The organism is Nocardioides sp. zg-1228 (assembly GCF_017086465.1).
Lineage (GTDB): Bacteria > Actinomycetota > Actinomycetes > Propionibacteriales > Nocardioidaceae > Nocardioides.
In genome coordinates this window covers 225,467-282,284 of sequence record NZ_CP070961.1, presented here as the reverse complement: position 1 = coordinate 282,284, position 56,818 = coordinate 225,467, and the positions used below count along the sequence as shown (strand labels likewise).

The 56,818-nt window shown below is 72.8% G+C and carries 48 protein-coding genes, 5 tRNA genes, 1 other RNA gene and 1 pseudogene (2 of these 55 cut by a window edge); 21 read left to right on the top strand and 34 right to left on the bottom strand.

The features are described from left to right. On the top strand, positions 1-1,060 hold the 3' portion of the coding sequence (locus JX575_RS01390; RefSeq protein ID WP_186339921.1) for an ArsA family ATPase. It extends 98 nt beyond the left edge of the window; the window shows 1,060 of its 1,158 coding nt (coding positions 99-1,158); its start codon lies off the left edge, out of view; the stop codon is at positions 1,058-1,060. Positions 1,061-1,079: 19 nt separating this feature from the next. Here the strand turns inward: JX575_RS01390 and JX575_RS01385 are convergent, their stop codons facing one another. Beyond that, positions 1,080-1,367 carry a WhiB family transcriptional regulator gene (locus tag JX575_RS01385; RefSeq protein ID WP_186339920.1) on the bottom strand — a complete coding sequence of 96 codons (288 nt, stop codon included), beginning with the start codon at positions 1,365-1,367 and terminating at the stop codon, positions 1,080-1,082. A 195-nt stretch (positions 1,368-1,562) separates the two neighbouring features. Here JX575_RS01385 and JX575_RS01380 point away from each other — a divergent pair, with 195 nt between their 5' ends. Then, positions 1,563-3,923, top strand: coding sequence for a transglycosylase domain-containing protein (locus tag JX575_RS01380; protein ID WP_186339919.1), 2,361 nt, complete (start codon positions 1,563-1,565; stop codon positions 3,921-3,923). Between the two features lie 307 nt (positions 3,924-4,230). Here the strand turns inward: JX575_RS01380 and JX575_RS01375 are convergent, their stop codons facing one another. Then, positions 4,231-4,689, bottom strand: coding sequence for a GatB/YqeY domain-containing protein (locus tag JX575_RS01375; protein ID WP_186339918.1), 459 nt, complete (start codon positions 4,687-4,689; stop codon positions 4,231-4,233). On the opposite strand from JX575_RS01375, the pseudogene JX575_RS01370 reads away from it, so the two are divergent. The 3 genes and pseudogenes from JX575_RS01370 (at position 4,688) to JX575_RS01360 (ending at position 6,476) form a co-directional block, all read left to right on the top strand. After that, a pseudogene (locus JX575_RS01370) lies at positions 4,688-5,651 on the top strand (metallophosphoesterase). The gene JX575_RS01375 and the pseudogene JX575_RS01370 overlap by 2 nt on opposite strands. Positions 5,652-5,677: 26 nt before the next feature. After that, positions 5,678-6,310 carry a dihydrofolate reductase family protein gene (locus tag JX575_RS01365; protein ID WP_186339916.1) on the top strand — a complete coding sequence of 211 codons (633 nt, stop codon included), beginning with the start codon at positions 5,678-5,680 and terminating at the stop codon, positions 6,308-6,310. 92 nt (positions 6,311-6,402) lie between these two features. After that, positions 6,403-6,476 (top strand) — tRNA-Pro (locus tag JX575_RS01360). A gap of 61 nt (positions 6,477-6,537) precedes the next feature. Here the strand turns inward: JX575_RS01360 and JX575_RS01355 are convergent. The 7 genes from JX575_RS01355 to ffs form a co-directional block, all read right to left on the bottom strand. Then, positions 6,538-7,587: an aspartate-semialdehyde dehydrogenase gene (locus JX575_RS01355; protein WP_186339915.1), complete on the bottom strand. Its 1,050-nt coding sequence runs from the start codon at positions 7,585-7,587 to the stop codon at positions 6,538-6,540. Continuing rightward, positions 7,584-8,882, bottom strand: coding sequence for an aspartate kinase (locus JX575_RS01350; RefSeq protein WP_186339914.1), 1,299 nt, complete (start codon positions 8,880-8,882; stop codon positions 7,584-7,586). Before JX575_RS01350 ends, JX575_RS01355 begins: the two co-directional genes overlap by 4 nt. A 91-nt stretch (positions 8,883-8,973) precedes the next feature. Next, positions 8,974-9,555 carry a DUF5063 domain-containing protein gene (locus tag JX575_RS01345; RefSeq protein WP_186339913.1) on the bottom strand — a complete coding sequence of 194 codons (582 nt, stop codon included), beginning with the start codon at positions 9,553-9,555 and terminating at the stop codon, positions 8,974-8,976. Then, positions 9,552-10,148 carry a recombination mediator RecR gene (gene recR, locus JX575_RS01340; protein WP_186339912.1) on the bottom strand — a complete coding sequence of 199 codons (597 nt, stop codon included), beginning with the start codon at positions 10,146-10,148 and terminating at the stop codon, positions 9,552-9,554. Before recR ends, JX575_RS01345 begins: the two co-directional genes overlap by 4 nt. Before the next feature lie 10 nt (positions 10,149-10,158). Continuing rightward, on the bottom strand, positions 10,159-10,536 hold the full coding sequence (locus JX575_RS01335; RefSeq protein WP_186339911.1) for a YbaB/EbfC family nucleoid-associated protein: 378 nt from the start codon (positions 10,534-10,536) through the stop codon (positions 10,159-10,161). A gap of 46 nt (positions 10,537-10,582) precedes the next feature. Next, positions 10,583-12,721 (bottom strand): DNA polymerase III subunit gamma and tau, encoded by a 2,139-nt coding sequence (locus JX575_RS01330; protein ID WP_206054472.1) that lies wholly within the window; start codon positions 12,719-12,721, stop codon positions 10,583-10,585. 125 nt (positions 12,722-12,846) lie between these two features. Next, an RNA gene (gene ffs / locus JX575_RS01325) (signal recognition particle sRNA small type) lies at positions 12,847-12,937 on the bottom strand. Positions 12,938-13,031: 94 nt separating this feature from the next. Between ffs and JX575_RS01320 the strand changes: the two genes are divergently transcribed. After that, positions 13,032-13,117, top strand: a tRNA-Ser gene (locus JX575_RS01320). Positions 13,118-13,184: 67 nt separating this feature from the next. Here JX575_RS01320 and JX575_RS01315 read toward each other — a convergent pair. The 8 genes from JX575_RS01315 to JX575_RS01280 form a co-directional block, all read right to left on the bottom strand. After that, positions 13,185-14,486, bottom strand: a complete 1,302-nt coding sequence (locus JX575_RS01315; protein WP_186339909.1) for a UDP-N-acetylglucosamine 2-epimerase — start codon at positions 14,484-14,486, stop codon at positions 13,185-13,187. Between the two features lie 38 nt (positions 14,487-14,524). Continuing rightward, complete coding sequence (locus tag JX575_RS01310; protein ID WP_186339908.1) at positions 14,525-15,592, bottom strand: sugar phosphate nucleotidyltransferase; 1,068 nt, start codon at positions 15,590-15,592, stop codon at positions 14,525-14,527. Positions 15,593-15,626: 34 nt separating this feature from the next. Next, complete coding sequence (locus JX575_RS01305) at positions 15,627-16,871, bottom strand: S8 family serine peptidase (RefSeq protein WP_186339907.1); 1,245 nt, start codon at positions 16,869-16,871, stop codon at positions 15,627-15,629. Then, positions 16,871-18,289 (bottom strand): type VII secretion protein EccB, encoded by a 1,419-nt coding sequence (locus tag JX575_RS01300; protein ID WP_186339906.1) that lies wholly within the window; start codon positions 18,287-18,289, stop codon positions 16,871-16,873. Before JX575_RS01300 ends, JX575_RS01305 begins: the two co-directional genes overlap by 1 nt. A gap of 3 nt (positions 18,290-18,292) precedes the next feature. Further along, positions 18,293-19,675, bottom strand: coding sequence for a type VII secretion integral membrane protein EccD (gene eccD, locus JX575_RS01295; protein ID WP_186339905.1), 1,383 nt, complete (start codon positions 19,673-19,675; stop codon positions 18,293-18,295). A 150-nt stretch (positions 19,676-19,825) separates the two neighbouring features. Then, complete coding sequence (locus JX575_RS01290; protein ID WP_186339904.1) at positions 19,826-20,116, bottom strand: WXG100 family type VII secretion target; 291 nt, start codon at positions 20,114-20,116, stop codon at positions 19,826-19,828. Positions 20,117-20,152: 36 nt separating this feature from the next. Continuing rightward, complete coding sequence (locus JX575_RS01285; protein WP_186339903.1) at positions 20,153-20,464, bottom strand: WXG100 family type VII secretion target; 312 nt, start codon at positions 20,462-20,464, stop codon at positions 20,153-20,155. A 170-nt stretch (positions 20,465-20,634) separates the two neighbouring features. Beyond that, a complete protein-coding gene (locus JX575_RS01280) occupies positions 20,635-21,957 on the bottom strand; it encodes a hypothetical protein (protein ID WP_186339902.1) in 1,323 nt (440 codons plus the stop codon). A gap of 163 nt (positions 21,958-22,120) precedes the next feature. On the opposite strand from JX575_RS01280, the gene eccCa reads away from it, so the two are divergent. After that, a complete protein-coding gene (gene eccCa, locus JX575_RS01275; RefSeq protein ID WP_241005285.1) occupies positions 22,121-26,119 on the top strand; it encodes a type VII secretion protein EccCa in 3,999 nt (1,332 codons plus the stop codon). Positions 26,120-26,524: 405 nt separating this feature from the next. Here eccCa and JX575_RS01270 read toward each other — a convergent pair whose 3' ends face one another. Next, on the bottom strand, positions 26,525-28,132 hold the full coding sequence (locus JX575_RS01270) for a helicase HerA-like domain-containing protein (protein ID WP_186339901.1): 1,608 nt from the start codon (positions 28,130-28,132) through the stop codon (positions 26,525-26,527). A 68-nt stretch (positions 28,133-28,200) separates the two neighbouring features. On the opposite strand from JX575_RS01270, the gene JX575_RS01265 reads away from it, so the two are divergent. Both JX575_RS01265 and JX575_RS01260 read left to right on the top strand, forming a co-directional pair. After that, entirely contained in the window at positions 28,201-28,500 is a 300-nt protein-coding gene (locus JX575_RS01265) for a type II toxin-antitoxin system VapB family antitoxin (protein ID WP_186339900.1), read from the top strand. Beyond that, the gene (locus JX575_RS01260; protein ID WP_186339899.1) at positions 28,497-29,000 is read left to right on the top strand and encodes a LytR C-terminal domain-containing protein; all 504 of its coding nucleotides are present in this window, start codon (positions 28,497-28,499) and stop codon (positions 28,998-29,000) included. The genes JX575_RS01265 and JX575_RS01260 overlap by 4 nt, the downstream gene beginning before the upstream one ends. A gap of 15 nt (positions 29,001-29,015) precedes the next feature. Here JX575_RS01260 and JX575_RS01255 read toward each other — a convergent pair whose 3' ends face one another. After that, positions 29,016-30,533 carry a potassium/proton antiporter gene (locus JX575_RS01255; RefSeq protein WP_186339898.1) on the bottom strand — a complete coding sequence of 506 codons (1,518 nt, stop codon included), beginning with the start codon at positions 30,531-30,533 and terminating at the stop codon, positions 29,016-29,018. Between the two features lie 190 nt (positions 30,534-30,723). Between JX575_RS01255 and JX575_RS01250 the strand changes: the two genes are divergently transcribed. The 3 genes from JX575_RS01250 to JX575_RS01240 are packed head-to-tail and all read left to right on the top strand — an operon-like array spanning position 30,724 to position 33,420. Then, positions 30,724-31,149 carry a hypothetical protein gene (locus JX575_RS01250; protein ID WP_186339897.1) on the top strand — a complete coding sequence of 142 codons (426 nt, stop codon included), beginning with the start codon at positions 30,724-30,726 and terminating at the stop codon, positions 31,147-31,149. A gap of 1 nt (position 31,150) precedes the next feature. Then, positions 31,151-32,098, top strand: coding sequence for a hypothetical protein (locus JX575_RS01245; protein ID WP_186339896.1), 948 nt, complete (start codon positions 31,151-31,153; stop codon positions 32,096-32,098). Further along, a complete protein-coding gene (locus JX575_RS01240) occupies positions 32,095-33,420 on the top strand; it encodes a hypothetical protein (RefSeq protein WP_186339895.1) in 1,326 nt (441 codons plus the stop codon). The genes JX575_RS01245 and JX575_RS01240 overlap by 4 nt, the downstream gene beginning before the upstream one ends. Positions 33,421-33,423: 3 nt before the next feature. Here the strand turns inward: JX575_RS01240 and JX575_RS01235 are convergent, their stop codons facing one another. The 3 genes from JX575_RS01235 to JX575_RS01225 form a co-directional block, all read right to left on the bottom strand. Further along, positions 33,424-34,836, bottom strand: a complete 1,413-nt coding sequence (locus JX575_RS01235; RefSeq protein WP_186339894.1) for a VWA domain-containing protein — start codon at positions 34,834-34,836, stop codon at positions 33,424-33,426. Continuing rightward, positions 34,833-35,702: a MoxR family ATPase gene (locus JX575_RS01230; protein ID WP_186339893.1), complete on the bottom strand. Its 870-nt coding sequence runs from the start codon at positions 35,700-35,702 to the stop codon at positions 34,833-34,835. The genes JX575_RS01235 and JX575_RS01230 overlap by 4 nt, the downstream gene beginning before the upstream one ends. Positions 35,703-35,903: 201 nt before the next feature. Continuing rightward, positions 35,904-35,988 (bottom strand) — tRNA-Ser (locus tag JX575_RS01225). A 125-nt stretch (positions 35,989-36,113) separates the two neighbouring features. Here JX575_RS01225 and JX575_RS01220 point away from each other — a divergent pair. Together JX575_RS01220 and JX575_RS01215 are read left to right on the top strand one after the other, a co-directional pair. Further along, the gene (locus tag JX575_RS01220) at positions 36,114-36,575 is read left to right on the top strand and encodes a hypothetical protein (protein WP_186339892.1); all 462 of its coding nucleotides are present in this window, start codon (positions 36,114-36,116) and stop codon (positions 36,573-36,575) included. A 63-nt stretch (positions 36,576-36,638) separates the two neighbouring features. Beyond that, positions 36,639-36,729, top strand: a tRNA-Ser gene (locus JX575_RS01215). Positions 36,730-37,199: 470 nt separating this feature from the next. Here the strand turns inward: JX575_RS01215 and JX575_RS01210 are convergent. The 5 genes from JX575_RS01210 to JX575_RS01190 all read right to left on the bottom strand — a co-directional run bounded on the left by JX575_RS01210 (position 37,200) and on the right by JX575_RS01190 (position 46,213). Then, the gene (locus tag JX575_RS01210) at positions 37,200-38,210 is read right to left on the bottom strand and encodes a LuxR family transcriptional regulator (protein WP_186339891.1); all 1,011 of its coding nucleotides are present in this window, start codon (positions 38,208-38,210) and stop codon (positions 37,200-37,202) included. A 142-nt stretch (positions 38,211-38,352) separates the two neighbouring features. After that, positions 38,353-40,212, bottom strand: a complete 1,860-nt coding sequence (locus tag JX575_RS01205) for a phosphoenolpyruvate carboxykinase (GTP) (protein ID WP_186339890.1) — start codon at positions 40,210-40,212, stop codon at positions 38,353-38,355. 103 nt (positions 40,213-40,315) lie between these two features. Beyond that, positions 40,316-42,028 carry a glycosyltransferase family 2 protein gene (locus tag JX575_RS01200; protein ID WP_206054471.1) on the bottom strand — a complete coding sequence of 571 codons (1,713 nt, stop codon included), beginning with the start codon at positions 42,026-42,028 and terminating at the stop codon, positions 40,316-40,318. 20 nt (positions 42,029-42,048) lie between these two features. After that, positions 42,049-44,301 carry an EAL domain-containing protein gene (locus JX575_RS01195; RefSeq protein ID WP_186339888.1) on the bottom strand — a complete coding sequence of 751 codons (2,253 nt, stop codon included), beginning with the start codon at positions 44,299-44,301 and terminating at the stop codon, positions 42,049-42,051. 73 nt (positions 44,302-44,374) lie between these two features. Next, complete coding sequence (locus JX575_RS01190) at positions 44,375-46,213, bottom strand: phosphoenolpyruvate carboxykinase (GTP) (protein WP_186339887.1); 1,839 nt, start codon at positions 46,211-46,213, stop codon at positions 44,375-44,377. A gap of 171 nt (positions 46,214-46,384) precedes the next feature. On the opposite strand from JX575_RS01190, the gene JX575_RS01185 reads away from it, so the two are divergent. Then, positions 46,385-46,457, top strand: a tRNA-Arg gene (locus JX575_RS01185). Between the two features lie 98 nt (positions 46,458-46,555). On the opposite strand, the gene JX575_RS01180 is transcribed toward JX575_RS01185, so the two are convergent. Continuing rightward, positions 46,556-46,981, bottom strand: a complete 426-nt coding sequence (locus tag JX575_RS01180; RefSeq protein ID WP_241005284.1) for an SRPBCC family protein — start codon at positions 46,979-46,981, stop codon at positions 46,556-46,558. A gap of 107 nt (positions 46,982-47,088) precedes the next feature. Between JX575_RS01180 and JX575_RS01175 the strand changes: the two genes are divergently transcribed. Next, the gene (locus JX575_RS01175) at positions 47,089-47,439 is read left to right on the top strand and encodes a DoxX family protein (RefSeq protein ID WP_186339886.1); all 351 of its coding nucleotides are present in this window, start codon (positions 47,089-47,091) and stop codon (positions 47,437-47,439) included. Here the strand turns inward: JX575_RS01175 and JX575_RS01170 are convergent. Further along, positions 47,421-48,035 carry a TetR/AcrR family transcriptional regulator gene (locus tag JX575_RS01170; RefSeq protein ID WP_206054470.1) on the bottom strand — a complete coding sequence of 205 codons (615 nt, stop codon included), beginning with the start codon at positions 48,033-48,035 and terminating at the stop codon, positions 47,421-47,423. The genes JX575_RS01175 and JX575_RS01170 overlap by 19 nt on opposite strands. Positions 48,036-48,079: 44 nt before the next feature. After that, on the bottom strand, positions 48,080-48,670 hold the full coding sequence (locus JX575_RS01165) for a DUF2867 domain-containing protein (RefSeq protein WP_186339885.1): 591 nt from the start codon (positions 48,668-48,670) through the stop codon (positions 48,080-48,082). Positions 48,671-48,862: 192 nt separating this feature from the next. Between JX575_RS01165 and JX575_RS01160 the strand changes: the two genes are divergently transcribed. Both JX575_RS01160 and JX575_RS01155 read left to right on the top strand, forming a co-directional pair. Beyond that, a complete protein-coding gene (locus tag JX575_RS01160) occupies positions 48,863-49,627 on the top strand; it encodes an amidohydrolase family protein (RefSeq protein WP_206054469.1) in 765 nt (254 codons plus the stop codon). Between the two features lie 20 nt (positions 49,628-49,647). Next, positions 49,648-50,214: a hemerythrin domain-containing protein gene (locus JX575_RS01155; RefSeq protein WP_186339884.1), complete on the top strand. Its 567-nt coding sequence runs from the start codon at positions 49,648-49,650 to the stop codon at positions 50,212-50,214. A gap of 17 nt (positions 50,215-50,231) precedes the next feature. On the opposite strand, the gene JX575_RS01150 is transcribed toward JX575_RS01155, so the two are convergent. Beyond that, positions 50,232-50,591 (bottom strand): helix-turn-helix domain-containing protein, encoded by a 360-nt coding sequence (locus tag JX575_RS01150; RefSeq protein ID WP_206054468.1) that lies wholly within the window; start codon positions 50,589-50,591, stop codon positions 50,232-50,234. 63 nt (positions 50,592-50,654) lie between these two features. Between JX575_RS01150 and JX575_RS01145 the strand changes: the two genes are divergently transcribed. The 3 genes from JX575_RS01145 to JX575_RS01135 are packed head-to-tail and all read left to right on the top strand — an operon-like array spanning position 50,655 to position 54,612. Continuing rightward, positions 50,655-52,916: an LLM class flavin-dependent oxidoreductase gene (locus JX575_RS01145; RefSeq protein WP_186339883.1), complete on the top strand. Its 2,262-nt coding sequence runs from the start codon at positions 50,655-50,657 to the stop codon at positions 52,914-52,916. Further along, positions 52,913-53,740 carry a nucleoside hydrolase gene (locus JX575_RS01140; RefSeq protein WP_186339882.1) on the top strand — a complete coding sequence of 276 codons (828 nt, stop codon included), beginning with the start codon at positions 52,913-52,915 and terminating at the stop codon, positions 53,738-53,740. The genes JX575_RS01145 and JX575_RS01140 overlap by 4 nt, the downstream gene beginning before the upstream one ends. Before the next feature lie 50 nt (positions 53,741-53,790). Beyond that, a complete protein-coding gene (locus tag JX575_RS01135; RefSeq protein ID WP_186339881.1) occupies positions 53,791-54,612 on the top strand; it encodes an alpha/beta hydrolase in 822 nt (273 codons plus the stop codon). 16 nt (positions 54,613-54,628) lie between these two features. Here JX575_RS01135 and JX575_RS01130 read toward each other — a convergent pair whose 3' ends face one another. The 3 genes in view from JX575_RS01130 to JX575_RS01120 are tightly spaced (at most 22 nt apart) and all read right to left on the bottom strand, a layout consistent with a single transcriptional unit that may run on beyond the window. Further along, a complete protein-coding gene (locus JX575_RS01130) occupies positions 54,629-55,111 on the bottom strand; it encodes a MarR family transcriptional regulator (RefSeq protein ID WP_186339880.1) in 483 nt (160 codons plus the stop codon). Positions 55,112-55,133: 22 nt separating this feature from the next. Continuing rightward, positions 55,134-56,258, bottom strand: coding sequence for an SGNH/GDSL hydrolase family protein (locus JX575_RS01125; protein ID WP_186339879.1), 1,125 nt, complete (start codon positions 56,256-56,258; stop codon positions 55,134-55,136). Further along, a protein-coding gene (locus JX575_RS01120; RefSeq protein ID WP_186339878.1) for a TetR/AcrR family transcriptional regulator crosses the window boundary here: on the bottom strand, positions 56,255-56,818 show its 3' portion. The gene runs 15 nt beyond the window's last position; only the last 564 of its 579 coding nucleotides appear in the window; its start codon lies off the right edge, out of view; its stop codon occupies positions 56,255-56,257. Before JX575_RS01120 ends, JX575_RS01125 begins: the two co-directional genes overlap by 4 nt.

Below are 56,818 nucleotides of genomic sequence, written 5' to 3'. Positions count from 1 at the left end.
CGGCGGCGTCGGCAAGACGACCACGTCCGCGGCGCTCGCGCTGCGGGCAGCCGAGCGCGGTCGCAAGGTCGTCGTGCTGACCATCGACCCGGCCCGCCGCCTCGCGCAGTCGATGGGCATCGAGCAGCTCGACAACACCCCGCGCCCGGTCGCCGCCGTCGACGCGACCGCCGGCGGCTCGCTCGACGCGATGATGCTCGACATGAAGCGCACCTTCGACGAGGTGGTCGAGTCGCAGGCCAGCCCGGAGAAGGCCAGGCAGATCCTGGAGAACCCGTTCTACGTCGCGCTCTCCAGCTCGTTCGCCGGCACCCAGGAGTACATGGCGATGGAGAAGCTCGGCCAGCTGCACCGACAGGCGCTGGCCGACGGCAGCCACGACCTGATCGTCGTCGACACGCCCCCGTCGCGCTCGGCGCTCGACTTCCTCGACGCGCCTGAGCGCCTGTCGAGCTTCCTCGACGGTCGCTTCATCCGGCTGCTGCTCGCCCCGGCGCGCGGCCCGGCCAGGCTGATGACGGCCGGCTTGTCGGTGGTGACCAACGCGCTGACCAAGGTGCTCGGCGCGCAGGTGCTGCGCGACATGCAGACGTTCGTCGCGGCCTTCGACACCCTCTTCGGCGGGTTCCGCCAGCGGGCCGAGCAGACCTTCGCGCTGCTGCAGGCCGACGGCACGGCGTTCGTCGTGGTCGCCGCGCCGGAGCCCGACGCCCTGCGCGAGGCCGCCTACTTCGTCGACCGGCTCACCGACGACGACATGCCGCTCGCCGGCCTGGTCGTCAACCGCGCCAGCCCGTCGGCGCGCACCGAGCTGTCGGCTGCGGAGGCGGTCGCCGCCGCGGACCGGCTCCAGGAGACCGACTCGGCGTCGCTCACCGCGGGACTGCTGCGGCTGCACGCCGACCGGGTGCGCCTGATCGAGCGCGAGCGCCACCTGCGCGAGCGCTTCGCCGCCGCCCACCCGCAGGTGCCGACGGCGGTCGTGCCGGCGATGGCCGGCGACGTCCACGACCTCGACGGCCTGCGCGAGATCGGCGAGAGCCTGGCGCGGGGCGCCTGACCCGTGGTCAGACGTCGGCTCAGACGTTGACGGCCGGGGCCTCGACCTTGGTGCGGGCGGTCTCGAGGATCGTGCGCCACGACGAGCCGGGCTTGCGGCGGAGCAGCGCACGGCGCTCACGCTCGGTCATGCCGCCCCAGACGCCCCACTCGATCTGGTTGTCCAGCGCCTCGGCCAGGCACTCGGTGCGCACGGGGCATCCCGCGCAGACCTGCTTCGCCTTGTTCTGCTCGGCGCCCCGCACGAAGAGTGCGTCCGGCGTGTCGCCCTTGCATGCGGCGCGTGCTGCCCAGTCCTCGACCCACATAAGTCAAACCCCACGGTGATTGTCGAGCCGGTCGGCCGCCCCCATAGCGGCCATCCTCGACTCAGAATGAAAAGTAAACGAACGACACGGGTAGAGGCAGGGGCCGAGTGGCCCAATTCGTATAGTCCGATCTGACTACTCCGCTGCGCCGCTTGGATTCCGGATGGTAGGGGCGCGCCGCGTAGTCTGGTTGCCATGTCCTCACGCTCGTCCTCGCCCTCCGGGCGCCGCCAGGGCCCCGACGCCGGACGCGTCGCGTCCCACCTCGCGGTGATGGCGGCCGTCGCCGTCGTGATGGGCGTCCTCGTCGCCTGCCTCGCCATCCCGTTCGCGGGCATCGTGGGGGTCGCGGCCAAGGACGTCAGCAAGGGCATGGTCAACCTCCCCGAGTCGCTCGAGGCCAAGGACCTGTCGCAGAAGACGCGCATCTACGACGTCAACGGCAACCTGATCGCCTCGCTCTACGACCAGAACCGCATCAACGTGTCGCTCGGCTCGATCTCGCGGCCGATGGTGAAGGCCATCGTGGCGATTGAGGACTACCGCTTCTACGACCACGGCGCGCTCGACCTCAAGGGCACGCTCCGCGCGTTCATCACCAACCAGGCCAACGGCGGCTCCGTGCAGGGTGGCTCCTCGATCACCCAGCAGATGGTCAAGCAGACGCTGCTCTACCAGGCCGAGACCGACGAGGAGCGCAAGGCCGCGACCGAGGAGACCTACGCGCGCAAGGTCCGCGAGCTGCGCTACGCGATCGCGTTCGAGCAGAACCACAGCAAGGACTGGATCCTCGAGCGCTACCTCAACATCGCCTACTTCGGCGACGGCGCCTTCGGCGTCCAGTCGGCCGCGCGCCACTTCTTCTCCAAGAACGCCAAGGACCTCAACATGCTCGAGGCGGCGACGCTGGCGGGCCTGGTGAAGAACCCGGTCGGCTACGACCCCGTCGACAACCCCGAGCGTGCCGAGAGCCGGCGCAACGTCGTCCTCGACCGGATGGCCCAGCTCGGCATCCTGACCGAGAAGAAGGCCGAGCGCCTCAAGAACAGGCCGCTGGAGAAGACGCTCGACATCGAGACCTCCCCCAACGGCTGCCAGCAGTCGCGGGCGCCGTTCTTCTGCGACTACGTCGTCAACTGGCTGCTCAAGGACCCCGTCCTCGGCGACACGCCGAAGGAGCGCCGCCGCACGCTCAACAACGGCGGCCTGACGATCAACACCACGATCGACCTCGACATGCAGAAGGCCGCCGACGACTCGGTGTCCTCCCACGTCTTCCAGACCGACCAGGCCATCGGCGGCCTGGCGATGATCGAGCCGGGCACCGGTGACGTCCGCGCGCTCGCCCAGTCGCGCCCGATGGGCAAGGACAAGTTGGGCGGCGAGACCTACCTCAACTACACGGTCCCGAAGAAGTACGGAGACGCCAACGGCTTCCAGGCCGGGTCGACGTTCAAGCTCTTCGTCCTCGCCGCGGCCATCAACCAGGGGATCCCGCTGAGCACGGGCATCAGCTCCCCGCAGCAGATGGACATCCCCGACTACGAGTTCGAGACCTGCGACGGCCCGTACGCCGGCGAGGGCAGCTGGCCGGTGGCCAACTCGACGGGCGCGGGCACGTTCAACCTCTACACGGGCACGCAGGTGTCGGTGAACACCTTCTTCGCCCAGCTCGAGATGCGCACGGGCATGTGCGAGCCGCTGGAGCTCGCCAAGCAGATGGGCGTCACGGTGCCCCCGGAGCAGCAGGTGCCGTCGTGGATCCTGGGCGTCTCCGACACCGACCCGCTCACCATGGCGCAGGCCTACGCGACGTTCGCGGCCCGCGGGCTGCACTGCGACCCGCGCCCGGTCACCGCGGTGCTCGACTCCTCCGGGGAGATGCTCAAGGAGTTCCCCAGCGAGTGCGAGCAGGTCATGCCCAGCGCCACGGCCGACGCCGTCAACGACATCCTGCGCGGCGTCATGGAGCCCGGCGGCTTCGGCCAGAACATCGCGATCGACAAGCCGTCGGCGGGCAAGACCGGCACCAACAACAGCAACATGGCCGTGTGGTTCGTCGGCTACACGCCGAAGCTCGCCACCGCGGCGATGGTCGCCGGCGCCAACGAGTTCGGCGAGTGGCTCACCCTCAACGGCCAGGTGGTCGGCGGCAGCTACATCAGCAGCGCGTTCGGCTCCACCGTCGCCGGCCCGATCTGGGGCGACGCGATGGCGGCGGTGTCGCCCAAGCTCGACTACGAGGACTTCCAGGCCCCGCCCGGCGACGAGATCGCCGGCGTGCTCGCCGCCGTGCCCGACGTGACCGGCCAGAGCGTCGAGGCCGCCACGGCCACGCTCCAGGGCGCCGGCTTCACCGTCGCCGACGGCGGCCAGGTCAACTCCGAGATGGAGGAGGGCCTGGTGGCCTCCACCTCCCCCGACCCCGGCACCCGGCTGAGCAGCGGCGACCCGGTCACGCTCTACACCTCGACCGGCTACGTCCCGCCCCCGCCCAAGGGCAACGGCGGCGGGAAGGGTCGCGGCGGCCGCGGCGGCGGTCGCGGCAACGGCTGAGCCGAGTCGGCGCGTTCTGACGCCTACTCAACGCCGAGTCGGCGCGTTCTGACGGCATTGGAGCGCCGAGTCGGCGCGTCCTGACGGCATTGGAGCGCCGAGTCGGCGCGTCCTGACGGCATTGGAGCGCCGAGTCGGCGCGTCCTGACGGCGCTGACGCGCCGAGTCGGCGCGTCCTGACGGCGCTGGAGGGTCGAGTCGGCGCATTCTGACGGCTACCTGTCAGGACGGGCCGACTCGACGGGTATCAGCAGTCAGGACGAGCCGACTCGGCGGGTATCGGCAGTCAGGACGAGCCGACTCGACGTCAGCCGAGCTGGCGGCGCACCTCGGCGGCCACGGCGCCGCCGTCGGCGCGGCCCTTGACCTGGGGCGTCACGACGCCCATCACCTTGCCCATGGCGCGCATACCCTCGCCGGCCGCGCCGGTCTGGGCGATGGCGGCCGTGACGAGCTCGGCGATCTCGGCCTCGGTGAGCGGGGCCGGGAGGTAGTCGGCGATGACCTCGCCCTCGGCGGCCTCCTTGGCCGCCATCTCGGGGCGGCCGCCCTCCTCGAAGGCCACGGCCGCCTCGCGGCGTCGCTTGGCCTCGGTCGACAGCACGCCGATGATGTCGTCGTCGGAGAGCTCGCGGGCCTGCTTGCCGGCGACCTCGGCGTTGGTGATGGCGGTCAGCACCATCCGCAGCGTGGAGGAGCGCAGCTCGTCGCGCGCCTTGATGGCGGTGGTGAGGTCGGCGCGGAGACGGTCCTTCAGGGCACTCATGGGAGCCATTGTGGCAGCCTTGGCGGATGCGTTCCCTCCCCCTTGTACGCCGCACGCTCGGCCTCGGTGCCCTCGCCGGCGCCGGACTGGCGGCGTACGCCGCGTGGGAGGCCCGGCAGTACACCCTCCGTCACGTCACCGTGCCCCTCCTGCCCCCCGGTCACGCCCCGCTGAGGGTGCTGCACCTCAGCGACATCCACATGGCGCCCGACCAGCGGGCCAAGCAGGAATGGCTGCGCGGGCTGGCCGCGCTCGAGCCCGACCTGGTGATCGACACCGGCGACAACCTCGCCCACATGCGCGCCGTGCCGGTGGTCGCCGACGCCCTGGCCGGGCTGCTGGAGGTGCCGGGCGCCTACGTGCTCGGCTCCAACGACTACTACGCGCCCGGCTTCCGCAACCCCTTCGGCTACCTGCTGCCCGACACCGGCAAGCGCAACACCTCGGTGCCCCAGCTGCCGTGGCCCGAGCTCAAGGAGCACTTCGACAAGGCCGGCTGGCTCGACCTCACCAACGGCTTCGGCACGCTCACGGTGCGCGGCACCACGATCGCGTTCGCCGGCGTCGACGACCCGCACCTGGCCTACGACGACCTCGAGCGGGTCGCCGGGCAGGCCGACCCGACGGCCGACCTGCGCCTGGCCGTCGCCCACGCGCCCTACCTGCGGGTGCTCGACCAGTTCGCCGCCGACGGCTACGACGCGATCATCGCCGGGCACACCCATGGCGGCCAGGTGTGCCTGCCCACCATCGCCGGCCGCGGCCGGGCCCTCACGACCAACTGCGACCTCGAGCCCGCGCGCGCCCGCGGGCTGCACCGCCACCCCGCCGACTCCGCTCCCGGTGCCCCGGGATCGGCCTGGCTGCACGTCTCGGCCGGTCTCGGCACCAACCCCTACGTGCGCCTCCGGGTGGCCTGCCGCCCGGAGGCCACGCTGCTGACGCTGGTGCCGGCAGCCTGAGCATCGCCTCTCGTGAAGGAGTCACCATGCCGCTCGTCCGGGTCCACAACTTCTCCATCTCCCTCGACGGCTTCGGCTCCGGCGAGCCGCAGTCCCTGGAGTCCCCCTTCGGCCACGCCGGGGAGCGGCTCCACCAGTGGATGTTCGCCACCAGCTTCTGGGACCTGGAGGGCGGCGGGCGCGGCGTCGACGCCGTCTTCGCCGCCCGCCACGAGGAGGGCATCGGCGCGGAGATCATGGGCGCCAACAAGTTCGGCCCACCCGGGTGGCAGGACGACCCCGACTGGCGCGGGTGGTGGGGGGACGACCCGCCGTTCCACACCCCGACCTACGTCCTCACGCACCGGACGAGGCCGCCGCTGGAGATGGACGGCGGCACCACCTTCCACTTCCTCGACGCCTCCCCCGCCGACGCGCTCGCCGTCGCGCGCGAGGCGGCCGGCGGCCTCGACGTACGCCTCGGCGGCGGTGCGACGGTGGTGCGAGAGTTCGTGGCCGCCGATCTCGTCGACCACCTGCACCTCGTCGTCGTGCCGATCGTCCTCGGTCGCGGCAGCTGGCTGTGGGGCGGGCTGGCCGGCCTCGAGGACCGCTTCGACACCGAGGCCGTGTCCTCGCCCAGCGGCGTCGTCCACCTGACGCTGACCCGCCGCCACTGACGGTGCCCACGGGCCGGGGCGATTTCAGACGGCCCCTCCTGCTCCGGTATGCTCGCCCGCGTTGCCCGGACAGACTTTCGTGGTCCGGGCGGCGGGCTGTGGCGCAGCTTGGTAGCGCGCCTCGTTCGGGACGAGGAGGCCGCAGGTTCAAATCCTGTCAGCCCGACACACGGAGATCCCGGACCCCTCAGGGGTCCGGGATCTCGTCGTTCACCGGCCGGGTGGGCTCAGCGGGCGGCGGCGACGAGCTCGGCGATCTGCACGGTGTTGAGCGCGGCGCCCTTGCGCAGGTTGTCGTTGCTGATGAAGAGCGCGAGGCCGCGGTCGTCGGGGACGCCCGGATCCTGCCGCAGCCGTCCGACGTACGACGGGTCGCGGCCGGCCGCCTTGAGCGGGGTCGGCACCTCCTCGAGCGCCACCCCCTCGGCCGAGGCGAGGATCTCGCGGGCGCGGGCGGGGGTCATCGGCCGCTCGAACTCGGCGTTGACCGCGAGCGAGTGGCCGGTGAAGACCGGGACGCGGACGCAGAGGCCGGAGACCAGGAGGTCGGGCAGGCCGAGGATCTTGCGCGACTCGTTGCGGAGCTTCTGCTCCTCGTCGGTCTCGTTGAGCCCGTCGTCGACGATCGAGCCCGCCATCGGCAGCACGTTGTAGGCGATGGGCTCGACGTAGGTCGTCGGCTCGGGGAACGAGATCGCGGAGCCGTCGTAGGCCAGCTCCCGGGCCTTGTCGCCCGCCGCAGCCACGCCGTCGGCCAGCTCGTCGACGCCGGCCACCCCGGAGCCGGAGACGGCCTGGTAGGTGGAGACGATGAGGCGGGTCAGGCCGGCCTCGTCGTGCAGCGCCTTGAGGATCGGCATCGCTGCCATCGTCGTGCAGTTGGGGTTGGCGATGATGCCGCGCCCGGCCTCGATGACGCCGGCCATCGCGTCGGGGTTGACCTCCGAGACGACCAGCGGGATGTCGGGGTCCTTGCGGAACGCCGAGGAGTTGTCGACGACGATCACTCCCGCGTCCACGAACCTCGGCACCAGCGCCCGCGAGGTGGTGGCGCCGGCGGAGAACAGCGCGATGTCGAGCCCGGTGGGGTCGGCGCTCGCCGCGTCCTCGACGGTGATGTCGCGATCACCGAACGCGAGCACCGTGCCGGCGGAGCGCGAGGAGGCGAAGAAGCGGACCTGGTCGGCCGGGAAGTCGCGCTCGAGCAGGATCTGGCGCATCGCCACCCCCACCTGGCCCGTCGCACCGACGATGCCGATGTTGACCTTGTCGCTCATCGCCCGGTGCCTCCGTAGACCACGGCCTCGACCTCGTCGGCGTCGAGGTCGAACGCCGTGTGCGTCGCGCGGACCGCGTCGTCGACGGCCGACTCGTCCACGATGACCGAGATCCGGATCTCGGAGGTGGAGATCATCTCGATGTTGACCCCCGCCGAGGCGAGCGCGGCGAAGAACTTCGAGGTGATGCCGGGGTGGGAGCGCATGCCGGCACCGATCAGCGAGACCTTGCCGATCTTGTCGTCGTAGAGCAGCTTGTCGTAGCCCACCTCCGCCTGGATCCGCGCGAGCGCGGTCATCGCGACCTGTCCGTCGCTGCGGGGCAGCGTGAAGGAGATGTCGGTGAGGCTGGTCGCCGCGGCGGAGACGTTCTGCACGATCATGTCGAGGTTGACCTGCGCGTCGGCGAGCGCCTCGAAGATCCGGGCGGCCTCGCCCACCTTGTCGGGGACCCCGACGACGGTGATCTTGGCCTCGCTGCGGTCGTGGGCGACGCCGGCGATGATGGGCTGTTCCATGGTGTCTCCCTCGCTGGGTCCGGCTGGTCCGGGGTCGAGCTGCGGGTCGTCGACGACCCAGGTGCCTTCGAGCTGGCTGAACGACGACCGCACGTGGATCGGGATGCCGTAGCGGCGGCCGTACTCCACGCACCGCAGGTGCAGGATCTTGGAGCCGCAGGCGGCCAGCTCGAGCATCTCCTCGTAGGACACCTTGCTGAGCTTGCGGGCGGTGGGCACGATGCGCGGGTCGGCGGTGAAGATCCCGTCGACGTCGGTGTAGATCTCGCACACGTCGGCGTCGAGCGCGGCTGCGAGCGCCACCGCGGTGGTGTCGCTGCCCCCGCGGCCGAGCGTGGTGATCTCCTTGGTGTCGGCCGAGACGCCCTGGAAGCCGGCCACGATGACGATGTGGCCCTCCCCGATCGCCTGGGTGATGCGCCCGGGCGTGACGTCGATGATCTTGGCCCTGCCGTGCACCGAGTCGGTGATCACGCCCGCCTGAGAGCCGGTGAACGACCGCGCGGTGTAGCCGAGGTCGCTGATCGCCATGGCCACCAGGGCCATGGAGATCCGCTCGCCGGCGGTCAGCAGCATGTCCATCTCGCGTGCCGGCGGCAGCGGCGAGACGCTTGTGGCCAGGTCCTCCAGGTCGTCGGTCGTGTCGCCCATGGCGGAGACGGCGACGACGACGTCGTGCCCGGCCTTCTTGATGTCCACGATGCGTCGGGCGACGCGCTTGATGGCGTCGGCGTCGGCGAGCGAGGAGCCGCCGTACTTCTGCACGACAATGCCCACGGTTGGTCCTCGGGATCGGTGTGCGGCCGTCGAGGGCCGCGGTGCTCTGGCGTGCCTGCCGGCGCCGTTGCCGCCAGGCCATCCCCAGATTCTACGGCTGGGCGGTCGGCGCGCTCCCGAGCATCTCATCCGCGACGGCGACGACCTCGGCCTCGGCCTCGAAGTCGGTGTCGAAGCGGTCGTGGGCGACGACGGTCAGCAGCGCGCTGAGGGCGGCGCCGGCGAGGGTGCCCCAGCTGTTGACGTAGGAGAACTGCCACCACCACAGCGCCTCGTCGACGTCGCCGGCACGGAAGTGGCGCAGGCCGTTCTCGAGGTCGATCGCGATCGAGGCGAGGTCGTCGGAGAGGCGGCTCTGCACCACCTCGGGGACGTAGGGGTCGAAGACGAACGCGTAGTCGTCGACGCCCTCCAGCATCTCCGCGAGCCGCATCCGCAGGTCGTCGATGTCGGCCTCGGGGCCGACGTCGGGCTGGTACTGCTCGCGGGGCGTGAAGTCGGTCTGGGCGCCCATCCGCGCGCCGGCCAGGAGCACCTGGCTGATCTCGAGGAGCAGCAGCGACACGGCCTCGGCCCCGTTGCCCTCCCGCGCGATGGCGCGGAGCGAGAGCAGGAAGCTCTCCACGGAGTCGGCGATCTGCTCGCCGAAGCGGATCTCGTCGGTCTCGGTCATTCGGCTGATCTCCTTCCGGCGAACGCTCGCCCGAGCGTCACCTCGTCGGCGTACTCGAGGTCGCCGCCCACTGGCAGTCCACTCGCCAGACGCGTGACGCGCAACCCCATCGGCAGGAGGAGGCGCGTGAGGTAGGTGGCGGTGGCCTCGCCCTCGAGGTTGGGGTCGGTCGCGAGGATGACCTCGGTGACCGCGCCGTCGGCCAGGCGCGGCATCAGCTCCTTGACGTGGAGCTGGTCGGGGCCGATGCCGTCGATCGGCGAGATCGCCCCGCCGAGCACGTGGTAGCGGCCGCGGAACTCGCGGGTGCGCTCGATCGCCACGACGTCCTTGTACTCCTCCACGACGCACAGCACGCTCGGGTCGCGCCGCTCGTCGCGGCAGATCCGACACCGCTCGTCCTCGCTGACGTTGAAGCAGGTCGAGCAGAACTTCACCCGCGCCTTGACCTCGATCAGCACGTCGGCGAGGCGGCGCACGTCGGTGGGCTCGGCCTGGAGCAGGTGGAACGCGATGCGCTGCGCGCTCTTGGGGCCGACGCCCGGCAGCCGGCCGAGCTCGTCGATCAGGTCCTGGACGACACCTTCGTACAAGAGGGACGCCTCAGCCCAGGCCGGGGATGCCGGGCATGCCGCCGCCCCCGCCGAGGCCCTCGGTCAGCGGGCCCAGGGAGTCGCTGGCGAGCGCCTCGGACTTGGCCCGCGCGTCGCGGTAGGCGGCGACGATGAGGTCGGAGAGGTCGGACAGGTCGTCGGGGTCACTGCCGTCGAACTCACCGGAGCGGATCGTCACGCCGACCAGCTCGCCAACGCCGTTGGCGGTGACCGTGACGGCGCCGCCGGCGACGGTGCCCTCGACGGTCTGCCGGGCGAGGTCGGCCTGCGCCTCCTCGAGCTGCTGCTGCATCTGCTGCGCCTGCTGGAGCAGGGCGTTCATGTCGAAGCCGCCGCCGCCGAGGGCGTCGAAGGGGTTCTGGGTCATCTGGTCTCCCGCACAGGGTTGGGTGGAGCTGGGATCGGGTGGTCGGTCAGTCGTTCTTGATCTCTTCGATCAGCCGGGCGCCGAGCGTCTGGCTGAGCAGCGACTCGGTGTCGATGGCCGCGGAGTCGGCGTCGGGGTCGTCGGGGTCGACGTCGTCGTCGGCGGAGCGGACCGGCGCCGCGGGCTCCGCGGGGCTGCCGGAGCGGGCGGCCTCGAGCGCCTCGCGGGCGGGCGCGGCGGACACCGGGGGCGGGGCGGCGGGCGCCGCAGGGCTGGCGGGTGTCGCGGAGCCGCTCACCCAGTCGGGCGGCCCGCTGGGGGCCTCCTGGGCCGGGGCGGACGACGGGCGGGAGTCGGTGGCCGCCTGGCGGACCACCGGGGCCTCGGCGGCAGCGCCCGAGGGGTCGACGATCGACTCGACGCGCCAGTCCATGCCGACGACGTCGATCGCGGCCTGCCGCAGGATCTCGTCGCAGCCGCCGTTGACGAACGAGTCGCGGGCCCCGGCGTTGGCGAAGCCGACGGTGAGTCGGACACCGTCGACGTCGACGACATGGGCGTGCTGCGAGAGCACCATCCACGCGAGACGGCGACGGTTCTTGGTCTGCTCGAGGATGTCGGGCCACAGCCGCCGTACGTCGACGAGGCTGAGGCCGCCGCGTGGTCCGGCCGGCTGCTCGGCGACCGGGGCGTCGGGCCCGGCGCCGGCCGCGGGCACCGGCGCGGGCTCGGCGACGACGGGCGGTGCCTGCCCGGCCGGGGTCGCGTCCACCGATCCGGGAGCCGAGCTCGGCATCGAGGTCGGGATCGGCGGGGGCGGCGGCGGGCCCTCGTCGCGGACCGGCGCCGGAGCAGATGCCTGCGCCGGCGGCTCGGCGGGCGACTGGGCGGACGGCTGGGCGGGCGCCTGGGCGGGCGGCTGGGCCGGCGCGGCCGGCTGGTCGGGGCGGTGCGGGGCAGCCGAGGGAGCCGCGACCGCCGGGGCGGCGGACGGGCCGGACGGCGCCGGGGCACCCGCGACGTCCATGCGCCGCTCGAGGCGCTCCAGGCGCGCCATCACGCCGTCGGAGGTGTGGTCGGCGCCGGGCAGCAGCACGCGGGCGCAGAGCAGCTCGAGGAGCAGGCGGGGCGCGGTCGCGCCGCGCATCTCGGTGAGGCCGGCGGCGACGATGTCGGCGGCCCGGCTGAGCTCGATGGCGCCGAAGCGCGCGGCCTGCGCGACGAGGCGCTCGCCCGCGTCCTCGGGGACGTCGATGAGCCCGGTGGCCGGGGCGTCGGGCACGGCGGTGACGATGACCAGGTCGCGCAGCCGGCGAAGCAGGTCCTCGGTGAAGCGGCGCGGGTCCTGCCCGGTCTCGACCACCTTGTCGACCACGGAGAACACGGCGGCGCCGTCGCGGGTGGCGAACGCCTCGACCACCTCGTCCAGCAGCGTGTCCGGGGTGAAGCCGAGCAGGTCGGTCGCGAGCTTGTGGGTCACCCCGCCCGGACCGGCCCCGCCCAGCAGCTGGTCGAGCACCGACAGCGTGTCGCGGGCCGACCCGGCGCCGGCGCGCACGACGAGCGGCAGCGCGGCGGGCTCGATCGACACCCCCTCCTCGGCGGCGAGCTGGGACAGGTAGTCGCTCAGCAGGCGCGGCGGGATCAGCCGGAAGGGGTAGTGGTGGGTGCGCGAGCGGATGGTCGGCAGCACCTTGTCGGGCTCGGTCGTGGCGAAGATGAACCGCAGGTGGGGCGGCGGCTCCTCGACGAGCTTGAGCAGGGCGTTGAAGCCCTGCGTGGTGACCATGTGGGCCTCGTCGATGATGTAGACCTTGTAGCGGTCGCGCACCGGCGCGAAGAACGCCTTCTCGCGCAGGTCGCGGGCGTCGTCGACGCCGCCGTGGGAGGCCGCGTCGATCTCGATCACGTCGATGGAGCCCGGACCCCCGCGGGCGAGGTCGCGGCAGCTGTCGCACTCGCCGCACGGGTCGGCGATCGGCGCCTGAGCGCAGTTGAGCGCGCGGGCCAGGATGCGCGCGGAGGTGGTCTTGCCGCAGCCGCGGGGCCCGGAGAAGAGGTAGGCGTGGTTGACGCGGTTGGCCGCCAGCGCGGCCCGCAACGGCTCGGTCACGTGGTCCTGCCCGATGACCTCCTGGAAGGTCTCGGGCCGGTAGCGGCGATAGAGCGCGAGCGGTGACTCCACGTCGTGAACCCTAACCGTGCCCACCCACAGTGCGCACAGGCCGGGACCACCGCGGGAGATGCGCGGGAGATGCGCGGGAGCGGCGAGGGACAGGTGCCGCGTCACGGGCGGGGCGCCGGACATGGAAAGGCCCCCCACGCACCCGCTAGAGCTCACTTACCCTTGCTGCCTTCCGGCCCTGGGGGAATTGGGCGAGATGGCGCCGCGTGGGGGGTTGCCGGAAGTCTAGGGGAGCCCGTGACGGGCACCCAAACCCAGGGTGCGGCAGGCGATTTCACCGGCCACCGGGCCGACCGGTACTCTCCTCGGCGGAGGTATCGCCTAGTGGCCTATGGCGCTCGCTTGGAAAGCGGGTTGGGTTAATAGCCCTCGGGGGTTCGAATCCCCCTACCTCCGCCGACACGCAGGGCCCCGCACCGGATGGTGCGGGGCCCTGCGTCGTGTGCGGGGGCGTACGCCCGGCTCAGCGCACCTGGGCTTTGAGGCCGTAGCGCCACTCCTCGGAGATCAGCAGGCTGCCCTCGTCGAGGCGCCGCTCGACCGCGTCGACGAGCATCGCCGACGCCTTCTCGGGGTAGACCCGGTCCCACGACAGCTCGGCGCGGTGCTCGAAGACGTTGTGGATGACCGCAGTCATCAGGTCCTTGTCGACGGGCGGGGCGAGGAAGTTGCTGCCGGCGAGGAAGGTCTCGGAGCGGTCGGAGCCGAACCGCAGGGTCACGCAGGGCACCTCGAGGACGTTGGCCTCCTCCACGATGCTGCCGGAGTCGGTGACGATGACGGCGCACATCGACATCGCGGCGACGACGTCGAGGTAGCTGTCCCACACCGGGGTGGAGATCAGCGCGTCGCCGTACCTCGCCTCGAGGTCCTCGAGCCACTGGCGGCGGCCGAAGTTGTCGATCGCGGCCTCGGTGCCGAGCAGCCGGATGAAGAGGATGTGGTGGCCCTGCTCGAGGAGCGCCTCCATGGCGTCCATCAGCAGAGTGAAGCGGTCGCGGTTGGTGGTGTTCTCGCGGCGGTGGACGCAGAAGCGCAGGAACGACCCGTCGCCCATCTGCGGGAACCTCTGCAGCACCTGGTTCTTGTCGCTGCCGGCGACGGCCTGCGCGAGCGCGTCGACGACCGAGTTGCCGACCACGTCGATCGCGGCGGGGGCGAAGCCCTCCTCCACCAGGAACTCCCGGTTGAGCTCGACGGGGGCGGCGTGGAGGTCGGAGCCGGCGTCCGCGACCCGGGTGTTGAACTGCTCCGGGGACGGCTCGCGGCTGCCCTTGGCCCAGCTGGCGCGGTCGACCGACTGCTCGCGGAACGACGCCCAGTCGAGGTCGGCTCCCTGCTCGAGCCAGCCCTTCAGCACCTCCGGCTTCGGCGAGAGCGTGCGGAGCCCCGCCTCGACGTGCACCAGCGCCTGGCGCTCGCCGAAGGTGGCCAGCGCTCCGGCCATGGCGGTCGTGGTGTCGCCGTGCACGTAGGTGATGGGGAAGCCGCCGCGCTCGGAGAAGCCGCGGAGGTATTGGGCGAGCTTGGCGGTGATGCCGGAGACGAGGTCGTTGACGCCGCCGCGCACCTCGAGGTTGATGTCCTCGCGCACGCCGAACTCGTCGAGCATCGACTGGGACAGGTTGTGGTCGTAGTGCTGGCCGGTGTGGCAGAGCACGACGTCGTGGCCGCGCTCGCGCAGCTCGTGGTAGATCGGCGCCTGCTTGATGATGTCGGGCTTGGTGCCGACGACGACGATGTGCTGGCTGTTCTCGTGGGACATGGGTTCCTTCGGGTGGTGCGTGAGGTGGGGAGGCGCGCTCAGAGGAGGTCCTCGCGGGTGCTGGCCGCGAGGAGGGAGCGGAGCCGTTCGAGGATGCCGATGTCGAGGGCCTTCTGCCGGTCGAGGACGTAGACGGCGTCCTCGTGGGTCACGACGATCAGGCCGCGGGCGCCGAGCGTGACGACCGGTCGGCCGTCCATGCTGGCGACGAGGGTGTCCTCGGCGTCGAGCTGGAGGGCAGGCCCGATCGAGGTGACCCGCTGGTCGTGCAGCACCCGCTCGAGCCGGGTCCAGGTGCCGACGTCGGTCCACCCGAGCTGGCGGGGGACGACCAGGCACTCCATGCCGGCCCACATCAGCGGGTAGATCTCGTGCCCGCCGATCGCCGCGCCGCGGTAGGCCTTGTCGGCCGTGGCGCCGCGGGCGAACCGCTCGATGGCCTCGAAGATGAGTGGCAGGGCGGTGCGGTAGGCCTCGCACGCGCGCCCCACGCGTACGCCGTAGCAGGCGGTGTTCCAGTAGAGGTTGCCCGTCTCGGTGAGCTCGGCGACGACGTCCTCGTCGGGCTTCTCGTGGAACGAGTCGATCACCTGCACGGCGTCGTCGCCGCCCTTGGTGTGGATGTAGCCGAGTCCGGCGTCGAAGCGGGTGGGCTCGGCGCCCAGCACGACCATCGACCCGGGGGTGGTGACCAGCTGGTCGAGCATGTCGCGGGAGGCGGCGTTGAAGGCCTCCTCCTCGGTGATCAGGTGGTCGGAGGGCGCGATGAGTGCCGGCGCGTTGCCGTACTTGTGCGACAGCGTCGCGATGCTGAGCGCGAACGCCGTCGCGGGCCCGGCCGGGTCCTCCTCGAGGATCAGGTTGTCCGGGGGGACGGGACCGAGCGTCGCCAGGGCGGCCTCGGCGAAGCGGGCGCGGGTCGAGACGTGGATGCGGCTCGGGTCGACGATCTCGCTGAGCCGCTCGATCGTGCCGGTGAGCAGCGGGCGGTCGCGCACGACGGGCTGGAACTGCTTCGGGGCGCGGTCCCGGCTGATCGGCCACAGGCGCGAGCCTTGGCCGCCGGCCAGGATGACGGCGACGGGCTCGTCCGTGGTCTCAGGCATGGCCCGATTCCATCATGGGTCGGGGTGTCGTGGGTCACCGCCGCAGCAGCGGGCGCAGCATCGAGGCGAGGGCGAGCAGCGACCCCGCGACCAGGCCCGACCACAGCAGGATCGCGCGGGGCGTGCCGAAGAGGTCGACGCGCCGGGGCGCCGGCGGCGCCTGGGCGTCGGCGCGGACCTCCTGGACGGTGGTCTCGACCTTGCCCTTGCGCCCCGGCCGGATCTCCCGGGTGAGCGCGTCGTGCGCCTGCACCACGCCCGCGCCCGTCCATGGGCTCGAGGCGTCGTCCCGTGCCGCGCCGGCGCCCTCGGCGGTGGCCTGGAGCCGGGCGACGAGCTGCTGCGGCGTGTCGCGGGGGAACCGCTCGGCGAGCAGCGCCAGGACGCCGCTGACCTCGGCCGTCGCCCACGAGGTGGCGACCTCGCCCACGACGCAGGCCTGGCCGGTGGCGTTGGCGGAGAGCGCGCCCACGGTGGGGGCCGCGACGTCGGTGTCGGCGTTGGGCACGACGTAGGCGCTGGGGTTCTCGTCGCCGGGTGGGGTGGCGCTGACAGCGAGCACGCCGGGGTAGTCGGCGGGGTAGACCTCCGCATCGTTGCCCGGGGTGCCGGCGAACCCGTCGGGGGTGCTCGACGCGGCGTTGCCCGCGGCCGCGACCACCACCACGTCGAGGGCCACCAGGCGCGCGACGGCCGCCTCCAGCGCCGGGTCGGACTGGCGGACGGCGAGGGAGATGTTGACGATGTCGAACCGCTGCTGCGGTTGGGCCGAGATGACGGCCTCGATGCCGGCGACGATGCCGGCCGAGGTCAGCGGCCGCTCGCCCTGCGTGGTGTCGGCGTCCTCGGCGTCGTAGACCTTGACGTCGTAGACCTGCGCGTCGGGAGCGACCCCCTGCGGCCCGGCGATCAGCCCGCCGACGATCGTGCCGTGGCCCGACAGCAGCGCATTGGGAGAGACCCCCGGGACGGCCACGCCGCCGACGACGTCGAGTCCCTCGACGCCCATCACGCCGCTGTCGATCACGGCGACCTTGACGCCCCGGCCGGTGGCGAGCTCCTGCGCCTGCTCGACGTGCATCCGGTCGAACGCCGCGTTGTCCTTGGCGTGGGTGTCGGCGAGCCGCTCGGACTGGGGCAGCTCGGCGACGCTGCAGGGGGCGTCGTGGTCGGCAGCGGCCGGCGTCGCGCCGAGCGGCACGACCGCCGCGGCGAGCAGGCCCGCGGCGAGCACCGTGCGCGGAGACGGGCGGCGACGACCCGGCGGCGGGGCAGCCATCAGCCGGCGTCCGCGGACGCGTCGTCGGCCGGCGGGGCGTCCTCGGGGACCCGGCGTGCGCTGTTGGTCGACAGCGGGACACCGGACTCGAAGAACTCCAGCCACGCGCTCGGCACCAGTGGCGGGTCGACGTCGCCGTAGCCGAGGAAGTCGGGCACCTCGGGGCCGACGAGGGCGTACTTCGCGCCCTTCGGGTCGATGACGTAGGGGGTGCCGGACTCGGCGGCCTCGCCGGAGCCGGAGAGGACGTAGGCGCCCGCGCTCGGCTCGACGTCGACCGCGTGGCGTCGCGGCCGGACGCCCGAGGGGTCCGCGGCGCCGGTCGGGTTGGTGGCGAGGCTGAAGGTGGCGCCGGCACGCGCGTCGGGGTGCAGCACGGCGCACAGCGCGCCGTTGGTGATCGGCTGCGGGACCTCGCTGGGCCACTCCGCCGGGGTCTTCGGGTCGCCGAACGACGCGGACAGGTCGTCGGCGAGCTCCTGCGTGCCGGTGCCGACGACGTCGTAGACGAGCGCGTCGAAGTCGCTGAGCCGCTCGGGCTTCTCGTCGCCGAGGAGGTAGTAGGCGCCGCTGCTCGAGCGCAGCAGGTCACCGATGCGGTAGCGGGAGAGGTCGGTGCCGGTGCTGCCGTAGGGCACCCGCTCGCCGGCGCGGGTGACTCCGAACGACTTCTGCTCGAGCGGGTCGCCCAGGCGGAAGAGGTTGAGCCAGTCGGCGTCGACCTCGGTGGCGGAGGCGCCGAACCCGAGCCGTACGCCCAGCGTCGAGGACTCGGTCTCGTCGGCCGGCATGGGCAGGCGGTAGGCGCTGCCCTGCTCGCTGCCGACCGGCGGCGCGGTGGCGATGAGCCAGGTGGTGCCTTCGCTGCGCACCAGGAAGGCCGACCCGGTCAGGTCCTCGACCGTGGGCGTGCGCTGCACCGCGAGCTTGATGCCGACGCCTGCGCCGGTGCACGCGGTCCAGTCGTCGTCGACCAGCTCGTCGGCGGACGGCAGGCTGGCGGGGGCCGCGTCGATGCCGAGGTCCTCCCCGAGCTGCACCGTGCGGATGTACTTGTCGCGCACCGTGAAGGGCGTCAGCTTGGCCTCGCCCAGCAGCAGCTGGGCGGAGACGTAGTTGGGCACCCGCTGGAGCAGGGGGTCGTCACCGCCGCGCAGGACGACGTACTGCTCGCCGGTGTCCTTGGAGATGACGAAGCTTCCCTCGTCGAGCCACTGGGCGGGCGGGCGGCCGAGCAGGAAGCCGGCGATGGCCGCACCGGCCAGCAGGAGCACCGACAGGGCGACGCCGCCGATGAGCACGCGGCCGGGACGCACCGGCTCGACCTCCCGGCCGCCCGGGGCGCCGGAGACGAAGGCGGTGACCAGCCGGCGGCGGCTGAAGGCGTGCGCCTCGACGAGATCCTTCTTGGTGGCCATCGATCAGCCCGCCACCGCGGACACGAAGCCGGCTGCCAGGACCATCAGCGGCAGCAGCGCGAGCAGCGTCATCGTCTCGACGATGTCGCCCATCCGGCCGCGGCGCACCGACGGCGAGGCGGGCACGAGCGTCAGCGCGAGCAGCGCCGCGCCGACGCCGGCCAGGGCGAGGGCGGCGCCGGCGCGCCAGCCGTCGTGGATCAGCAGCATCGACACCGCCACCGAGACCAGGCCGAGGATGCCCGAGGCGAGGCCGGCCAGCACCTCGGCCCCGGTGCGGTACTGGCGGGTGCGGAACATGACGGCCAGGCAGCACACCGCCGCCAGGATCGTGCCGTAGGCACCGCTGCCGACGGCGAAGGGCGCCAGCAGCACCAGCAGCGTGCCCACCGTCGCGGACACCGCGAGGAGGATCTCGTGGCCGACGCGGGCGTCGTCGGCGACCTCCTCGGGGTCGATCTCGTCGGGGTCGGCGGTGATGTCGTGCAGCGAGTAGAGCTGGTCGACCTTGGTGCCGGTGACGCCGAGCGCGAGCCACGGGAAGATGCTGCCGGCGAGGACGACGAGGGTGAGCAGGACGATGAAGACGGTGGCGGGCTCCAGCGAGAACACCCGCACGAGCAGGGAGCCGGCGACCAGCACCGCACCCACCACGACGGCCGGGATCACGAGAGCGCGACCGCCCTCGAGGCCCACGACGGCCACCAGGCCGACGGCCAGCACGCCCAGCCCGGCGTAGAGCAGGGGGTCGGTGAAGAACGCGTCGGGAAGGGGCCAGCGCCACGACGGCAGGTCACCGGGCGCGAGCAGCAGGCCGGCGACCGCGGCGTAGAGCGCGGCGAGCAGCGAGACGACGACGCCGGCCTCGGGCTCGCCCTGCGCGCGGGTCAGGACGATGCCGCCCACCACGAGCAGGCCCGCGATGACGCCGGCCGCGACGCCGCCGAGCAGGCTCTCGCCCTGGAGGAGCAGGGCCAGCGCGCCGAGGCCGAGCAGGATGGCGGCCGCGCCGAGGGCCGTGCGGCGCCCGGCCGCGGGCTCCCACGGCCGGAGCTCGTTCTCGACGACGTCGGCCATCGCCTCGACCACGTCGTCGTAGACCCGGGGCGCCTTGTCGTCGACGCCGGCGGTGACGGTGAGCAGGCCGCCGTCCTCGATGCCCTGCATCGTGAGGCCGGCGTTGTCGGCGAGGATCCGGCCCTCCTGCGTCACCAGGCGGTAGCCGCCGTAGACGGTGGACGCGTCGAGGAGGCCGACGGAGCGGGCGAGCTCCGGCACCAGCTCGGCGACCGGGATCGCGCCCGGCAGCACGAGGTCGACGCGTCGAGATCCCGAGGCGATGGTCACGCGGACCAGGCCCGACGCGACCGAGGACCCCTGACTCATTGGTGATTCCCCCCTGAACAGTGCTTCACCTGCGCTCCGCCCGGCCGGGCGGGGCGCTGAACCGGGAGCAGCCTAGGCGAAAGCGGCTCCCGAAATGCCGGAGGCCGGTCATCCCGCAGGGACGACCGGCCTCGGACGAGGTGCGTGCGCTCAGAAGCGGTTGGCGCCCCGGGCGTCGGCGGCCTTGTACTCGGCGTTGGACGCGTCGACACCCTGGCTGGCCTGCTGGAGCAGGAGGGTCATCTCCGTCATGGCCTGGTCCCACTTGGCCTTGGCCTGGTCGTAGGCCATCTTGGCGTTACCGTTCCAGTCCGACTTGAGGGGGTTGAGCTCGGTCTCGAGCTGGTCGAGGCGGGCCTCGATGTCCTTGGCCGCCTTCATCACGTCGGCCGCACCGGCGTCGAGGCTGCCGTGCTGGACCTTGATTCCGTCGAAAGTCATGTCGATCTCCTAGATCTGCGCAGTCAGGTGTCGGCGTCAGCCGAGACGGCCCTGGAGGTTGGTGTGGGTGGCGGACTGGGCCTCGTCGGTGGAGACGTTGTCGCGCTCGGTCTCCTTCATGGAGGCCGCGAGCTGGTCGAGGGCCTTGAGGATGGTCTCCTGCTTCTGGTCCCAGGCGATCATGAGGTTGTTGAACGCGGAGGCACCCTGGCCGCCCCATCCACCCATCATCGTCTGGATGTTTCCGGACAGGACGCCACACTTGTTCTTGACGTCGGCGCGGGCCTGGTCGACGAAGTCAGCACCCTTGGAGAGCGCCTTCTCTGTCTGGCCGTACATCTCGCTCATTGAAGATCCTTCTCCCTCGGCGGTCCGACCGACCGAGTGTCTTGTTGGTGATCCACTGGACTGGTGATCCGGTGCTCGGGGAGACGTCCCGGCCCCCCGCGCTGATCCTGCATCTACCCGGGCGGATTCGGCCTAAACCTGAATCCACCGAACGTCGTCGGAGCGCCCCCTCAGGAGGTCAGCTCCCAGAGCCGCCGGAACACGCCGGACGCGACCACGGCGGCGGCGAACGCGAAGCTGCCGCACAGCGACTCGGCGACCTCGGCGCGACGCGACCACCAGACCGAGCGCCAGCCGCGCCCGGTCGCCACTGCGGCGGCGAGGGCGACCACGCCGAGCGCGACGGTGACGTAGAAGAACGTGTCGACGTGCCCGGCGCCCGGGCCCGTGGCGAGGTGGACCCCCAGGGCGACGAGGGCGGCGAGCCCGGCGAGGCGCAGGAGCGCACGCGCAGCGGCGTGCCGGTAGGACCGGGCCGCGAGGAGCAGCGAGCAGCCGGCGAAGAGGACCAGGCAGCGCGCGCCGATGAGGTCGAGGTCGATGGTGGCGCGCTGCAGCAGCAGGGGGCTCGCCACGACCATCGTCACCAGGATCGCGGCGGACGCGCCGGTGACGATGCGTGAGGCGCGGTGCACCAGCCGCTCCATGGCGCCGGCCGCGACGACCGCGCGGCCGCGCCGCCCCGCGCGCTGGCTGTCGCGGGCCGACCAGGCCGTCACGGCGAGGCGGTCGAGGTCGAGCAGCGCCTCGTCGGGCACGTCGACCGCGAGCGAGGGCGCGAAGCGCGCGGCCATCATCGACCCGAACACCAGCAGCGTCCAGGCGACCCGCGCGTCCCACCCGAGCATCGCCGGCACGGCGCAGCAGGCGAAGACGGCGAGCCCGGCGACGATCCAGACCGTGCTGACCTCGTCCGCGTCGTGGGACAGCGCGCGGCCGATCCCGGCCACGACGGCCGCCGCCATGGCGGAGGTGCCGAGGATCGCGGGGAGCAGGTGCAGACCGGGCTCGTGGAGCGCGGCGAAGGCCGCCGCGGCGGCGAAGGCGGGGGCGGCGGCGGCCCGCTGGCGCGCGTGGCGACCGACCGGCAGCACGCCGGCGAGCGAGCACGCCAGCAGCACGCCGACGACGACGGTGCGCGCGACGTCGTCGCCCGAGCGGGCGGCGTACCAGGCGGCCAGGACCGCGACCAGGGCGGCGAGCCAGGCGACCATCGAGGCGAGCTCCGGGCTCTCCGGCGCGTTCTTGGCGGCCTGGAGAAGCGTCACCCGGCGGGGCCGGTGGACGCCGGCGGTCGCCACCAGCACGTCGCCGGGCTCGATCCCGGCCTCGCTCAGGGGGGCCGCCGCGTTGAGGCGCTCGCCGAGCGCGGTCTGCAGCAGCGGGATGCCGGGCACCTCGGCCTGCTTGGCGTACTCACGGGCCACGTCGACCGAGGTGGCGCCCGCGGGCACGACCAGGTCGAGCACGCCGGCAGGGCCGTGGATGCTCACGGCAATGGTCGCTCCAGCAGTGCTGGACATCGCGACGTCCGACACGGATTCCCCCTTCGCATGCCTCGGGCGGGCGCTCGTCGGGTGAAGGGTAGTCGCGGGCCGCTCCGCAGCACACCTATCATCGTCGCGACTTCAACGGGTGAGGCACGGGGGGACGCGAGTGAGCACGACATTGCGAGGTGGCCAGCGGCTCGACGAGCCCGAGATGCCGGGCGGCCAGATCGTCCTGCAGCCACCGCCGGAGCTGCAGGACGGCGAGGGCGCGGGCGGCGTGCTGATGAACGCCATCCCGATGCTGGGCAGCCTGGGCTCGATCGTGCTCGTCGCCACGATGGGCGGCGCCAACAAGAGCCGCAGCTTCCTCGCGGCCGGCATGTTCCTCTTCGCCACCCTCGGCTTCATCATCGTGCAGATCGACCGGCAGCGGAAGCAGCGCGCCCAGCAGGTCACCGGATCGCGCACGGAGTACCTGCGCTACCTCAGCAACATCCGCAAGGTCGCGCGCGAGGCGGCCGACCAGCAGCGCCGCGCGCTCAACTGGCACCACCCCGAGCCGTCGGCGCTGCCCGCGCTGGCCGAGGACCGCACCCGGCTGTGGGAGCACACCGCCTCCGACGACAACTTCCTGCACGTGCGCTACGGGCTGTGCTCACAGCCGCTGTCGCTGGAGCTGGTGCCGCCGGAGAGCGCGCCGGTCGACCAGGTCGACCCGGCCGCCGCGTCCGCGCTGCACCGCCTGCTGGTGGTCCACCGGCTCCAGCCCAACCTGCCCGCCTCGATCGACCTGCGCGCCTTCGACCGGATCGAGCTGTGCGGCGACGCCGAGGAGGTGCGCTCGACGGCGCGGGCGATGATCTGCTCGGCGACCGCGTTCCAGAACCCCGACCAGCTGATCGTGGCGGTGCTCAGCTCGGAGCAGAACCTCACCCACTGGGACTGGGTGAAGTGGCTCCCCCACGCCCAGAGCACCCGCGAGGTCGACGCGGTCGGGCCGATGCGCCTGGTCTCCACCTCGCTCGACGACCTGGGCAACCTGCTCCCGCCCGACCTGAGCGACCGGCCCCGCTTCGGCGCCGACGAGCGTCCCGCCACGCCGCACATCCTGCTGGTCATCGACGGCGGCCACCTGCCCCCCGGCAACCACATCGTGCCGCCCGACGGGCTGCACGGCGTCACCCTGCTCGACCTGCCGAGCCGGTGGGACGAGCTCGAGGACTCCACCCGGCTGCGGCTGGAGTTCGTCGACGCCCCCGACGAGCTCGGCAAGCGCCCGGTGCGGGCGCTGCGGCTGCGCGGCGAGCCCGTCCGGGCCCTGGCCGACCAGTGCGACATCGCGACCGCGGAGGCGTTCGCCCGACGGATCGCGCCCCTCAAGACCGCCAGCGCCGAGTCGTCGTCGTCCGGCGGCGCCGTCGACATCACCTCGACGACCCCCGACCACATGGACCTGCTGGGCCTCGGCGACATCTTCACCTACGACCCGGCCACCGCCTGGCGGCCGCGGCCGGCCCGCGACCGGCTGCGCGTGCCGATCGGCATCGGCGACTCCGGCGGCCTGATCCACCTCGACATCAAGGAGTCCGCCCAGCAGGGCATGGGCCCCCACGGCCTGGTGATCGGCGCCACCGGCTCCGGCAAGTCGGAGTTCCTGCGCACCCTCGTGCTCGGGCTGGTGATGACCCACTCGTCCGAGCAGCTCAACCTCGTGCTCGTCGACTTCAAGGGCGGTGCGACGTTCGCCGGCATGGCCGACATGCCGCACGTCTCGGCCGTCATCACCAACCTCGCCAACGAGCTGACCCTCGTCGACCGCATGCAGGACGCCCTGTCCGGCGAGATGACCCGTCGCCAGGAGCTGCTGCGCGACGCCGGCAACTACGCCTCCGTGCGCGACTACGAGAAGGCGCGCGCCAACGGCGAGCCCCTCGAGCCGATGCCGTCGCTGTTCATCGTGGTCGACGAGTTCTCCGAGATGCTCTCGGCCAAGCCGGAGTTCATCGACCTGTTCGTCGCGATCGGCCGCCTCGGCCGCTCGCTGGGCCTGCACCTGCTGCTCGCCTCGCAGCGGCTCGAGGAGGGCCGCCTGCGCGGGCTGGAGTCGCACCTGTCCTACCGCGTCGGCCTGCGCACGTTCTCCGCCGGCGAGTCGCGGGCGGTCCTCGGCGTGCCCGACGCCTACGAGCTCCCCGCCGTCCCCGGTCTGGGCTACCTCAAGCCCGACCAGTCGACGCTGCTGCGGTTCAAGGCGGCGTACGTCTCGGGTCCGCCGTCGAGCCGCACCCGCGTGACCCGCGACGAGGGCGGCGCGATCCGCGGCATCCTGCCGTTCACGATCTCGGAGGTGCAGGCGCTCGAACCGACCACCGACGAGGTGGCCGAGGTGGCACCGCAGCCGCAGCAGCAGGGCGAGCAGCCCTCGCTTCTCGACGTCGCGGTGCAGCGGATGATCGGCAAGGGGCCGGCCGCGCACCAGGTGTGGCTGCCGCCGCTCGACGTGCCCGACACCCTCGACGAGCTCATGCCCGACCTCGTCGAGAGCCCCGACCTGGGCCTCACGTCGCCGCAGTGGCGCAACGTGCCCGGCCTGGTGATCCCGCTCGGCACCGTCGACCGCCCGCGCGAGCAGCGGCGCGACACGATGACGCTCAACCTCACCGGCGCGGCCGGCCACGTCGCCGTCGTCGGCGGGCCGCGGTCGGGCAAGAGCACGATGCTGCGCAGCATCGTCACGAGCATGGCGCTGGTGACCACGCCGCTGGAGTCGCAGTTCTTCGTGCTCGACTTCGGTGGCGGCACGTTCGCGCCGCTGGCCCGGCTCCCCCACGTCAGCGGCGTCGCCACCCGCTCCGAGCCCGACGTCGTACGGCGCGTGATGGCCGAGGTCGAGGGCATCGTCGACCGTCGCGAGGGCTACTTCCGCGAGAACGGCATCGACTCGATCGAGACCTACCGCTCGCGGCGCACGCAGGGCCGCGCCGACGACGGGTGGGGCGACGTCTTCCTCGTGATCGACGGCTGGAGCACGCTGCGCGCCGAGTTCGACGACCTCGAGATGGAGATCCAGCAGCTCGCCGCGCGCGGCCTCACGTTCGGCCTCCACATCGTCACCGCCTCCACCCGCTGGGCCGACTACCGCGCGGCGATGCGCGACGTCTTCGGCTCCAAGCTCGAGCTGCGCCTCGGCGACCCGCTCGACTCCGAGATCGACCGCAAGGTGGCCGCCCTGGTCCCGGTCGGACGACCCGGCCGCGGCCTCGTGCCGTCCAAGCTGCACTTCCTCGGCGCGCTCCCGCGCATCGACGGCGACGGCAGCGCCGACACCCTCGGCGACGGCGTGGACGACCTCATCGACCGGGTCGCCGCCGCGTGGAAGGGCCCGCAGGGTCCCAAGCTGCGGCTGCTGCCGGAGCTGGTCACGCTCGAGGCGGTCCGCGAGGACGCCGTACGCCGCCAGCTGCCCGCCAAGCACATCCTGCTCGGCATCAACGAGAAGGAGCTCGCGCCGATCGGGCTCGACGTCGACGCCGAGCCCCACATGCTGGTCTTCGGCGACGGGCAGTCGGGCAAGAGCGCGCTGCTGCGGGCGTACGTCCACGAGGTCATGCGCACGCGCACGCCCAAGGAGGCGCAGATCGTGCTCGTCGACTACCGCCGCTCGATGCTCGGCGAGGTGCCCGACGAGTACCTGCTCAACTACCTGACGTCGGCCACCCAGGCGACGCCGACGCTCAAGGACATCGCGAGCTACCTCGAGGGCCGCATCCCCGGCCCCGACGTGACGCCCGAGCAGCTGCGCAACCGGTCGTGGTGGACCGGCGCGGAGGTCTTCGTGGTGGTCGACGACTACGACCTGGTCGCGACCGCGCAGTCCTCGCCGGTCTCCTCCCTGCAGCCGCTGATGGCGCAGGCGCGCGACGTCGGCCTGCACGTCGTCGTGGCCCGGCGCACCGGTGGCGCGTCCCGCGCGCTCTACGAGCCCGTCATCCAGTCGCTGCGCGACCTGGCGATGCCCGGCGTGATGCTCTCCGGACCCCGCGACGAGGGCGTGCTGATCGGCAACCTGCGACCCCAGCCCGCCCCCGAGGGCCGCGCCCGCGTCGTCACCCGCGACGGCGGCACCCAGACCGCCCAGCTCGCCTGGCTCGACCCGACGATGTGACCGGGGGCGGGGGCGGGGGGCACTCCCGCGGGGGCGCCCCCGGCTCAAGCGGACTCGTCCCCGCTCAACAGGTCGGATCCGGCGTGTCCAGCGGGGACGAGGGTGTCCCAGCTGCCGCCCGGAGCGCACCGGAGGTTCCATGGCGCACCACGCGGGGCACCCCCGGCTCGAGCGGACTCGTCCCCGCTCAACAGGTCGGATCCGGCGTGTACAGCGGGGACGAGGGTGTCCCAGCTGCCGCCCGGGGTACACCGGAGGTCCCTGGCACACCACGCCCGGGGCACCGGGTGTTGCCGAGGGTCAGCCGAAGGTGCCCTCACAGGGGACCGGGCCGGCCGCCCGCGGACGTCCTGTGGAGGCACGCGTCAGTACGTACGACCTCCCGCAACGCCCAGAAGGCGAGCGTCAGCGGCGGCCGCTCTTGAACATCCCCCGGGCGATCTCCCGGGCGGCGGTGCTCATGAAGTCCTTGAACACCTTGGACCTCACGACGCTCTCGACCATGCCGTCCGGCTCGGGCGCGGGGCGCCGGGACGACGACGGAGACTTCGACGGAGACGGAGGCTTCGCCTTCTCCCGCACCCGGGCGTTCCTCTGCTCGCGTGCCATCTCCTGCACCCGCGCGTCCTCCTCGGCCTTGCGGGCCCCCTCCTCGAGCTTCGCGGCCAGCAGCTCGCGGGCCGACTCGCGGTCGATCGTCTCGCCGTACCTCGCGGTGAGGGGCGACGCGGCGACCGCCGCCTCCATCTCGGTGGCCGGGGCGGGGTCCATCAGCGACTCCGGGGCCCGCAGCCGGGTCCAGGCGACGGGCGTGGGGGCGCCGCGCTCGTTCATCACCGTCACCACGGCCTCGCCGATCCCCAGCGAGGTGATGACCTTGCCGAGGTCGTCGTAGGCGCTGTCGGGGTAGGTGTTGACGGTGGCCCTGAGCGCCTTGGCGTCGTTGGGGGTGTGCGCCCGGAGCTGGTGCTGGATGCGGGAGCCGAGCTGACCGAGCACCTCGTCAGGCACGTCGGTGGGTGACTGCGTCACGAAGAAGACGCCGACGCCCTTCGACCGGATCAGTCGCACGGTCTGCGCGACCTGGTCGAGGAACGCCTCGGAGGCGTCGTCGAAGAGCAGGTGGGCCTCGTCGAAGAAGAAGACGAGCTTGGGCTTGTCGAGGTCACCCTCCTCCGGCAGGTCGTGGAAGAGGTCGGCGAGCAGCCACATCAGGAACGTCGAGAACAGCGCGGGCCGGTCCTGGAGGCGGGGCAGCTCGAGCAGGCTGACGATGCCGCGACCGTCCTCTGCGGTGCGCAGGAGCTCCTTGGTGTCGAGCTCGGGCTCGCCGAAGAAGACGTCGGCGCCCTGGGCCTCGAACGCGACGAGCTCGCGCAGGATGACGCCGGCCGTCTGCGGCGACACGCCGCCGATCGCCTTGAGCTCGGCCCTCCCGCCCGCGTCGCCGGTGAGGTAGTGCAGCACGGCGCGCAGGTCGGCGAGGTCGAGCAGCGGCAGCCCCTGCTTGTCGCAGTAGTAGAAGACCAGGCCGAGCGACGACTCCTGGGTCTCGTTGAGGCCGAGCACCTTGGCGAGCAGGGTCGGCCCGAACGCGCTCATCGTGACCCGGACGGGCACGCCGGTGCCCTGCCCGCCGATCGCGTAGAACTCCGTCGGGAAGGCGGTCGCCGTCCAGTCCTGGCCGACGCTGGCCGTGCGCGCGGTGAGCTTGTCGCTCGGCTCTCCCGGCACGCTGATGCCGGACAGGTCGCCCTTGATGTCGGCGGCGAAGACGGGTACGCCGTGGGCGCTGAGCTGCTCGGCGAGCAGCTGGAGGGTCTTGGTCTTGCCGGTGCCGGTCGCACCGGCGACGAGGCCGTGGCGGTTGAGCATCGCCAGCGGGATGCGGATCCGGACGTCGCTGAGGTCGTCGGCGCCGAGCATCAGGCCGCCCAGCTCGAGCGCGGGCCCCTCGAAGGCGTAGCCCGGCGCCACCGCCTGCGAGATCGGGTCGCCGGCGGTCTGCGTCATGGGCCGAGCCTAGTCAGCGGGGCGGTCGACGACGAGGCCCTCGTGCGGGCCGTCGTTATGATCACGCCGTGATCTTCAAGCGGGTGGGCGACGGCCGGCCCTACCCCGACCACGGTCTCGACTCGCGCGGGTGGGCCGACCTGCCGCCGCGCCAGGTGCGCCTGGACGAGCTGGTGACCACCAAGGACACCCTGCGCCTCGACGCCCTCCTCGACGAGGACTCGACCTTCTACGGCGACCTGTTCGCCCACGTCGTGCAGTGGAAGGGCGACCTCTACCTCGAGGACGGCCTGCACCGCGCCCTGCGCGCCGCGCTGCAGCAGCGCAGCGTGCTGCACGCCCGCGTCCATCTGGCAGGTGAGCAGTGAGCGGCGCGGCGCGGTCGGCGCTCACGCTGACCGGCCTCGCGGTGCTGGTGCTCGCCGCGGCCGCCTGGGGGTGGAGCGCCTTCACCGCGCCGCTGCCCCGCGACGAGCCGGTCGCGATCTGCGAGGACACGACGGTCACCGCCGGGTCCGAGGTGCGGCGCGACCAGGTCGTCGTCAGCGTCTTCAACGGCAGCAAGCGCAGCGGGCTGGCCGGTGCCACGGGCGCCCAGCTCGCCGAGCGCGGATTCGTCGAGGGCACCGTCGGCGACTCGCCGCTCCCCGCGGCGACCACGCAGATCTGGTCCTCCGAACCGACCAACCCGGCCGTGGTGCTGGTGCAGCGGCAGTTCAAGCGGGCGCAGGTCGTCGAGGGCGACGCGCTCGGTCCCGGCGTCGTCGTGGTCGTGGGCGAGAAGTTCCGGTCGTTGAAGAAGAAGCAGGTCGAGTCGGTGGTCGCCGAGACCGACGCGACCTACTGCCGGGCCACCGGCTCGGAGTGAGGCGGGCCGCCGCGCCTACTCGCGTTCGGGGCGCGCCGGGTCGCCGACCCACTGGGCCAGGCGCCCGTTGTCGGAGACCTGCCGCAGTCGCGCCTCCGTGGTCTCGCGGAGCTTGCGCGGGGTGACGACCAGCAGGTCGTCGCCGTGGCGCAGGACGGTGCGCCGTTCGGGCACGAGCACCTCGCCCGCGCGGACCACCAGCGAGACGGAGGCGCCCTGCGGCAGCCGCAGCTCACCCACCTCGACGCCGTGCATCCTCGAGGCCGGGGCGATGGTCACCTGCAGCAGGTCGGCCGCGACCCGGTCGAGCGGGGCGGCCTCCACGTCGAGGCCGCGTGGCTCGGAGCGCCGGGCGACCCCGAGCGTGCGCGCCACCCACGGCAGGGTCGGGCCGGTCAGCAGGGTGTAGACGACCACCATCACGAAGACGATGTCGAAGAGGTGCTCCGCGCCGTCCACGCCCTCCGACAGTGGGATCGTGGCGAGCACGATCGGCACCGCGCCGCGCAGGCCGGCCCACGACAGGAACGCCAGGTCGCGCGGCGCCATCGGCTGCACCACGCTGCTCACGAGCACCGACAGCGGCCGGGCCACCAGGGTGAGCACGACCCCGGTCACCAGCGCCTGCACGACGGTCTCGAGGTCGATGCGCCCGGGCGAGAGCAGGAGGCCGAGCATGACGAAGAGCCCGATCTGGGCCAGCCAGGCGACGCCCTCGGAGAACGACCGCGTCGCCACGCGGTGGGGCAGCTCGCTGTTGCCGAGGATCAGCGCGGCGACGTAGATCGCGGCGAAGCCCGAGGCGTGCAGCGCCGACGCGGCGCCGTAGGCCGCGAACGCCAGGCACAGGACGGCGAGGGGGTAGAGGCCGGAGGACGGCAGCGCCGCCCGACGCATCACCCAGGCCCCGGCCACGCCCACGGCGACCCCGATCACTCCGCCCGCGACCAGCTCGAAGACGATGAGCCCGCTGGTCTCGAGCAGGCCGGCCTCCCCCACGGCGCCGGTGGAGATGATGCCGACGAGCACGACGGTCGGGGCGTCGTTGAGCCCGGACTCCGCCTCGAGCGCGCCGGTGAGCCGTCTGGGCAGCGGCAGGGCGCGGAGCACGGAGAACACGGCAGCGGCGTCGGTGGGCGAGCAGATGGCCCCGAGCAGGATCGCGAGCTCCCACGGCAGGCCGAGGAGGTAGTGGGTGCCCACGGCGACGACCGCGACCGACACGGCGACGCCGACCGTCGCCAGCGACAGGCCCAGGCCCACGCTCGAGCGCATCTGGCGCCAGTCGGTGGTCAGGCCGCCCTCGGCCAGGATGACGGCCAGCGCGCCGAAGCCGAGGGCGTGGGCCAGCTGAGCGTCCTCGAACACGATGCCGAACGGGCCGCCCTCGCCGAGCAGCACGCCGATGAACAGGTAGATCAGCAGCGACGGCAGCCCGGCGCGCGCAGAGAGCCGTACCGCGAGGATGGCCGCCAGCGTCACCACGGCGCCGACCAGCACGAACTCGTCGAGCTGGTGGACGTCGAAGGTCATGCACACCTCTGGTGGCTCGTGATGCAGGGCGGTCCGGATCCTATCCGCCACGGAGCACCCCGACGCCCCGTTCGAGGCCCGCAACGGCCCGCCACCAGACTCCCTCACTAGGGCACAATGCCCGGTGGGGACGCCACGTTTGACGAACGCCGGGCCGGGGTAGGCGTCCCCGGACGAGAGGGAGTGATCGATGTACGGCGACACGGCCGCGGGCCGCAAGCGCGTCGCGCAGCTGCGCGAGCAGGGGGGCGACATCCGCGCGCTGGCCACCCGTCTCGTCTCGCAGTCCGAGGCCGTGCCGTGGCACGGCAAGGCCGCCGAGGCGATGCGCGAGCGGATCAAGGAGCGCGCCGCGCACCTGCGCACCGCAGCCGCCCACCACGAGACGGCCGCCGACTCGCTCGCCCGGCACCTCGCTGAGGTCGACACGCACAAGGAGGCGATCGACGTACGCGCGCACAAGGCCACCAGCCTCGTCGAGGACGCCCGCACGCGTGCCGCCCACGCCGAGGCGCGCGACACGGCCACCGACGAGTCCGACGCCGCCCTGCTCTCGTTCGACCCTCCGCCCGCTGGTCACAAGGACTGGCTGACCGTGACGCTGCCGGGACTCTGACATGGTCACCATCGACCTCACCGCGCCTCCCCCGCCGCCGACCAGCTTCCTCGACGCGACGGCCCGACGGCTCGCCCTCACGCTGCCCGAGCTCCGTCTCGTCGCCGAGCTCGCCGGGGGCGCCCCGCTGCCCTTCGACCTGCCCGACGACGCCGCCGGACCCGACGTCCCGGGCTCGCTGTCCGGGCGGCTCGGCCAGAGCCGTGGCTCGGTCGAGGACGCCGCCTACACCGACGCCGTCCGCACGCTCCACGACCCGGACGACACGCTGCGCCGCCGCGGCCTGCTCGGCGCCGGCGGCGCCGACCCGGGCGTCCTGGGCGCGGTCGGCCTCCTCGCGACCCCGCGCCTGGCCCTCGACATCGACGTCGCCGCCGGCGCCACCCAGGTCAAGGCGTGGCACCGCCAGTCCGGGGGTGCCGTCGCGAGCCTGTCGACGTGCGACGGCATCGTCTTCGAGCTGGCCTGGTTCCCCGTCGACCAGTGGACGGCCGAGCTCGCCCGCGTCACCGCGCCGCCCGAGGAGCTGGCGCTGGGTGTCTCCCATGTGCCCGCGCGCCTCGACGTCCCCTACGCGCTCGCCGACTCCGTCGGGGAGGCGCTCCGCTCCGGTCGCGCCGACCTGGTGCCGGTGCTCGTCGGGCACTCCGACGGGATCGTCCTGGCCGACGGCGAGGAGCTCGGCGACGCCGAGGCCGCTGCCGCGGTGTCGGCCGTGCACACCGAGAGCCGGGGCCGCATGCGGATCCTGGCCGCCGAGGTCTCCGACCGCGCGACCACGTCCGTCGGGGTCGTGTCGTGGGTGCTGCTGCGCGACGGCTGGCACTCGCTGACCCCCCGCCACGACGACGTCGCCCGCGTCGCCGTCGTGCGGGTCGACCCCGACGACCTGGCCACCGAGCTGGCGCCCGTCCTGGCCCAGGTCGTCACCCCGGAGGACGATCGATGAACGACCTCGACATCCCGCGCACCCACGACCACGAGCCCGCCGACTCCTCCGCGTCGGTCGCCGCCGACAAGTACGACCAGATGCTGGCCCTGGCCGACCTGTTCGACAGCTCCGGCAACGAGATGCGCACCCGCGCGCGCCTCGGCGCCGAGATCCTCGGCGACGACGACGTGGTCGACACCGGCGAGCTCTCGCCGGCCACGTGGGCCGAGGCCGAGGAGGACATCCGCGCCGCCACCACCGGCAAGCACGGCCTGCTGACCCGCTCGGTCGAGCTCGACGCCGACGCGCTCGTCGTCCGCGCCACCGTGCTCACCTACCGGTGGATCGACGAGCTGCAGGAGGCGGCCTACAAGACCCTGGGCTCGATCGCCGGACGCGCCATCGGCTACCTCGCGCCCGAGGTCGCGCTCGGAGGCGCGATCGTGAGCGCCGGTCTCATCGAGACCGAGACGATGGACCGCGACGGCGTCACCGCCTACCTCAGCGAGCTCGCCGAGAACAACCCCGACCTGATGGAGCACCTCTCCGGCGGCGGCGGCCTGCTCGACGGGCTGCACATGCGCTCGCTCCTCACCGCGGGGGTGCTCGCCTCCGACCAGGGCGCCCACGCCGCCCGGGGCGGCCTCCGCGCGATCGGCATCGACCCGTTCCCGACCGACGCCGTGTCCGCGTTCCGCGACTCGGCGGGCTCGTTCGTCGAGGCCGAGACACCGCCGGCGGAGGTGGAGACCAGCGCCGGCAGCGCGCCCCGCTCGCTCGAGGAGCTGATGGCCACCCTGCTCGCCGAGGACCGTCGCATCAGCGTGCAGCGCGTCGGCACCGGGCGCTACATCGCCTACCTCCCCGGCTCGCTGGCCCACGACTCCGGCCGGCTGCGGCTCGTCGGGGCCGACCCCACCACGTCCGTCAGCCAGGTCGTGCGGGCCATCGAGGAGGCCGTCACCGACGACGACGCCCGGGTGATGCTCGTCGGGTCGGCGTCCGGCGGCACGATCGCCGCGGAGATCGCCGCAAGCGCCCGCTCGTCGCGCTTCGTCGTCGACCAGGTCGTCACCGCCGGCGCCCCGTCGGCGCAGGTGCCCCGGATCCCCGAGGCGACCCGCGTGCTGTCGCTGGAGGACCGCTCCGACCCGGTCGTGCTGCTCGGCTCGCTGATCAACGCCGCCACGGCCAACCGGCTCACGGTCGTCTTCGACGCCGACGGCGCCGAGGGCACCCAGCTCTACGTCGCCGGCGCGCGCGCGGCCGACAGCGCCGAGCACCCCGAGCTGAGGGCCGAGATCAGCCGGATGCACGAGCTCGGGTTCCTCACCGGCTGAGCGTCAGACGATGCGGTGCACGAACTCGCCGAGCTGGGCGAGGTTGCGGCACTCCACCATCGGCACGATCTCGCCGTAGCGGTCGGCCGCGCTGTCGCCCGTGCCCCAGTGGCGCGGGTGCTCGGGGTTGAGCCACCAGGCGTGCCGCGCGCGGCCGGCGAGGTCGGCGAGCACCGGCACGGCCAGGTCGCTGTAGTTGGACCGGCCGTCGCCGAGGACGAGGAGCGAGGACCGCGGTCCCACGGCGTCGGGGTGGTCCTCGGCGAAGCGGGTCAGCGCGCGGCCGTAGTTGGTGCGTCCCCACAGGGCCGCGTGGGAGATCCGGCCCGACAGCGACTCCATCACCTCCACGACGTCCGCGCCCGGCCGGAAGCTGTCGCTGACCTCGACGACGTCGTCGACGAAGGTGAAGGCGCGCACCCCGCTGAACGCCTCCCGCAGCGCGAACACCAGCATCAGGGTGAACTGCGCGAAGCTGGCGACCGAGCCGCTGACGTCGCAGAGCACGACCAGCTCGGTGCGGTGGGGGCGTCGCGGGCGGTGGTGGGTGGTCAGCGGCACCCCGCCGGTCGCGATCGAGGCCCGCACCGTGCGGCGTACGTCGAGGGGACCGCGCCGCCGGGCGTGCTGCTCCTTGGTGAGCCGGGCCGCCAGCCGACGGGCCAGGGGATAGATCTCGCGGCGCATCTCCTCCAGGTCGCTGCGCCGCGCGGCGGTGAAGTCGAGCCGGTCGATCGTCGGCCGCACGGTCGCGTCGACGACGTGCCCGGGCCCCTTCTCCTCGGCGATGCGCCGGCGGGCGTCACCCTCGACCATCCGCGTGAAGTCGCCGATCCGCCGCCCGGCCGTGCGCTGGGCCTGCTGCTCGTCGAGGCCGCCGTCCAGCAGGCCCTGCACGAGGCGGTCCATCAGCTCGGCGGGCGAGACCCGCTGGAGCGAGGTGTAGGCCGACCAGCTCGACAGCCCGGGTCCGCGCCCGGGCATCGCACCGAAGCGGGCCACCGCCTCGACGGCCAGGCCCTGCAGCGCCTCGCGGTCGCCCGCGGCCAGGGCGTCGGCCAGCGCCTCGCGGAAGCGCTCGAGGTCGGGCCCGGTGTCCTGCGGGCCGACGGCCGCCTCGGGGCGCGCCTCCAGCCCTGCCTCCAGGCCCGCCTCGATGCCGGGCTGCGGCTCGTCGGCGGCCACGCCGTTGCCGACCAGCCGCGGGTAGTAGATGTCGAAGACCGCGTCGAAGGTGACCCGCTGCGGCTGCCGCTTCACCAGCGTCGCGGCGTACGCCGCCCTGACGGTCTCGCGGTCGTGCCAGTGCACCTTCTCGAGCGCGCGGATCGCGTCGAGGCCCTCGGCCAGCGACACCGACAGGCCCGCCGAGCGCAGCGCCTCCACGAAGCCGATGTGGGTGTCGAGCAGGCTCATCTCGTGGCGAGCCTCAGCTCCCGGGCCGCGCGCTGCTGGTCCGAGGCGTGCTTGAGCACGACCCCCAGCGTGCGGGCGACGGTGGCCTCGTCGAGATCGCCCACCTGGAGCGCCACCAAGGTCCGCGCCCAGTCGACGGACTCCGCGATGGACGGCGCCTTCTTGAGCTCGAGCTCGCGCAGCCGCACCACGACGTCGACGAGCTGGGCGACGACCCGCTCGTCGAGGTGCGGCACCTGGCTGGTGACGATCGAGCGCTCCCGCTCCGCGTCGGGATAGTCGAGGTGGAGGAAGAGGCAGCGCCGCTTCACCGCCTCGGACAGCTCGCGGCTGGCGTTGGAGGTCAGCACCACGAACGGGCGGCGCGTCGCGGAGACCGTGCCCAGCTCGGGGATGGTGACCTGGAAGTCGCTCAGCACCTCCAGCAGCAGGCCCTCGACCTCGATGTCGGTCTTGTCGACCTCGTCGACCAGCAGCACCGTCGGCTCCTCGCGCCGGATGGCGCCGAGCAGCGGCCGGGTCAGCAGGAACTCCTCGGTGAAGATGTCGTCGTGGGTCTCGCTCCACGCCCGGTCGCCACCGCTCGCCTGGATCCGGAGCAGCTGCTTCTTGTAGTTCCACTCGTAGAGCGCCCGCGCCTCGTCGAGGCCCTCGTAGCACTGCAGCCGCACCAGCTCGGCGCCGCTCGCCCGGGCCACCGCCTTGGCCAGCTCGGTCTTGCCGACACCCGCCGGCCCCTCGACGAGCACCGGCTTCTCCAGCGCGCCCGCGAGGTAGGCCGTCAGCGCCGTCGCCTCGTCGGTCAGGTAGCCGGCCGCACGGAGTCGCGTCGCGGCGTCCTCGGGGGACTCGAACCAGGTCGTCACGGGGCGAGCGTAGCCATGAGCGCAGCGCTCGCCGCGCTCACGGTGCTCCCGTTCGAGATGCCTCTGCCTCGCTCCGCTTCGGCTTGGCAGCCGCCGGACCCGGCCACGCCCCCTCTGCAGAGCTCTCGCTCCGCTCGGGCTCTGCAGCCGCCGGACCCGGCCACGCCCCCTCTGCAGAGCTCTCGCTCCGCTCGGGCTCTGCAGAGGGGGCGGGATTCGAACCCGCGGTAGGTCTCCCTACGACCGCTTTCAAGGCGGTTCCGATCGGCCGCTCCGGCACCCCTCCTCGTCCGGCGCCGGGGCGCCGCACACCGCGCGACTCTACCCAACGACCGACGCTCCCCGCCGGTCCCGGGCCAGCCCGGGACCCGAGCATCCACACCCGTTCGGCGGCGTGATGAAATCGTGGGCGTGACGACCGAGACCGCCACCGTCCACCGCCTCGCCCCCGCCGTCGCTGCGCGGCTCCTCGGGATCGTGCTGTGCGCCGTCGCCGTGCTCATCCTGGGCAGCACGCTGGCGATCGCCGTGCTCGACCTGCACACCGTCTTCCTGCTGGTGCCCGTGGTGCTCACGATCGTCGTCCTGGTGGCCGCGTGGTGGTGGTGGCGCACGAAGGGCTGGGTGGTCCGGATGACGCCCGAGGGCTACCGCGTGCAGTGGGTGCGCGGGGTCGGCGCCGCGTCCGCACGGTGGAAGGACGTCGAGGACGCCGTCACCACGACTCTTGCCGACGCCCCGGTGGTGGTGCTGCGCCTGCGCGACGGGCGGACGACCACCATCCCCGTCGAGATGCTCGCCGTCGACCGCGAGGCCTTCGTGCGCGAGGTCCAGCAGCACCTCCAGCGTGGGCACGGCCTGCGCAAACTGTGACCTGATTCGGCGCGGACGCGCCCGGCCTTGTAACCTTCAGTCGCTCGGCCGCTGGTCGGGCATGGAGGCGTCGCCTAGTCCGGTCTATGGCGCCCGCCTGCTAAGCGGGTTTGGGGCTAAAACCCCATCGAGGGTTCAAATCCCTCCGCCTCCGCAGTGCCCGGTCCCCTCCCTCGGGAGGGGGCCGGAGCCGCGCCCTCGCCCTGTGCATTGCAGGATCCTGCAATGCACAGACCTGCAGTCTGATCCGGTTACGAGTCACCACCGGCTGGTGGAGAATGAGCATGTCATCCCCTGTGACACGAGCAACGAGGTGAAGAGTTCATGACCCCTGTACGCCGTATTGCCGCCGCAGCCCTCGTGGCCGTGCTCGGACTCGGAATCGCGGGAGTCACCGTGGCGCCGGCCCACGCCCTCGACATCACGTGGGGCAAGGCCAAGCCCCCGCGCTGAGGACTCAGCGTGCCATGATGGGCACGCAGTGAAGAGCTGAGCACGGACCCTCTCAACCCCCCACGAGTCCAGGTCCGACGGCCTCCCCCACAGGCCAGCCTCAGCTGTCGAGGGCAGCAACCTCCGGTTGCTGCCCTCGACTCATCAGGGGGCGTCCGGGGCCTGCAGGTCCTAGGTCGCGGCGCCCGTCTCGTCGGTCTCCCGGCCGGAGATGCCCCGCTTGCCCATCTCGTAGCCGAGCTGGAACCGCGTCTCGACCTCGAACTCGTTCTTCAGGTCCGCGACGTAGCCGGCGTAGGTCCGCGGGCTGACGCCGAGCCGCTTGGCGCCGGCGGGGTCGGCGCGGCCCTCCAGGAGCATCCGGATGGTCATCGCGCGCTGCTCGGTGGCGATGTCGCGCATCAGCGAGGTCTCGCTGCTGGTGAAGGGGCGGGCGCGCTCCCAGTGGCGCTCGAACATGTCGACGAGGTAGCCGACGAGTGAGCGGTCGCTGATCACCATGGCCGCGTCCAGGCCCTCGTGGCTGGGGATGATCGCCGTGCGCCGGTCGACCACGATCAGCCGGTTGAAGAACTCGTCGAGCGTGCGCACCTCGGCGCCCGCGGCCGTCACCGTCGCGACGTACTTGCGGGTGTCGGCGCCACGCCGTGCGGCGTGCTGGTAGAGCGTGCGGATCGTGACGCCGCGCTCGAGCGCGGCGATCTCGTGGGCGACGGACTCGTTGAGCTGCTTGATCCCGCGGCGGTACTGCGGCTGCGCGGTGAGCACCTCGTCCTGGGCTTCACCGACGAGCGAGGTGAGGAAGGTGCCGATCGTGGCGAGGCCGCGGATCTCGGCGAACGGGCCACCGACGGCGCTCGGCGATCGACGCCACGCCTGGGAGAGCGCGCTGAAGGCCTGGGCCCAGTGCGCCGACTCCGCGATGAGCTCGGCACCCTGCTGACCGAGGGGCGCCACGACCTGTGCCTGGACCGCGGCAGGGTCGACCGCGCGCCAGTGCGCGTCGTCCTCCGACCTCGCCACGAGCCCGATCTCGACGAGGATGCCGAAGGCCTCGTGCAGCTCGCCGCCCGGGACGATGCGCTCGTCGGACGCGCTGATGCTGCCGGAGGTGACGATCTCGCCGTAGAGCGGGGCGGCGTGGTGCTCGAACACGCTGCGCTCGTGCTGGCCCAAGGGCATGGCTCACCTCCCGCTTCCCCGACCGGTTGGGAGGATCGTGCCACACCGCCCCCAAGGCTCGTGCTCGAGAGCACGGGACCACACGCGACCGACCCGCCCCCGCGCAGGCAGGGGCGGGTCGGTCGTGGTCGTCCGGCGTGGCTCAGGCGTCGAGGCGCGCCTTGAGGGTGTCGAGCTCGCTCCAGAGGACGGCCGGCAGGTCGTCGCCGAACTTCTCGAACCACTCCTCGATCTGCGGGATCTCGGCCTTCCACTCCTCCGCGTCGACCGCGAGGGCCTGCGCGAGCTGCTCCTCGGTCAGGTCGAGCCCGTCGACGTCGAGCGAGCCCGGTGCGGGCACGTGGCCGATCGGCGTCTCGACCGCCGCGGCCTGGCCGTCGATGCGCTCGATGACCCACTTCAGCACGCGGCTGTTCTCGCCGAAGCCGGGCCACAGGAAGCCGCCCTCGTCGTCGCGACGGAACCAGTTGACGTAGAAGATCCTGGGCAGCTTGGCGGCGTCGTTGTCCTTGCCGATGCCGACCCAGTGACCGAAGTAGTCACCGGCGTTGTAGCCGATGAAGGGCAGCATCGCCATCGGGTCGCGGCGCACCACGCCGACCGCTCCCACGGCCGCGGCGGTGGTCTCGGAGGAGAGCGTCGCGCCCATGAACGTGCCGTGGTTCCAGTCGCGGGCCTCGGTCACCAACGGGATGGTGGTCTTGCGGCGACCGCCGAAGAGGATCGCGTCGATCGGCACGCCGCGCGGGTCGTCGTACTCGTCGGCGAGGATCGAGCACTGCTTGATCGGGGTGCAGTAGCGGCTGTTGGCGTGGCTGGAGAGCTCGCCGGTCTGCTCCGCGAGCTCGGGCGTCCAGTGCTCGCCCTTCCAGCTGGTGGCCTCGGCCGGGGTGTTCTCCAGGCCCTCCCACCACACGTTGCCGTCGGGGGTCAGCGCGACGTTGGTGAACACGGAGTTGCCCTTGCGGATGGTGTCCATCGCGTGGGGGTTGGTGTGCTCGTTGGTGCCGGGGGCCACGCCGAAGAAGCCGAACTCCGGGTTGACCGCCCACAGTCGGCCGTCCTCGCCGATGCGCATCCAGGCGATGTCGTCGCCGATGGCCTCGACCTTCCAGCCGGGGATCGTGGGCTTGAGCATGGCGAGGTTGGTCTTGCCGCACGCGCTCGGGAAGGCGGCGGCGACGTACTTGGTCACGCCCTGCGGCGAGGTCAGCTTGAGGATGAGCATGTGCTCGGCCAGCCAGCCCTCGTCGCGCGCCATCACCGACGCGATGCGCAGCGCGTAGCACTTCTTGCCGAGCAGGGCGTTGCCGCCGTAGCCCGAGCCGAAGCTCCAGATCATCCGCTCCTCGGGGAACTGGACGATGTACTTGGTGTCGTTGCACGGCCACGCGACGTCGGCCTGGCCGGCGTCGAGCGGCATGCCGACGGAGTGGAGGGCGGGCACCCACTGCGGGTCCTGGCCGGCCTCGTCGAGCTCCTCGATGCGCCGCAGCACGTCGGTGCCCATGCGGGCCATCACGCGCATCGACACGGTGACGTAGGCCGAGTCGGTGATCTCCACGCCGAACATCGGGTGCGCCGCCTCGAGGTGACCCATCACGAACGGGATGACGTACATCGTGCGACCGCGCATGCAGCCGGCGTAGAGCCCACGCATGAGCTCCTTCATCTGCTGCGGGTCCATCCAGTTGTTGGTCGGGCCGGCATCGCGCTCGTCGACCGAGCAGATGTAGGTGCGGTCCTCGACACGGGCCACGTCAGTGGGGTCGGAGGCGGCGTGGAACGAGTTGGGCATGACGTCGGGGTTGAGGCGGGTGAACGTGCCCGTCGCCTCGAGGGACGCGGTGAGCTGCTCCCACTCCTCGTCGGAGCCGGTGCACCAGTGGATGGCGTCGGGCCGGGTCAGCTCGGCGACCTCGTTGACCCAGGCGAGGATGCCTGCGTGCGTGGTCGGGGCGGATGGGCTCTCGGGCGTCTCGGTGTCGATCGTGGCGGTCATGACCGTTCCTCACAGCTTGCGTCGCAGGTGGTTCGCGCGGCCTCGTTGTCGGCGACTTGCTGGGGACGCTAACGCCCGTGATCAGGTCCACATATTGGATCGATCACAGACCTGTGACGTGGGTCTCGCTACCCGGGCGCATGGTTGCGGGTCCGGCGGAAACGCTTCGGGGCGCGGCGCTCAGATCGGGGCGTCGGGGTCGATGCTGCGCGTCTCGGCGCGCCGGTTGCGGGTGCCGAACCAGTCGCGGACGTAGACCTTGGGCAGGATCTTGGCCACCGCCAGGGTGAGGTAGACGATGGTGTTGATCGCGACGAATGCGGACAGCACGGCGATGAACTCCTCGCGCAGCGTGCTCTCCGGAAGGATGATCCCCCACACGATCATCGGCCGTCCTCCGTCCGCGCGCCGTGCCCGGGCTGCACCACATGCTTCCAGGTGGCCTGCCTGTCCAGGACAGGTCCCACACGCCCTTGACGTAGACGACGTTGAGGAACGTGGCGTAGAAGAGCTCGGGGAACAGGCTCAGGCCGAGCAGCCTGGCCCGCCACCCACCGCGCCACACGGTGACCACCCGCTCGACGGTGAAGACCAGGCCGACGCCGATCCAGAAGGGGAACCAGACCCAGGTGTCGGTGGCGATGAGCATGAGAATGATGAGGGTGAGATAGCTGCCGAGGGCGATGACCCCGTAGCCGATGCCGAGCTGCTGGGCCCAGTAGCGGAACGTCGAGGGACGCAGCCCGTAGGCGCCGAGGTTCTCCAGGGCCCCGCGCTGCCAGCGCAGCCGCTGCGCCCACAGGGCGCGCCACGTCGGCATCACCTCGGTGACCACCGTGCACTCGGCCGGCGAGATCATCAGTGCGCCCAACGACTTCAGCGCGATGGTCAGCTCGTTGTCCTCGGTGAGCGCGACGGTGTCGTAGACGTCGCCCGGGATGCCGGGCAGGTTGCGCCCGCGCTCCTCGGCGACGGCCTTCAGCGCCCGGGCGCGGAAGACGGACGCGGTGCCGGTGAGGACGAACACCCGGCCCCGGCGACGCTTGAGGTCGCGCTGGTAGCGGGTGTACTCGTTGCGCTGGAACTGCCCGATCAGTCCTGCCCCCTCCCCGCCGTAGAACAGCCCGCCGACCGCCATCAGGGCACGGTCGTCGCTGAGGCGTCGTACGGCCCCCGCGAGGAAGCCCGCGTCGAGGGTGGTGTCGGCGTCCATGACCATCACGCAGTCGTTGTCGCCCATCCCGGGCAGCACCCGGGCCAGCGCCTGGTTGAGCCCGCCGGCCTTCTTCTTGGTGTTGGCGACGGTCTCGAGGACCTCGACCCCCGCCTCGCGCGCGAGCGGCACGGTGCGGTCGGTGCAGTTGTCGGCCACGACGATGATGCGCTCGGGCGGGTGCGACTGCGCGCGCAGCGAGGCGAGCGTCTCGGCGATGCACCCCTCCTCGTTGCGGGCGGGGATGAGCACCGTGATCGTCACCGGGCCGGCGTACACGCCGCGGGTCTCGGCCATCACGACCTTGGGGGCCAGCGGCATCCGGCCGGGGTCGTCGCTGCGCCGCGCGTGCGTGGCGATGCGGCGCTCGAACAGCGCGACGCCCGCGGCGAGCAGCAACGCCACGCCGACCGCCGCCAGCAGCACCCGCGGCGGAGGCGCCGCGGTGTCGTAGAAGACCTGCCACACGCCGAGCACCACGCCCTCCTCGGGCGCCTCACCCGCCTCGGGGTCGCCGGCCGCCACCGCGAGCCAGAGCAGCAGGGCGCCGAGGGAGGCGGTGCCGATGATGGCCAGTCCCACGGACCGCTGGACCCATTGCATCTGTCGAAGCCTCCTGTGCCTCAGTCGCCGTCGCCGAGGGCCGCGACGCCTGCGACGCCCGGGGTGAGCGCCGCGGCGGAGGAGAGGTGGGTGGCGACGAAGTCGTCGAACGGCACCGGCCGCCCGATGAGGTAGCCCTGGGCGAAGTCGACCCCCTCCTCGCGGCAGATCTCGAGGATGCGCGGCTCGGAGACGAACTCGGCGACGGTGCGCTTGCCCAGGTCGCGGGCGATGCCGACGATCGAGCGCATGATGGTGCGGTCGACGGGTGACTCGTGCACGTGGGCGACGAACTCGCCGTCGATCTTCACGTAGTCGAAGAGCAGGTGCTTGAGGTAGTAGAACGACCCGAAGCCGGCGCCGAAGTCGTCGAGGGCGAACGCGCACCCGAGGTCGGTCATCCGCGTGGCGAAGTCTCGCGCGAGGGCCACGTCGGCCACCGCGGCGGTCTCGGTGATCTCCAGGATCAGCGCCGACGGGTCGACGCCGTGCGTCGGGAGCCCGTCGACGATGGCCCGCTCGATCTCGGGGTTGCCGATCGAGTGGCCGGACAGGTTGACCTCGAACTGGAAGTCGGGCCGGTGGTCGCGCCGCATCCGGCCCAGCAGCTCGAGACTGTGGTCGACCACCCAGGCGTCGACCTGGGGCATCAGTCCCACGCGCTCGGCGATGTAGACGAACCGCGACGGCGGGACGAGCTCGCCGTCGTCGTCGCGCAGCCGCAGCAGCACCTCGGCGGAGGTGATCCGCCCGGTGGCCATGTCCATGATGGGCTGGAGGTGGAGCTCGAACCGGTTCTCGATGAGCGCCTGCTCGACGCGGCTCACCCAGTGCAGCCGGGCGGCCGTGCGCGGCCCGCGCGCGTCACCCTCGGACAGCACGACGGCCTGGTTGCGGCCGGCGTCCTTGGCGTCGTACATCGTCATGTCGGCGAGCGCGAGGACGTCTGCCGCATGCTCGGCGGCGGCGCGGAACGTCACCGCGCCGACACTGGCCGTGACGCGGCTGGCCACGCCGTCGAGGGTGGCGGCGTGGTGGGCGATGCGCTCGACGACGAGCTCGGCCACCCGTGCGGCGTCGGCCTGGTCGCCGTCGGTGAGCAGGATCGCGAACTCGTCGCCGCCGACCCGCGCCACGACGTCGGTGCTGCGGATGGAGCGGCGCAGCAGCCCGGCGATCGTGACGAGGAGCTGGTCGCCGGCGTTGTGCCCGAGCGTGTCGTTGACCTGCTTGAAGTTGTCGAGGTCGAGCAGCAGGAGCGCGCCGGTGGGTCCGTGGCGCTGGCAGCGGTCCAGGTGCCGCTCGAGCTCGCTCTCCAAGCGCCGCCGGTTGGCGAGGCCGGTGAGCACGTCGTGGTCGGCGAGGTGGGCCAGGCGGTCGAGGTAGCGACGACGGTCGGAGATGTCGACGACGTTGATCATCACGATCTCGCCCATCTGCGGGTCGCCGACCACGGTGCTGCTGAGGGAGGCGCTGACGTCGTGGCCGCCGGAGTCGCGCAGGTTGCACTCCGACTGCAGGGAATCGCCGCGATAGCTCGACACCCGGTCGAGGTGGTCCTGGACGCGACCCTCACCCGGGGTCTCGAAGTCCGCGAAGCGATGGCCGACCATGTCGGGCGGGTCGAGGCCCACCAGGACGGCCATCGAGATGTTGACCCGGATGATCGTGCCGTCGGGGTCGAGGAGGGCGACGCCGTGCGGGGCGTCGTCGAAGAGCCGCTCGACCCGGTCGTTGGACACCTGGACGCGGCGGCTCTGCCGCTCGAGGTCGCGCACGATGCGTTGCAGGACGGGGGCGATGACCACCGCGACCGTGGCCCACAGCACCGCGCGGCGCCAGTCGCCGAGCGCGTAGCCCGGCAGCCCGATGAGCGCGATCGGCACGACGACGGTGAGCACGGCCAGCAGGCTCGCGACCCACAGCTGGGTGCGGCTTCCGGTGATGGCCAGCCAGAGGATCGGCAGCAGCAGCAGGACCGTCGTGCCGGAGGACGACCCCCCGTCGCTGGCCCCCGCGGCGTCGTTGACGAGGGCGGCGAAGGGGAACAGCAGGTAGGCCGCGACCGGGTCGAGCCACGAGCGCGTGCTGCGGCGCTGGCCCAGCGCGTAGACCACGACGACCAGCACCAGGCACAGCACCGCGAGCCCGACCACCCACCACGGACGCTCGTAGGGCGGCAGGAGCACGGTCACGAGGCCGGCGACAGCCACGATGCCGAACGGCGCGGCGATCGCAGGCCCACCTCTCCTCACGTCGGTGAGGGATGACACGGGTGCAGCGCCCCGCACGAAGCGACGTCGCACCGCCCCATCGTACTGGGGGCGTGCGACGTCGCGCGCGGGTTCAGTCGGTCTCGTCGAGGTCCGCCGCGACGCGGCGGTGGGCCTCCCAGATCTCCTCGGGCATCCGCTCGAACTGCGCGAGGTGCTCCTCGCGGAAGCCCATCTCCTGCTGCCAGCGCTCCTTGTCGATGCTCAGGATGCGCTCGAGGTCCTCCGCCGGCACGTCCATGCCCGAGAGGTCGAGCTCCTCCTCGGTCGGCAGGATGCCCACGGCCGTGCGGCGTCCCTCCACCTCGCCGTTCTTGAGCTGGAGCAGCCAGAGCAGCGGGCGCAGGTTGTCGCGGTAGCCGGGCCAGAGGAAGTGACCGTCCTGCGGGTCCTTCTGGAACCAGTTGACGTGGGCGAAGATCGGCTGCTCCTTCGCGGCGCCCACGATGTCGAGGTAGTGGCGCGCGTAGTCGCCCTCGCCGTAGGCCATGAAGGGGCGGTTGGACATCGGGTCGTAGCGCAGCTGGCCGTCGACGCCCTCCGCCGCGAACGTCGCCTCGGCGCCCAGGGTGAGGCCGTCGTAGACGCCTTCGGCGAGGTCGGTGATCGCGCGGATCAGCGGCTCGCGGTCGCTCGTGCGGCCGCCGAAGATGATCGCGTCGATCGGCACGCCGGGCGGGGCGTCGTAGTCGGGGGCGATGTTGGGGACGTTGTCGAGCGTGGTGGTGAAGCGGCTGTTGGGGTGCGCCCAGGGCGCGGTGTCGTTGCTCTTGCGGTCGGCCAGCGGGGAGCCGGTCCAGTCGAGCCAGCCGCGCACGTCCGACGGCGGCTTGGGGGTCTTGCCCTCCCACCACACCTCGCCCGTCGACGGGTTGTAGGCGACGTTGGTGAAGATCGCCTTCGAGCCCTCGTCGACGGAGTGCAGGGCGTTGGGGTTGGTGGTCTCGTTGGTGTCCTTGGCGACGCCGAACACGCCGTACTCGGGGTTCATGCCCATCAGGCGGCCGGACTCCTCGTCGACCCACAGCCACGCGATGTCGTCGCCGTAGAACGCCACGTGGTAGCGATCGCCGAGCGCGTCGGGGGCCGCCATCATCGCGAGGTTGGTCTTGCCCGAGGCGCTCGGGAAGCCGCCGCAGACGTGGTAGGTGCGGCCCGTCTGCTTGTCGTGGATGCCGATGAGCATGTACTGCTCGGCGAGGAACTTCCGGCTCGCCCAGCCGTCGTACGCCCCCTGCCGCAGGCCGTGGGCGATCTTGCCCAGCAGCGCGTTGCCGCCGTAGGAAGACCCGAAGTGCAGGATCGTGCGCTCGTCGGCGACGGTGACGAAGTAGCGCTGGTCGTCGGGGGTGCCCTGACCGAGGTGCTCGAGGTCGCCGGTCACGTGGACGGCGCGGACGAACGAGTCGGGGTCGTCGAGGTCGTTGACGAACTGCACGCCGACGCGGGCCATGCGGATCATGTGGAGCGCGACCGTGCGCGTGTCGGTGAGCTCGACGCCCGCCGCCCAGCGCTCGAGCGGGTTGCCGGCGGGGGCCATCAGGTAGGGGATGACGTACATCGTCCTGCCCGTCGACGCCCCGCGCATCCGCTCGCGCAGCAGCGGCTTCATCTCCGAGGCGGGGCGCCAGTTGTTGTAGACGCCGCGGTCCTTCTCGTCGTTGGTCGCGACGATGGTGCGCTCCTCCGAGCGGGCGGTGTCCTTGTAGTAGCTGCGGGAGTAGTAGCGGCCCTCGCCCGCCGGCTGCAGCTCACCGGCCGCGAGGGACTCCTCGATCAGCCGGGCGTCGTCGGAGGCGTTGACCACCTCGACGCGCTCCGCCCCGGTGAGCTCGGCGTACTCCCTCACGAACTCGCGGACCTTCGGGTTGGTCAACCCGGCCTCGTCCATCACTGCCTCGAGATCTGTCATGGCGCTCCCTCTCGTCGTGCGGCGGTGCGTCGCCGCGATGCGGGTTGCTTGGCACCCTAGGGCACCGCCGCCTCGCCCGATCCGTCCTCCCGGGGGTGCTGATTTCGCCGCTTCGGACTGCGTCGGCTATCCTCGACCAGTCGTCGCGAGCCCGCCGGTTCGCGCAGACGGGCGCCTGTAGCTCAACGGATAGAGCATCTGACTACGGATCAGAAGGTTTGGGGTTCGAATCCCTACAGGCGCGCAAGACCCGGATCGCCCCTGACCTGCGGAGACGCGGGACAGGGGCGATCGTCTGTTGGCACGAGGGCAGACCCGCACCGGCTCGCCCTGGGCGCCAGGTCAGCGCTCGGCCACCGCCTCACACCGCGCCTTCAGGCCTTCCGCCTCCAGGTCGACGTACCTCGCGGTCCTCCGCAGGGTCAGCGCTCCGACCAGGGACGCCAGCGGACCGGTGTGGCGGATGCCGAGGCGCACAGCGGTCCGCGACCCGTCGTCGATCGGCTCGACCCAGTGGTCGCCGTAGGTGGTGACGCCGGACTTCGTCGCGACCCATCGGAAGTGTCGTCCCGGGGTGAGCTCATCCACGGTCCACACCATCGCGGGCATGCGCGGTTGCTCGATCTCGACCGCGAGGCCGAGCCCCACCCCCGCCCCGGTGGCGGTCCCCTCGACGATCCGCGCGCTCGTCATGGACGCGGTCCACTCCGGCATCCGCTCGACGTCGGCCAGCACCCGCCAGACGTCGTCGCTCGGTGCGTCGATCACGACTCTCCTGCTGCACTCCGTGGCCATTGGCACCCACCGTCCCTTCCTGGACTCCGCGATCGCGGTGTGTACCATATGGTACATCGTCCTCGTCGAAGGTGCCTCCCATGTATCCAGATCCCTCCTGGCCCGTCATCGCCCTGGCGGCACTCCAGGTGGTCGACGGCCTGCTGTGCGTCAAGCCGGTCGCGTTCATCGCCGCGTGCTTCGACGACGTCGGGTTCCCGACGCGCTGGCGCTGGGTCTTCCCGGTGGTCAAGCTCGCCGCGGCCGCGGGACTGCTGGTGGGCCTTGTCGTGCCCTATCTGGCAGCGGCGGCCACGGCCGGCCTGGTCGCGTACTTCGTCCTCGCCATCGGCGCCCACCTCAGGGCGCGGGACCTCGGCCGCAACCTCTTCGTCAACGCGACGGGGATGCTCGCCGTGTGCCTCGGGGTGCTCTACGCCTCGTTCGCCTGAGCCTTGTCACGGAGCAGGGCGGCGTAGAAGTCGAGGTAGCGCTCGTGCGCCCTCGCCACCGCCTCCGTGTCGCCGGTGGCGAGCAGGTCCAGCAGCAGTCCGCGGACCACCGCGATGCCGAGACGCGCGTCGACCGGCGCGTGCTCCGCGTCCCCGGTCGCGGCGGCGAACATGCCGGTCAGGGGCTCCATCCACTCCTCGACGGAGCTCTTGGGCAGCTCTGCCGCCGCGCCGGACCCCTGCAGGCCGGCGGCGTAGAGCTGGAAGAACAACCTCTCGTGCGGGGCGACCGAGGGGCTCGACAGCGAGCGCCACATCGCGCGTGCGGCGGCGATGGGGTCCGGGTGGATGGAGGCGAGCTCGACCCGCCGCTCACGCTGGAGGCGTTCGACCTCCTCGACGACCGCCACGAGCAGGCCGTCGAACGAACCGAAGTGGTAGATGAGCATCCGGTGGCTGGTGCCGACCTCTTCGGCCAGACGCCTCAGCGTCCAACCCCCGCTCCCCTCGCGGGCCATGAGCTCGATCGTGGCGTCGAGCAGCCGACGCCGCGGGTCGGTGGGCCCCGCAGAGTCCCCACTGCTCCGCTCCGACACACCCGCAACCCTAGACGACGGCGCGGCTCCGGACGTTGAGCCGGTCACGACGCCGGCTCGGTCCGCGACTCGCGCCACCGCCTCTCGATCCCGTTGAGGAGTGCGGGGTAGACGACCCGGTGACGCAACGGCCTGATGAGCGCCATGTAGGCGCGCCCGAGGCGGCCGTTGGGACGCACGAGGACCGCCATCTGGCCGCGATGACCGCCGCGGCCGTCCGCCACCCAGCCGAGGTGCATCACCGTGTGGACGGTGCGGTTGGCCATCTCGGCGGCCCACTCGTCCCCGGTCTCGTAGAGCGTCACGAACGGTACGCCCGGGAGGTCGCTGCGCGGTGCCCGGACGAGGTCGGCGGGCAGGCGGCCGCGCAGCGATGCCACCCGGTCGCCGAGCCCCGACTCCGGCCGGTCCCACCCGAGGAGCTGGCCGATCCGCCAGCGGGCAGCCCAGAGCACCTGGACGATGCGCGGCGCACTGGCGGGGAAGTCGTCCTCGACGAAGGCCGCGACGAGGGAGCCGAACTCGTCGCCGGCCCCGTTGGTCTCGATGGCCCAGACGTCCTCCAGGGTGAAGTCCCGGGTGGCGTCGTGGATGCGCCACGGCTGGTCGACATGGGCCTGTCGCGGCAGTCTCATGAGGTGCTCTCCGTTCGTCGGGTGCCCTGCGGCGGGACACGGATGCGTACCACATGGTACAACCACGTATGTACCATATGGTACGTCCGCGGGTCGAGCGCAGGCCGCGGCGAGTCGTCCGAGGAGGACCCGGTGGGAGCAGTCGACGTATGGGCACAGCAGGTCACACCGCGCATGGCCGAGCAGCCGTGGATGGCGAGCCTGCTCCGCTGGACGCGCCAGGACAGCCGCGACATCGTCGTCCCGGTGGAGCGGACGGTCGCGACCATGGACGAGGCCGACGTCGACATCGCGCTCCTGTCCGCCTGGCACGGCCCGACCGGTGCGCTGATCAGCAACGACGAGGTGCTCGATGCGGTGAGCACGCGGCCGGACCGGTTCCGCGCCCTCATCAGCGTCGACCTGCACCGGCCCTCCGATGCGGTGAGCACCATCCGGGAGCTGGCGAGCGACGACGCGGTCGTGGGGGTGCGGGTGGTCCCGTGGCTCTGGGACCTGCCACCGGACGACCGGCTCTACTACCCCGTCCATGCAGCATGCGTCGAGACGGGCCTGCCCTTCTGCACCCAGATCGGCCACACCGGGCCGCTCAGGTCCTCGGAGACCGGACGCCCCATCCCCCACCTCGAGCGCGTGCTGCTCGACTTCCCCGAGCTCGTGGTCGTCGGTGGTCACGTGGGCTTCCCGTGGCTCGACGAGGTGACGTCGCTGGTCCTCAAGTTCCCCAACTTCTACGTCGACTCGTCCGCGTACGCCGTCCATCGCCTGCCGACCGCCTTCGTCGACCTGGCGGCGGGAGTGGGCCGCGGGCGCGTCATGTTCGGCACCAACCACCCCATGCTGAGCGCTGCTCGCGCGCTGGAGGGACTGCCCCACCTCGGGTGGGGCGACGACGTGGTCGCGGCGTTCCTCAGCACGACGGCCCGCCGGGTGTTCGACCTGCCCGACCCGCGCTGAGCTGCGCCTAGGATCGACGGGTGCCGCCCATCGACGACGAGTCCCGTCCGCGCGTGGCGGGCTCGGTCGAGCTGACGCCCCAGCAGCGGGCGGGCGGTGACCACCTGCGGATGGTCCACGACCACTTCCGCGCCCAGCTGGCAGCCCTGAGCCGCGCCGTGGAGGGCGTACGGGACGGGGCGGGCGACGGGGCGGGCCAGATCGGAGCGGGGGACCTCGCGGCGGTGCGCGCAGGGGTCCACGGCCTCGCGCCGGCACTGACCGCCCAGCAGGTCGCCGGGATGTGCGGGCAGGTCTGCCGCTTCCTGACGATGCACCACTCGATCGAGGACCAGAGCCTGTTCCCCGCCGTCGCGACCCTGGAGAGGTACCGCCCCGTCGCCGTGCGGCTGGGCGAGGAGCACCTGGTCGTCCACGCCCACCTCGAACGGGTCGACGACCTGGCCGTGGCCGTCGCGTCCGACCCGGCCCGGGTCGAGGAGCTGCTCGCCGCGGTCACCGACCTCCGGACCGACCTCGAGTCGCACTTCGCCTACGAGGAGGCCGAGATGGCCGAGCCGCTGGGACTGCTGGGGCTCCTCGTCTAGCTGCCCCCGGGCGCCGCTCACCCCGTCGTGCGGGACTCCTGGTGCCCCCAGCGGAGCTGGTAGGCCATCAGCGGCTGGAGGGCGGCGAGCAGGTCGCGTCCGCGCGGGGTGAGCCGGTAGCGCACCTGGACGGGGGTCGACGGCACGACCTCGCGCTCGACGAGGTCGTGGGCCTCGAGCTCGCGCAGGCGGGCGGTGAGGAGGCGGGCGGAGAGCCCGTCGACCGCGGCCTCGATCTCGCCGAACCGGGTCGCACCGCGACCGAGGGCGAGCATGATCGCTCCGGTCCAGCGGCGCCCGACGAACTCCAGGATCGGGGTCGCCTCGCGGCAGGTGGCGTCGTCGATCAGGTCGCGGGGGGCGAGGGTCCGGGTCACTTACCCATCGTAACCCGCTTACCCCAGGTTGTCCCGGTGGCGTCGAGGACGGATCCTTGGGGCATGCCCGACTACGGCCACCCCCTTCGCTTCGGCACCTTCCTGACCCCCACGGCCGCGACGCCGCAACGACCCGTCGACCTCACGCTGGTCAGCGAGGACCTCGGCTACGACCTCGCGACCTTCCAGGACCACCCCTACCAGCCGTCGTTCCTCGACACGTGGACCCTGATGTCGTACGCGGCGGCTCGCACCGAGCGGATCCACCTCTCGGGCAACGTGCTCAACCTGCCGCTGCGGCAGCCGGCGGTGCTCGCCAAGTCGGTGGCCAGCCTCGACCTGCTCAGCGGCGGCCGGGTGGCGCTCGGGCTGGGCGCCGGCGGGTTCTGGGACGCGATCGAGGCCTACGGCGGCACCCGGCTCACCCCCGGCGAGGCGGTCGACGCCCTGGCCGAGGCCATCGAGATCATCCGTGGCGTCTGGGACACCGGCGACCGCTCGGTGCTCGCGATCCCCGGCTCCCACCACCGGGTCCACGGCGCGAAGCGCGGCCCGGCGCCGTCGCACCGGGTGCCGATCTGGCTCGGCGCCCTCAAGCCCCGGATGCTGCGGCTGATCGGGCGCTCCGCCGACGGCTGGCTGCCCTCGCTGGCCTACCTGCAGCCCGGCGACCTCCGGCGCGGCATGGCCACCATCGACGAGGCGGCCCGCAAGGCCGGCCGCGACCCGGCCGAGGTGACCCGCCTGCTCAACGTGGGCCCCGACCTGGGCGCCGACGACCTCGTGAGCCTCGCCGTCGAGGACGGGGTCAGCACCTTCATCGTGACGGGCGACGACGAGGGCGGCCTGCGCCGCTTCGCCGGCCTCTTCGACGAGGTCCGCGAGCGGGTCGCCGAGGCGCGCAGCGCCAGCGGCACGACGGTGCGGACGACCGTGCGCGGTCCGGCGGCGCTCGCGCGGCGGCTGCCCGGCATCGCGTACGACGACCTCCCGGACACCCTGGCCGAGCGGGCCGTCGAGCCGGGTGACGCGGCCTACGCCCGCTACCGCTCGGCCTACCTGCGGGGCGGCGCGCCGGGCCTGGTGCTGCGACCGCGCACCGTGGCGGAGGTGCAGGAGGCGGTCGCCGTCGCGAGCGAGCACCGCGACCTGCCCCTCGGCATCCTCAGCGCAGGGCACGGGATCTCGGGCCGCTCGCTCAACCACGGCGGGCTCGTCGTCGACGTGAGCGCGCTCGACTCCATCGAGGTGCTCGACCCGGAGGCCGGCACGGTGCGGATCGGGCCCGGCGCCCGGTGGGCCGGCGTCGCCCGGGCGCTGGCCCCGCACGGCCTGGCGATCAGCAGCGGCGACTACGGCGGCGTGGGGGTCGGCGGGCTGGCGACCGCGGGCGGCATCGGCTGGTTCGCCCGCTCGCACGGCCTCACCATCGACCACCTGACCGCCGTCGAGCTGGTGCTGGCCGACGGCCGGGTGGTCCGGGCGACGGCAGAGGAGGAGCCCGACCTGTTCTGGGCGGTGCGCGGCGCCGGGGCCAACTTCGGCATCGCCACCTCCTTCGACTTCACCGCCGCCCGCGTGGGCACCATCGCCTTCGCCCAGCTCGCCTTCGACGCGAGCGACACCGCGACGTTCCTCGAGCGGTGGGGCCGCGCGATCGAGGAGGCCGACCGCAGCGTCACCGGTCAGGTCGTCCTCGGCCGGCGGCGCGGTGGGCAGCGGATCGCCCAGGCGATGCTCGTCGTCGAGTCCGACGACCCCGAGACCGTCGTCGCACGGCTGCAGCCGGTGGCCGAGGTGGCGCCGCTCGTGCAGCAGGACGTCGCCCTGACGACCTACGACCAGGTGATGGGGCTGTTCGGCAGCGACGAGCCGCAGCAGGGCCAGGGCGAGCCGCGCACCCACTCGGGGCTGGCCGACCACCTCACCCCCGAGCTCGCCGCGGAGGTGGCCGCCCTGCTCGACGGCGGGTCGTCCTACTTCTTCTCCCTCCGTGCGGTCGGAGGTGCGGTCAGCGACGTGCCGAGCCACGCCACGGCCTACGCCGGGCGCAGCGCGGGCTTCTCGCTGTCGGCGTTCGGGGCCGACGGCCGCTTCGACGACGCCTGGGAGCGGCTGGTGCCGCACCTGTCCGGCAGCTACCTCAGCTTCGAGACCGGCACCGGACCGGTCTGGCTCGAGCGGGCCTTCCCGCCGGCCCACCTCGCCCGGCTGCGCGAGCTCAAGGCCGGGTTCGACCCCACGGGCCTGTTCCGCGACAACTTCTTCATCCCTCCGACCGTCGCCACGGCCGCCGACCTCGCCTCTGAGGGCCCGGCCGCGTGAGGCGGGTCGTCCTCGACGTCGACACCGGGATCGACGACGCCCTCGCGCTCCTCTACGCCGTCGTCAGCCCGGTCCTGGAGCTCTGCGGGGTCACCACCGTGGTCGGCAACGTCCCGGCCGAGGTGGCCGCCCGCAACTCCGCGGCGGTCCTGGGCCACGCGGGCGCCCGCGAGGTGCCCGTGGCGCTCGGCGCCACGACCACGCTCTCCGGCGCCGGGGCGCGGGAGGGCGCGAGCAACCACGGCCCCGACGGGCTCGGCGGGGTCCGGCTGGCGTCGGCGCGCCAGTCGGCGTACGCCGACCCCGTGGCCGTGCTGCGCACCGCGGCCGACGGCGGCCCGGCCACCCTCGCCGGCCTGGCGCCGATGACCAACCTGGCCTCGCTCGCCCACCTCGCCGACGACCTGGTGCTCGTCGCGGGCGAGCTCGCGCTCGAGGAGCCGCCCGAGCTCAACGCCGCCCACGACCCCGACGCCACCGCCCACGTCCTGGTGAGCGAGCGACCCACGACGCTCTACGTCGCGGACGTGTTCGAGCAGGTCGCGGTGGCGCCGGGCGACGTCGAACGACTCCGGTCCTCCGCCCGCCCGGCCGCGGCCCTGGCCGGCGCGCTGCTGGCCGTGCGCCGCGCCCACCTCGTCGGCGACGCCGGCGCTCTCGTCCTCCTCACCCACCCGCACCTGTTCCGCGTCGAGCCGCGACGGATGGGGCAGGTGGGCGCCCACCTCACCGAGGCCGGTGACGGCCGCGTGCTGCCGGTGGCGGTGGAGGTGGACGCCCCGGCGGTGGCACGGACGTTCGTCGAGGCGCTGCTCGCGCACTGAGGAGGCACGGCGCTCTGGCGCATGTACTTCGAATGCGAAACACTGTGGGCATGTCGAGCCGTCTCGGTCCCCGTCTGCGCAGGTCGGTGCGGCTCGCCCTGGTGGCGGCGCTGCTGGGCGCGGGAGCGTCGGCCTGTGCCGACGATCCGGACCCCGCGGACGCCCCGCAGCCGCCGACCGCGGAGGTCACCTCCCTGGCGGATCGCTGCCTCAGCGCCTACCCGGACGGCGTGCCGGTCGAGCGCGTCGTGCTGGAGGGGGACGGCACGGACATCGTCGGGGCCATCGTGGGCGACTCCCCGGCGACGACGGCGGTCGTGCTGCTCCCGCAGATCGGCCCGGCGGGCCTGTGCGGATGGCTGCCCTATGCCGCCGTCATGGCACGTGCCGGGATCACGTCGTTGCCCATGGACCCCTGCGGCTACGGCGAGTCCGCGTGTGACGACGTGCCGATCGAGACCCAGGTCGAGCTCGCGATCGACCACCTGCGTGACCTCGGGGCGGACCGCGTCGTGCTGATGGGCGCCTCGATGGGCGGGTCGCAGACGGTGCGAGCGGTGGGTGCGGGCGCCGAGGTCGACAGCTGGGTCGACCTCTCCGGCCCCAGCGCCTGGGAGGGCGAGTGGCTGCTGGACGTGGCCGGGGACGTCGACGAGCCCGGCCTCGTGGTCCGGGCGCGCAGCGACGGAGACCCCGGCGAGTTCGCGCGAGCCCGACGGCTGGCGGAGCGCACGGGCGCGACGTTCGTCGAGGCGCCCTCGGGGCACGGGTGGGACATGCTGCTCGACGTCGACCGCCGTCCCACCCGGGTGGGGCGGGCCGTGCTGGAGTTCGTCTGCTCCGGCCGGCCCGAGGCGTGCAACGACCGGTAGGCGCGGAAGCCGCTGGTCAGCGGTGCCAGGTCGCGGACACGTCGTCCAGGCCGTGGGCGATGCGTCCCAGCGCCGCCCGGAGCTCGTCCCGCGCGGCCGCACCCCCGACCGACCGGTCGAGGCGGCGTACGACGTCGGCCACGATCGCCTCGCACGCCGTCCGCTTGGCCTCGCCCGCCGGGGTCAGCGTGAGGGTGACCGAGCGTCCGTCGCTCTCCGACCTCGTGCGCCTCAGGTGGCCGCGACGCTCCAGGAGGTTGAGGTAGCCCGTGAGGGTGCCCGGCGACAGCGAGAGCCGCTCGGCGAGGCGGCCGGGGGTGTCCGCTCCGCGGTGCACCTGGCCGTAGACGGCGTAGTGGGCGGGCGCGACCCCCTCGCGCAGGAGCGCGGTCTTCAGGAGCGCTCCGATGCGCTGGTCCAGCACGAAGAGGTCCAGCAGCAGGTTGCTGCCCGGCTCGTCGAGCACGGGCGGGGGCGGGTCCGAGGAACGCCGTGGCATGGCGGCACCCTACGGCGGGCCGCTACCACTCGCCCAACGCGGCGAACCGCTCCCCGATGAGCCGGTGCGTCTGCGAGTCGGGGTGCAGGTTGTCGGGCAGCGGCAGCCGCTCGGCGTCCGCCGGGCCGTAGAGCGCGAGGCCGTCGACGTACGCCAGGTGCGGGTCGGCGCGCCGCTCGACCACCTCGGCGAGCACCTCGCGCACGACCTCCAGGGTCAGCGCGCCCCGCCCGACCGCCTCGGGGTCGCCGGTGGCGACGAAGGCGACCCGCCCCTCGGCCAGCGCCTCCATGTCCGGGCCCGTCGGGCCGGGCGTCGCCTCGTGGATCCCGCAGTGGACGGGTGAGACCAGCCGGATCGGCGTACGCGGGTGGCCGTCGCGGATCGTGTCGAGCCAGCCGTGCAGCGCCGGACCGAGCGCACGGCGGCGCAGCAGGTCGGTGTTGACGAGGTTGATGCCGATCTTGAGGCTGATCACGTCGGCCGGGGTGTCGCGGAGGGTGCGGGCGACGAACGGGTCGAGCAGCGCGCTGCCGCCGAGCCCGAGGTTGACCAGGTCGAGGCCCGCGAGACGGGCGGCCACCACGGGCCAGGGCTCGGTGGGGTGGGTCGCGACCGAGCCGTGGCTGATCGAGCTGCCGTGGTGCACCCAGCGCGGCCGCTCCTGCACGTGCGGCGCGAGCGGGCCGTCGGCCCGAAGGTCGATGAGCTCGGTCTGCTCGTCGTGCGGGAGCCAGACCTCGACGTGGCGCTCCCCCGCGGCGTCGGGCGCGGGCAGGTCGATCACCAGGGTGACCGGCTCGCCGGCGGTGAGCGTGCTGGCACCGGTCATCATGTCGACGTCGAGCACGTTGCCACCGGGCGCCTGCACCCGCTGCACCAGCTCGCCGTCGACCAGCACGTCGTACCAGCCGTCGGGCCGGGCGGGCGCGCCGACGTAGCGCCGCTTGGTGGGCAGCACGTCGAGCTCGAGCCGGGTGGCCGCGGTGCGCAGCGCGAGGCGTACGCCGGCGGGCTGGGCCTCGACGAGGCGCAGCTGCGGGTCGTCGGTCTGACGGCGAGCCCACGCGGGCAGCCGGTGCGGCAGCAGGCCGCGCGCCGTCTGCTCGAGCTCGAGCGCGCCGGCGACGAGGGCGGGGTCGATCATCGTGCCTCCCAGGAGCGCAGCAGGGTGTCGAGCCCGTCGAGCACGCGCTCCCACGTGTCGTCGGACGTGGGGGCGCTCGCACCGCCGTGGCCGAAGGCGCCGGCGGCGTCGAGGGCGGCGTAGCCGTGGAAGGTCGCGCCGAGCAGGCGCACCGCGTGGGTCTCGTCGGCGGCCGACAGCGCGTAGCCGCGCAGGGCGGACCGGGTCAGCTCGGCGTGCCGCGGGCCGGCGCTGGCCGCGGCGGCCTCGGCGTCGAGCGGCAGCCGGGTGGCGGCGTAGCGCCCCGGGTGGGCCCGGGCGTAGTCGCGCCAGACGCCGCCGAGGGCGACCAGCGCCGACCGGCCGCCGACCCCGGCGAGCGCGGCCGCGACCGCGTCGGCGGTCTCCTCGAGGGCGAGCAGCGCCACCCGGACGCGGACGTCGTCGGCGCTGCGGACGTGGGTGTAGAGGCTCGGGGTCGCGATGCCGAAGCGCTGGGCGAGCGCCGCGAGGGTCACGCGATCGAGGCCGACCTCGTCGGCGAGCTCGGCGGCGGCCTCGGTGACGCGCCCGCTGGTCAA

Coding starts and splice junctions, on each gene's coding strand:
- JX575_RS01385 (WP_186339920.1), bottom strand. CDS start 1,367: ATGTGGGTCGAGGACTGGGCAGCACGCGCCGCATGCAAGGGCGACACG.
- JX575_RS01380 (WP_186339919.1), top strand. CDS start 1,563: ATGTCCTCACGCTCGTCCTCGCCCTCCGGGCGCCGCCAGGGCCCCGAC.
- JX575_RS01375 (WP_186339918.1), bottom strand. CDS start 4,689: ATGAGTGCCCTGAAGGACCGTCTCCGCGCCGACCTCACCACCGCCATC.
- JX575_RS01365 (WP_186339916.1), top strand. CDS start 5,678: ATGCCGCTCGTCCGGGTCCACAACTTCTCCATCTCCCTCGACGGCTTC.
- JX575_RS01355 (WP_186339915.1), bottom strand. CDS start 7,587: ATGAGCGACAAGGTCAACATCGGCATCGTCGGTGCGACGGGCCAGGTG.
- JX575_RS01345 (WP_186339913.1), bottom strand. CDS start 9,555: ATGACCGAGACCGACGAGATCCGCTTCGGCGAGCAGATCGCCGACTCC.
- JX575_RS01335 (WP_186339911.1), bottom strand. CDS start 10,536: ATGACCCAGAACCCCTTCGACGCCCTCGGCGGCGGCGGCTTCGACATG.
- JX575_RS01315 (WP_186339909.1), bottom strand. CDS start 14,486: ATGTCCCACGAGAACAGCCAGCACATCGTCGTCGTCGGCACCAAGCCC.
- JX575_RS01310 (WP_186339908.1), bottom strand. CDS start 15,592: ATGCCTGAGACCACGGACGAGCCCGTCGCCGTCATCCTGGCCGGCGGC.
- JX575_RS01305 (WP_186339907.1), bottom strand. CDS start 16,871: ATGGCTGCCCCGCCGCCGGGTCGTCGCCGCCCGTCTCCGCGCACGGTG.
- JX575_RS01300 (WP_186339906.1), bottom strand. CDS start 18,289: ATGGCCACCAAGAAGGATCTCGTCGAGGCGCACGCCTTCAGCCGCCGC.
- eccD (WP_186339905.1), bottom strand. CDS start 19,675: ATGAGTCAGGGGTCCTCGGTCGCGTCGGGCCTGGTCCGCGTGACCATC.
- JX575_RS01290 (WP_186339904.1), bottom strand. CDS start 20,116: ATGACTTTCGACGGAATCAAGGTCCAGCACGGCAGCCTCGACGCCGGT.
- JX575_RS01285 (WP_186339903.1), bottom strand. CDS start 20,464: ATGAGCGAGATGTACGGCCAGACAGAGAAGGCGCTCTCCAAGGGTGCT.
- JX575_RS01270 (WP_186339901.1), bottom strand. CDS start 28,132: ATGACGCAGACCGCCGGCGACCCGATCTCGCAGGCGGTGGCGCCGGGC.
- JX575_RS01255 (WP_186339898.1), bottom strand. CDS start 30,533: ATGACCTTCGACGTCCACCAGCTCGACGAGTTCGTGCTGGTCGGCGCC.
- JX575_RS01250 (WP_186339897.1), top strand. CDS start 30,724: ATGTACGGCGACACGGCCGCGGGCCGCAAGCGCGTCGCGCAGCTGCGC.
- JX575_RS01245 (WP_186339896.1), top strand. CDS start 31,151: ATGGTCACCATCGACCTCACCGCGCCTCCCCCGCCGCCGACCAGCTTC.
- JX575_RS01240 (WP_186339895.1), top strand. CDS start 32,095: ATGAACGACCTCGACATCCCGCGCACCCACGACCACGAGCCCGCCGAC.
- JX575_RS01235 (WP_186339894.1), bottom strand. CDS start 34,836: ATGAGCCTGCTCGACACCCACATCGGCTTCGTGGAGGCGCTGCGCTCG.
- JX575_RS01210 (WP_186339891.1), bottom strand. CDS start 38,210: ATGCCCTTGGGCCAGCACGAGCGCAGCGTGTTCGAGCACCACGCCGCC.
- JX575_RS01205 (WP_186339890.1), bottom strand. CDS start 40,212: ATGACCGCCACGATCGACACCGAGACGCCCGAGAGCCCATCCGCCCCG.
- JX575_RS01200 (WP_206054471.1), bottom strand. CDS start 42,028: ATGCAATGGGTCCAGCGGTCCGTGGGACTGGCCATCATCGGCACCGCC.
- JX575_RS01190 (WP_186339887.1), bottom strand. CDS start 46,213: ATGACAGATCTCGAGGCAGTGATGGACGAGGCCGGGTTGACCAACCCG.
- JX575_RS01175 (WP_186339886.1), top strand. CDS start 47,089: ATGTATCCAGATCCCTCCTGGCCCGTCATCGCCCTGGCGGCACTCCAG.
- JX575_RS01165 (WP_186339885.1), bottom strand. CDS start 48,670: ATGAGACTGCCGCGACAGGCCCATGTCGACCAGCCGTGGCGCATCCAC.
- JX575_RS01160 (WP_206054469.1), top strand. CDS start 48,863: ATGGCGAGCCTGCTCCGCTGGACGCGCCAGGACAGCCGCGACATCGTC.
- JX575_RS01145 (WP_186339883.1), top strand. CDS start 50,655: ATGCCCGACTACGGCCACCCCCTTCGCTTCGGCACCTTCCTGACCCCC.
- JX575_RS01135 (WP_186339881.1), top strand. CDS start 53,791: ATGTCGAGCCGTCTCGGTCCCCGTCTGCGCAGGTCGGTGCGGCTCGCC.
- JX575_RS01130 (WP_186339880.1), bottom strand. CDS start 55,111: ATGCCACGGCGTTCCTCGGACCCGCCCCCGCCCGTGCTCGACGAGCCG.
- JX575_RS01125 (WP_186339879.1), bottom strand. CDS start 56,258: ATGATCGACCCCGCCCTCGTCGCCGGCGCGCTCGAGCTCGAGCAGACG.